Annotated in this window: 38 protein-coding genes; 25 read left to right on the top strand and 13 right to left on the bottom strand. The window is 37.5% G+C overall.

All coding sequences use genetic code 11. The features are described 5' to 3' along the window. Positions 1–74: 74 nt before the first annotated feature. Both ACOVQ4_RS21250 and ACOVQ4_RS21245 read right to left on the bottom strand, forming a co-directional pair. Positions 75–1,238 carry a glycosyltransferase family 4 protein gene (locus ACOVQ4_RS21250; protein ID WP_421822605.1) on the bottom strand — a complete coding sequence of 388 codons (1,164 nt, stop codon included), beginning with the start codon at positions 1,236–1,238 and terminating at the stop codon, positions 75–77. Positions 1,239–1,240: 2 nt separating this feature from the next. Beyond that, on the bottom strand, positions 1,241–2,575 hold the full coding sequence (locus tag ACOVQ4_RS21245; protein WP_421822604.1) for an O-antigen ligase family protein: 1,335 nt from the start codon (positions 2,573–2,575) through the stop codon (positions 1,241–1,243). Between the two features lie 345 nt (positions 2,576–2,920). Here ACOVQ4_RS21245 and ACOVQ4_RS21240 point away from each other — a divergent pair, with 345 nt between their 5' ends. Further along, a complete protein-coding gene (locus ACOVQ4_RS21240) occupies positions 2,921–3,328 on the top strand; it encodes a VOC family protein (RefSeq protein WP_421822603.1) in 408 nt (135 codons plus the stop codon). Positions 3,329–3,463: 135 nt separating this feature from the next. Here ACOVQ4_RS21240 and ACOVQ4_RS21235 read toward each other — a convergent pair whose 3' ends face one another. From ACOVQ4_RS21235 to ACOVQ4_RS21225, 3 genes are all read right to left on the bottom strand, one after another. Then, entirely contained in the window at positions 3,464–4,117 is a 654-nt protein-coding gene (locus ACOVQ4_RS21235) for an ABC transporter ATP-binding protein (RefSeq protein ID WP_421822602.1), read from the bottom strand. Between the two features lie 193 nt (positions 4,118–4,310). After that, positions 4,311–5,672, bottom strand: coding sequence for a RagB/SusD family nutrient uptake outer membrane protein (locus tag ACOVQ4_RS21230; RefSeq protein ID WP_421822601.1), 1,362 nt, complete (start codon positions 5,670–5,672; stop codon positions 4,311–4,313). Positions 5,673–5,712: 40 nt separating this feature from the next. Then, a complete protein-coding gene (locus ACOVQ4_RS21225; RefSeq protein WP_421822600.1) occupies positions 5,713–8,766 on the bottom strand; it encodes a SusC/RagA family TonB-linked outer membrane protein in 3,054 nt (1,017 codons plus the stop codon). Between the two features lie 540 nt (positions 8,767–9,306). Here ACOVQ4_RS21225 and sucC point away from each other — a divergent pair. Continuing rightward, positions 9,307–10,506, top strand: a complete 1,200-nt coding sequence (sucC, locus tag ACOVQ4_RS21220) for an ADP-forming succinate--CoA ligase subunit beta (protein ID WP_095163460.1) — start codon at positions 9,307–9,309, stop codon at positions 10,504–10,506. Between the two features lie 252 nt (positions 10,507–10,758). Here the strand turns inward: sucC and ACOVQ4_RS21215 are convergent, their stop codons facing one another. Next, entirely contained in the window at positions 10,759–11,610 is an 852-nt protein-coding gene (locus ACOVQ4_RS21215) for a M48 family metallopeptidase (protein WP_421822599.1), read from the bottom strand. Between the two features lie 315 nt (positions 11,611–11,925). Between ACOVQ4_RS21215 and ACOVQ4_RS21210 the strand changes: the two genes are divergently transcribed. From ACOVQ4_RS21210 to ACOVQ4_RS21165, 10 genes are all read left to right on the top strand, one after another. Next, on the top strand, positions 11,926–12,537 hold the full coding sequence (locus ACOVQ4_RS21210) for a fumarylacetoacetate hydrolase family protein (protein WP_421822598.1): 612 nt from the start codon (positions 11,926–11,928) through the stop codon (positions 12,535–12,537). A 214-nt stretch (positions 12,538–12,751) separates the two neighbouring features. Beyond that, entirely contained in the window at positions 12,752–14,626 is a 1,875-nt protein-coding gene (locus ACOVQ4_RS21205) for a M23 family metallopeptidase (RefSeq protein WP_421822597.1), read from the top strand. Between the two features lie 180 nt (positions 14,627–14,806). Beyond that, a complete protein-coding gene (bcp, locus tag ACOVQ4_RS21200) occupies positions 14,807–15,259 on the top strand; it encodes a thioredoxin-dependent thiol peroxidase (protein WP_421822596.1) in 453 nt (150 codons plus the stop codon). A 42-nt stretch (positions 15,260–15,301) separates the two neighbouring features. Then, positions 15,302–16,159 (top strand): transketolase, encoded by an 858-nt coding sequence (locus ACOVQ4_RS21195; protein ID WP_283373043.1) that lies wholly within the window; start codon positions 15,302–15,304, stop codon positions 16,157–16,159. A 54-nt stretch (positions 16,160–16,213) separates the two neighbouring features. Continuing rightward, a complete protein-coding gene (locus ACOVQ4_RS21190) occupies positions 16,214–17,197 on the top strand; it encodes an AAA family ATPase (RefSeq protein WP_421822595.1) in 984 nt (327 codons plus the stop codon). Continuing rightward, entirely contained in the window at positions 17,191–17,766 is a 576-nt protein-coding gene (locus ACOVQ4_RS21185; RefSeq protein ID WP_421822594.1) for a hypothetical protein, read from the top strand. Before ACOVQ4_RS21190 ends, ACOVQ4_RS21185 begins: the two co-directional genes overlap by 7 nt. 10 nt (positions 17,767–17,776) lie before the next feature. Then, complete coding sequence (locus tag ACOVQ4_RS21180; RefSeq protein ID WP_421822593.1) at positions 17,777–18,736, top strand: transketolase family protein; 960 nt, start codon at positions 17,777–17,779, stop codon at positions 18,734–18,736. 153 nt (positions 18,737–18,889) lie between these two features. Beyond that, positions 18,890–19,435 carry an RNA polymerase sigma factor gene (locus tag ACOVQ4_RS21175; RefSeq protein ID WP_421822592.1) on the top strand — a complete coding sequence of 182 codons (546 nt, stop codon included), beginning with the start codon at positions 18,890–18,892 and terminating at the stop codon, positions 19,433–19,435. A gap of 185 nt (positions 19,436–19,620) precedes the next feature. Beyond that, entirely contained in the window at positions 19,621–20,073 is a 453-nt protein-coding gene (locus tag ACOVQ4_RS21170) for a hypothetical protein (protein WP_421822591.1), read from the top strand. A gap of 54 nt (positions 20,074–20,127) precedes the next feature. Next, positions 20,128–20,631, top strand: a complete 504-nt coding sequence (locus ACOVQ4_RS21165) for a Spy/CpxP family protein refolding chaperone (protein ID WP_421822590.1) — start codon at positions 20,128–20,130, stop codon at positions 20,629–20,631. Between the two features lie 1,038 nt (positions 20,632–21,669). Here ACOVQ4_RS21165 and ACOVQ4_RS21160 read toward each other — a convergent pair. Continuing rightward, a complete protein-coding gene (locus ACOVQ4_RS21160; RefSeq protein ID WP_421822589.1) occupies positions 21,670–22,056 on the bottom strand; it encodes a response regulator in 387 nt (128 codons plus the stop codon). Positions 22,057–22,492: 436 nt separating this feature from the next. Between ACOVQ4_RS21160 and ACOVQ4_RS21155 the strand changes: the two genes are divergently transcribed. Next, positions 22,493–22,693 (top strand): YtxH domain-containing protein, encoded by a 201-nt coding sequence (locus ACOVQ4_RS21155; protein ID WP_421822588.1) that lies wholly within the window; start codon positions 22,493–22,495, stop codon positions 22,691–22,693. Positions 22,694–22,945: 252 nt separating this feature from the next. Here the strand turns inward: ACOVQ4_RS21155 and ACOVQ4_RS21150 are convergent, their stop codons facing one another. Both ACOVQ4_RS21150 and ACOVQ4_RS21145 read right to left on the bottom strand, forming a co-directional pair. Continuing rightward, positions 22,946–23,380 carry a response regulator gene (locus tag ACOVQ4_RS21150; RefSeq protein ID WP_421822587.1) on the bottom strand — a complete coding sequence of 145 codons (435 nt, stop codon included), beginning with the start codon at positions 23,378–23,380 and terminating at the stop codon, positions 22,946–22,948. Continuing rightward, complete coding sequence (locus ACOVQ4_RS21145) at positions 23,377–24,777, bottom strand: sensor histidine kinase (protein ID WP_421822586.1); 1,401 nt, start codon at positions 24,775–24,777, stop codon at positions 23,377–23,379. The genes ACOVQ4_RS21150 and ACOVQ4_RS21145 overlap by 4 nt, the downstream gene beginning before the upstream one ends. Positions 24,778–25,016: 239 nt before the next feature. On the opposite strand from ACOVQ4_RS21145, the gene rpoN reads away from it, so the two are divergent. Then, the gene (rpoN, locus tag ACOVQ4_RS21140; RefSeq protein WP_421822585.1) at positions 25,017–26,429 is read left to right on the top strand and encodes an RNA polymerase factor sigma-54; all 1,413 of its coding nucleotides are present in this window, start codon (positions 25,017–25,019) and stop codon (positions 26,427–26,429) included. A 228-nt stretch (positions 26,430–26,657) separates the two neighbouring features. Here rpoN and ACOVQ4_RS21135 read toward each other — a convergent pair whose 3' ends face one another. The 3 genes from ACOVQ4_RS21135 to porQ all read right to left on the bottom strand — a co-directional run bounded on the left by ACOVQ4_RS21135 (position 26,658) and on the right by porQ (position 31,717). Beyond that, a complete protein-coding gene (locus ACOVQ4_RS21135) occupies positions 26,658–29,027 on the bottom strand; it encodes a ChbG/HpnK family deacetylase (protein WP_421822584.1) in 2,370 nt (789 codons plus the stop codon). 117 nt (positions 29,028–29,144) lie between these two features. After that, positions 29,145–30,536, bottom strand: a complete 1,392-nt coding sequence (gene hslU, locus ACOVQ4_RS21130) for an ATP-dependent protease ATPase subunit HslU (RefSeq protein WP_421822583.1) — start codon at positions 30,534–30,536, stop codon at positions 29,145–29,147. 152 nt (positions 30,537–30,688) lie between these two features. Continuing rightward, entirely contained in the window at positions 30,689–31,717 is a 1,029-nt protein-coding gene (porQ, locus tag ACOVQ4_RS21125; RefSeq protein ID WP_421822582.1) for a type IX secretion system protein PorQ, read from the bottom strand. A gap of 443 nt (positions 31,718–32,160) precedes the next feature. On the opposite strand from porQ, the gene ACOVQ4_RS21120 reads away from it, so the two are divergent. From ACOVQ4_RS21120 to ACOVQ4_RS21090, 7 genes are all read left to right on the top strand, one after another. Then, a complete protein-coding gene (locus tag ACOVQ4_RS21120) occupies positions 32,161–33,717 on the top strand; it encodes an acyl-CoA carboxylase subunit beta (RefSeq protein WP_421822581.1) in 1,557 nt (518 codons plus the stop codon). An 87-nt stretch (positions 33,718–33,804) separates the two neighbouring features. Next, on the top strand, positions 33,805–34,887 hold the full coding sequence (locus ACOVQ4_RS21115) for an AAA family ATPase (RefSeq protein WP_421822580.1): 1,083 nt from the start codon (positions 33,805–33,807) through the stop codon (positions 34,885–34,887). 8 nt (positions 34,888–34,895) lie between these two features. Continuing rightward, the gene (locus ACOVQ4_RS21110; RefSeq protein ID WP_421822579.1) at positions 34,896–35,489 is read left to right on the top strand and encodes a DUF3226 domain-containing protein; all 594 of its coding nucleotides are present in this window, start codon (positions 34,896–34,898) and stop codon (positions 35,487–35,489) included. A gap of 3 nt (positions 35,490–35,492) precedes the next feature. Then, positions 35,493–36,563, top strand: a complete 1,071-nt coding sequence (locus ACOVQ4_RS21105; protein WP_421822578.1) for a M42 family metallopeptidase — start codon at positions 35,493–35,495, stop codon at positions 36,561–36,563. A 520-nt stretch (positions 36,564–37,083) separates the two neighbouring features. Next, positions 37,084–38,490 carry a sigma-54-dependent transcriptional regulator gene (locus ACOVQ4_RS21100; protein ID WP_421822577.1) on the top strand — a complete coding sequence of 469 codons (1,407 nt, stop codon included), beginning with the start codon at positions 37,084–37,086 and terminating at the stop codon, positions 38,488–38,490. Positions 38,491–39,027: 537 nt separating this feature from the next. Further along, the gene (locus ACOVQ4_RS21095) at positions 39,028–40,581 is read left to right on the top strand and encodes a sensor histidine kinase (protein ID WP_421822576.1); all 1,554 of its coding nucleotides are present in this window, start codon (positions 39,028–39,030) and stop codon (positions 40,579–40,581) included. Between the two features lie 7 nt (positions 40,582–40,588). Further along, on the top strand, positions 40,589–42,025 hold the full coding sequence (locus tag ACOVQ4_RS21090; protein ID WP_421822575.1) for a PAS domain S-box protein: 1,437 nt from the start codon (positions 40,589–40,591) through the stop codon (positions 42,023–42,025). 173 nt (positions 42,026–42,198) lie between these two features. Here the strand turns inward: ACOVQ4_RS21090 and ACOVQ4_RS21085 are convergent, their stop codons facing one another. Next, positions 42,199–42,948 carry a DeoR/GlpR family DNA-binding transcription regulator gene (locus tag ACOVQ4_RS21085; protein WP_421822574.1) on the bottom strand — a complete coding sequence of 250 codons (750 nt, stop codon included), beginning with the start codon at positions 42,946–42,948 and terminating at the stop codon, positions 42,199–42,201. A gap of 101 nt (positions 42,949–43,049) precedes the next feature. Between ACOVQ4_RS21085 and ACOVQ4_RS21080 the strand changes: the two genes are divergently transcribed. The 4 genes from ACOVQ4_RS21080 to ACOVQ4_RS21065 all read left to right on the top strand — a co-directional run bounded on the left by ACOVQ4_RS21080 (position 43,050) and on the right by ACOVQ4_RS21065 (position 45,973). After that, on the top strand, positions 43,050–43,406 hold the full coding sequence (locus tag ACOVQ4_RS21080; RefSeq protein ID WP_421822573.1) for a VOC family protein: 357 nt from the start codon (positions 43,050–43,052) through the stop codon (positions 43,404–43,406). A 364-nt stretch (positions 43,407–43,770) separates the two neighbouring features. Further along, complete coding sequence (locus tag ACOVQ4_RS21075) at positions 43,771–44,304, top strand: 5' nucleotidase, NT5C type (protein WP_421822572.1); 534 nt, start codon at positions 43,771–43,773, stop codon at positions 44,302–44,304. Positions 44,305–44,340: 36 nt separating this feature from the next. After that, the gene (locus tag ACOVQ4_RS21070; protein ID WP_421822571.1) at positions 44,341–45,492 is read left to right on the top strand and encodes an MFS transporter; all 1,152 of its coding nucleotides are present in this window, start codon (positions 44,341–44,343) and stop codon (positions 45,490–45,492) included. 4 nt (positions 45,493–45,496) lie between these two features. Further along, complete coding sequence (locus tag ACOVQ4_RS21065) at positions 45,497–45,973, top strand: NUDIX domain-containing protein (protein ID WP_421822570.1); 477 nt, start codon at positions 45,497–45,499, stop codon at positions 45,971–45,973. Positions 45,974–46,157 lie beyond the last annotated feature (184 nt).

Below are 46,157 nucleotides of genomic sequence, written 5' to 3'. Positions count from 1 at the left end.
CTCTTTGCCTTGTGCCTCTTGCCTATCGCCTAAATCACAAATAAATATCCTTAATAATGAAAAGCATTTTAAAGCTATTTGCCTTTTGCCTGACTACTGCGTTTAAAGCCTTCGTACATTTCTTTTGCCACGATTTGTGGTGTGTACTCCTCAATGATTTTCTCCGAAACCCTACCCATATCATGAATACTATATGAGCCATCCATAAAAGACGCTAGTGCATTGGCAAGCTCTTTGCCCGAGTACGGATTTATTATGATTCCATTGCGTTGGTTTTGCACTAAATCAGGGGCGCATCCACAACGTTCTGAAACAATCACAGGCATACCACAAGCCATAGCTTCGTTTACGACCAATCCCCAAGGTTCAGAATAACTTGGTAGAACCAGTACATCCGCTAATGCCAAATACGTAGGTACTTCTTTCCATCCGACACTTGGTAAGAATGTGATTTGTTTAAATCCATTCTCAGAAACAATCTTCTCTAATTCCACTTTTTGCTCCCCGTCGCCGAGCAATATCAGTCCCCAGTTTCTTGCCTTAGTTTGCGCCAATGCCTCCTGAAATGCCTCCATCAATACAGGCAAGTTTTTGAAAGGGATTAAACGACCCACAAAAATGAAGTTATGCTGATGTAGGTTTTGATTAATTTGTGACTGTTCTCTGTTTAGATAGGCATTTTTGTAGATACTCCTTATACTTTGATTATCAACACAATTTTTATTGACCAATAGCTGATGCGGACGAGCGCCCAACTCAGTCATATATTTTGCAGATAGGGTTCCAAAATTAAAAAAACCATCAAATTGTCTGACAAAAAATGCTTTCAGTTTTTCTTTAAAACCTTTTCTCTGATGATCGCCTGCTGTTGATTCATTAGAAAGTATTGTTTTTATCCCATTAAGCTTGCAATAAAACAACACGACCCAAAACGCCAAATCGTAATAACCTGTTATATTGACTACATCTGGCTTGAATCTTTGAATGGCCGATAGCATTCCGGTTATGCGTTTTTTTAGAGGAACCTCCTCCAAAATACCATCTTGTATTAATTCGTATGGATAGGCAATCGTTGAACGGTCTAAAGATCCCATCGAAACTCTACTTCTTTCAGTTACGGCAATTTGAACCACCAAAAGCTTAAAATTTTCATCCTTTTGACTTATCTTAAATAACTCTTCAAACACCAGCGACTTATAATGTGCCCATAGCACATTGTGAATAATCAGAACCCTCATGTTTATGCCGTGGTAGAAGGACTTGACAAGTCATGTTTGTCGGTATTTGAACCCATTTTCGGAATTAAATCCAAATATTTTACTCCTACAAAACGAATCATTACTGCAAACACAAACCAGTATGGTGTGTCATTGGGGCGTCCACCTGTAAAAAGACCTAAGAAGTAGGTTATATAAAAATATCCTAAAAACATGACAAAAGGGTTATTTCGCTCTCTCATCGCTTTGAGGGATTCCTTTAGAATCAAAAGGTTCATTAGACCAAAACTCCACAAGCCGATAATCCCATAATCAAGAAAGGCCTCCACAATAGGCATATCCATATACCAAAAACGATAACCTTTGCCCAAAATCAAAGAATGTGGCTCACTGTAGAGGATAGATTTGAAATACTCAAAATTTCCAACACGACCAAGAGCTGAATAATCTAATGTTTTCTCATCGGCCATTCCTATAGCTGTCAATACGGCCTTTGTTAAGGCTGTGCTTGAGCTAGAATAGTAATTTAGAAGAATCTCAATAAGTTGTTGGTGAGTAGCAAAAAAGTAAACGACTCCAGCCAGCAACAAACAAAGAATAAAAATATTACGAGGGCTAAAGAATCCTCTAATCGCTTTTCTGATACTTGATAAAGAAGAATTAAAATAAAAATATAGAGCCACAGCGATAAAGAATGCTAGATAGATTGTTCTTACCTGCGCCATGACCAACACTGCTAGAGAAATCAATAAATTAAGAATACAAAATAATTTCCATAAGGAATTTCTTGTCTGAAGCATAAAGTAGGAGGCAAAAATTCCTGCAAAGGCATTTCTAGCGTATACGTGTGGGTTTCCGCTTGTAGCGGTAGTTCCATCACCAAAAACAACCGTTGCCCTTTGCCCAAGTACGAAGTAAGGGTTGGTTGCCATCGAGTAAATAAGACAAATACTTCCTAAAAAAGTAAGCGCTACCGTCACTGGTAAAAAATACTCTTTGACCTCATTTGATACAGAAATGAGCATAAAGAAAAATACTGCAATTAGCATATAATTGGCAATATCCCTTCCCACGATGTAACTATCGGTGTAGACATCGTTGTATGCATAAAAATAAATAAGGGAAACTAGTGTAAAAATTACCCCTAATCTAAAAATTGGAACATTTAATTTGTAGAACCTACGGAAAGTATCCATCGATATCATCAAGACAAACCCTAAGCAAAAGCTTAGAAGCGTAAAAGCTGAAGAACCACCAAAGCCCAAGGTTTCTTTGAAAAAGAAAATCAAAGGAGACCCCATAAATACGAGGAAAATACCAATAGACTGGCGTGAATATTTAAAATCGAAAAGTTTCATCCTTGCAAAAATAACGAATCAGCTACAGTATCTTACAAAACAATCTGCAATTTAATACGAATCTGTTGTTAAAGTAAAGAAACATCTTGTGAACTTAATATTTGAGTTGATAACCTACCTATTTCTTACACAAATCAATCTTCCTATTGATTCTTGTTCTACGTAGAATTGGAATCATACAACATGATACCTATCCTTAACATCCAGCTATTTGAAATACAAGGCATTAGATTTAGCTAAAATGGTATTTTTAGCAAATTTCCATCATAATTTGTATGCTTTATCTTAAATTTGGAATTATCCCCCTGAGTGTCCAAATAATTCCAAGCTAACTAAAAAATATTGATGAAAAGAGTTACGGGTATCGGTGGAGTCTTTTTTAAATGTAAAGACCCTCAGCAACTAAAAGACTGGTATGAAGAGCATTTGGGCTTCAATACCGACGAATACGGAACTAATTTTGAGTGGCGTCAAATGGACGACCAAAAAGGATTTACACAATGGAGCCCATTTCCTGATAGCACTCAATACTTTGCCCCATCCAATAAAGAATTTATGATAAACTATCGGGTGGATAATTTGAGAGAATTAGTGGAAGTGCTAAGAGTAGAAGGAGTTACTATTTTGGATGAAATCGAAGAACTCGAGTTTGGTAAATTTGTACATATCCTCGACCTTGAAGGAAATAAAATTGAACTCTGGGAACCAAACGATACCGAATACGATAAAATCGTGGGCGGCAGAACTAGCTAATACCTGTAACCATTAAGTTGTTTGCTTTAGGCAATAGGCAAAGAGTTTTAACTTGTCTTCTTGTAATCAAAAAACTTACTTTTGCGCAAACCAATACCTATTGCCTATTGCTTATCGCCCCTATTTCCCACTTAATTATTTTAAAATTAAACCATCCTGCATAATGAGTTTTCGATCTGCCATGTTAGCCAATTCCTCATTGTGAGTTACAATAACGAAAGTTTGCTGAAACTTATCCCTCAAGGTAAAAAACAATTCATGAAGCTCCTGAGCATTTTTTGAATCTAAATTACCCGATGGTTCATCAGCAAAAATAATTGCAGGTGCATTCATCAATGCTCTGGCTACAGCAGTACGCTGCTGCTCACCACCCGACATTTGTGAAGGGAGATTATTGATTCTATCTTTCAGCCCTAACATTACCAATAACTCCTCTGCCCTTTCTTTGGTAGCGTTATCACCTTTGCCACTAATAAAAGCGGGCATACAAACATTCTCTAAGGCTGAAAATTCTCCAAGGAGGTTATGAAATTGAAAAATAAACCCAATTTTTTCATTTCTAAAAGTAGCTAAAGCCTTCTCGCCTAACTGAGTTACATCTTGTCCATCAATGAGTAAACTTCCTGTATCTGGCTGATCGAGCGTGCCAAGTATATGCAATAATGTACTTTTTCCAGCACCCGAAGCACCAACAATTGAGACAATCTCACCCTTACTGATATTCAAGTCTATCCCTTTAAGTACCTGTAAGGAAGCGTAGCGTTTTATGATATTTTTTGCTATTAACATTCTTAACTGATATTTTAGATGCCTTGCATGTAATGTGCGAGCATTATTTGCATCTTGATTAAAACGGTAAAACCGGTTACAACATTTTGAGATAGCAAAAAAACGATAATAATTCTGAAAAAGGAAATATCCCTAAAAACAAAAAGCACCAGCTCTGATGAGCTGATGCCTTTTGCAGTGACTTATTCAGTTATTAATAACCTTCATTCTGAACCAATTGAGAGTTTGCGTCAGTCTCTCTCATTGGAATTGGGAATACCAATTTTGGAGAATTGAATGTGTAAACTCTCGATTCGTTACCAAAGTTCTTAACAATCGTCTGCTTATTACGCTTGATATCGTGAATCAAATGCCCTTCAAAAGCCAGTTCAAAACGACGCTCTTTCAAAATAGCATCCAGCGTCAATGACGTGTATAACGATGCATTAGCACGAGCTCTTATGCGGTTGATATCCGATAAGGCAGTAGCTCCTACAGGAGCACCTCCCAAACGGAAGTTAGCCTCAGCACGAATCAAATACATTTCAGCCAGACGAATCTGAGGGATATTAGCAAACTGGTCTGCCCATTTCGCTGTAAAAATATCTCCAGACTCATAGAAGAACAACCCACGCTCATCACCAGATTCGTAAGAAGCTAAGTGTTGATCGTTGATTTTGATATCTCCTCTACCACCAAAATCAGGTGAGGCAAAGAAGGTATTATATCCGTTATCATTGTCTTGCTCTGTTTGTTGTACAGCAAAGATATCTTCTGAAGAATTTGAACGATTGTTGAATGCCAAATCAAAAGAAGCAACCAGTGAATATCCTCCTGAAGTAATCACACGGTTGGCTGCTTGACGAGCCAATTCGTAGTTACCTTGAGACAAATATACTCGTGCCAATAGTGCAGCTGCAGTAAATTTATTGATAAAAATCCCGTTAGTTGCTGGCAACAACGACTCCGCACTAGTAAGATCTGTAATTACTTGCTGATAAACCTGCTCAACTGTATTTCTTGAAACAAAGTTTGCTTCAGTAATGGCTGCAGTTGGCGTAGTTACAACAGGTACACCCAAATTGGTTTTTGGATCACCATCTACATAAGCTTTGGCATAAGCTCTTACCAAGTTAAATAGCATCCAAGCACGAATTGCCTTAGCTTCGCCTTCGACCTTACTTTTCTTAGCAGTTGTTACTACACCAAGGTTTGCCAATACCGTATTGGCAACGTTAATGGTACGATAGGTATCTAACCAAGTAGTAGCAGCCTGACCATTATCTCTCAACATATTCTTATTGAATATCTGAGCAGGAGCCACAAAAGTACCTTGCCACTCGATATCGCCATTATCACCAATTAGCTCAGCATCACGCTGTGGGTTACCACCCAAAACATCTGCATCACCCATTGAGTCGTATGCACCAATCAAGATTGCCTCCACATCTGCCGACGTCTGTACCGCTGTCGAGGCATCAATATTAGTTACAGGCTTTACGTCTAGTTTGTTGTCGCAACTTGAAAGGAATAGTCCAAGAGCGATTGTATATATTAATGTATGTTTCAATTTCATTGTTTTACGATTTTAAGTTAACCTTTCAACTTCTCTCTAATTAAAAACCTAAATTCAAACCTACTGTGATAGTCTTAGGTTGAGGTGCCGAATAGAAGTCGTTACCAGCAGCTACACCACCCAAGTAGTCAGTGTTAACTTCAGGATCCCATCCTGTGTACTTTGTAAATGTCAACAAGTTATTTGCTGTTGCATACACTCTCAATTTGCTCAATTTCAACTTATTGACTACTGAGCTAGGGAAAGTATAGCCCAATGTAATTGTTTTCAAACGAGTATAGCTAGCGTCTTGCAAGTATCGAGAAGACTCTGCTGTACCATTACCACCCAAATATCTTGCTTGAGGAACGTTTGTGATATCACCTGGTTTTTGCCAACGGTTCATTTGATCGATGGTTTGGTTATCATAGAAATCACCATTAGCAGACATAAACTTACCAGCTCCGTTGTATACAGAATTACCATAAACACCTTGGAATGTAAATGAGAAGTCAATTCCTTTGTAAGAGAATTCGTTAGTGATACCGCCAATCCATTTAGGGTTAGGATTGCCTATTACGACATATTCTGCTTGGTTTACATCGTTAGTAGTAGCTCTGTCAACTGAGCCATCTGCATTTTTTGTATTCTTGTAGTAAAGAGCGTCACCATTTGCTGGGTCAACACCGGCATATTCTGGACCAACAAAAACACCTAAAGGTTGTCCTTCTACCGCTCTGTTTAAGAAACCTCCCGTAATTACCTGACCTTGCAAGTTCAAGATTTTATTCACGTTTGTTGCAGCGTTGATAGCAGCCTTCCATTTCAAATCACCAAAAGAGTTATCAGTTCTTAATACAAACTCCCAACCTTTATTTTCTAATTCACCAACGTTTTTCAACAATGAAGAATAACCACTTGTACCAGGAACGTTTACGTTAAGTAATAAATCTGATGTTTTCTTGAAATAATAATCTACCTCAGCAGAAACACGGTTGTTGAAGAAACCAAATTCTACACCAATATCTGTTTGCGCAGTTTTTTCCCATCTCAAGTCAGGGTTCGCCAATTGAACAGGTCTTTGTCCTGGTGTACCTACATAACCAAAAGCAGCTGAGTATAAACCATTGGCAGCATTGTTATTAATTTCGGCATTACCAGTCAAACCATAGCTTGCGCGCAATTTCAAATAGCTTATCTGAGGAATATCTTTGATAAACTCTTCTTCTGACACAATCCAACCTACCGAGGCAGACGGGAAGAAACCGTATCTATTGTTTGCACCAAAACGAGAAGAAGCATCTACACGACCTGTAAATCCGAACAAATACTTATTGCTAAATTTATAGTTCAAACGACCGAAATATGACAAGAATGAAAAGAATGTTTCAGTAGAGTTAGCATCCGCTTTTGTAGCACCTGAAACCAACATTTTATAAGAGTTACTTGGGAAGCTTCTTGCTGTTGCATCCATGTAATTTCTTTTTGATTGTTGGTAAGACATACCCCCTACTGCTTGAATATCGTGCAAGTCGTTGATATTTTTATTGAAACTAAAGAAGTTGTTAGTCGAGTAGTTGAACATCAACGTATTCGTTTTGTATGCTTCTCCGTTTACTGCGGTAGTATTATTTCTTGCAGTTTCTTTACCGTAATATTGCTCTTCGTTTTGGAACAACATATCATAACCATACTCCGAGCGGAAAGATAGAGACGGAAGAATATTCCACTGACCATATACATTACCAATACTACGATATACTTCTGTATTGTTATCAGTATATTTTATCGACAACAATGGGTTGTAATATTGAGTAACCACAGCGCCGTTATAGCTATCTGTATACTCTCCTGTACGTGGGTCAATTACTGGTGAAATAGGTGACAAAGCCACAATTTGCATTGGAGTTGAGAACGCGTTATCGTTTGACAAACGAGTATTGAATGTTCTGGCCATGCTAAAGTTGATACCCAATGATACCTTATCAGAAGCCTTGTGGTCAACATTTAAACGGCTTGAAATACGCTCGAAACTGTTTTTAACGATAATACCATCTTGCTTGCTGTAAGAACCCGAAGCATAAAATTTAGTTTTGTCATTACCACCTGTGATGCTCAAATCAAACTGATTGATTTTTCCAGTTCTTAATACTTGCTTCTCCCAGTTTGTACTTGTGTAATTAGCAGAAGTTGGATCTTGCCAACGAGCTCTTTCGCCCAAAGCGTATCTATCAAATCTGGTATAACCTCCTGAAGCAGAATAGCCATTATTTACACGAGCTTCGGTAAATAACTCTACGTATTGTGCTGTATTCAAAAACTCTCTATGGCCAGTAGCCTCACTCGACCCTGAGAAGTAGTTGATGTTTACATTTGTTTTACCAGACTTACCTCTTTTGGTTGTGATAAGAACCACACCATTCGAGGCACGCGAACCATAAATAGCAGATGCTGCTGCATCTTTCAAAATTTCAATCGACTCAATATCATTGAAGTTAATATCGGCAATTGGGTTGGTAGGCCCCCCCGTTGATGATTGGTCTGTTGAGGTGATAGGAATACCATCAACTACATAAAGAGGGTTGTTGCCAGCCGAAACTGAAGAAGAGCCACGAATACGAATCTTTACGCCCTGCCCTACTTTACCGTTACCAGACTCGATAAATACACCCGCTGCACGACCTTGGATAGCTTGTTCGGTAGAAACTACCGGCAAACCTTCAATGGCTTTAGAGCTGATTTGGGCAACGTTACCAGTCAAATCTCTTTTTATTTGTGTACCATAACCCACAACTAGTACTTCCTCAAGAGCCTTAGAATCTTCTTTTAGAGATACATTAATAATACTTTGTGCACCTACTGTAATTTCTTGTGTTAGAAAACCAACAAAACGAAAAGATAATACAGATTTTGAACTAGGCACAGTAATAGTAAAATTACCAGAGGCATCAGTTTGGGTACCTTTTGTAGTGCCAACTACTTGCACAGTTACGCTCGGAAGACCAGAGCCATCAGCAGCAGATGTAACTTTTCCTGTTACCTTGCGTTCTTGGGCATTTGATTGAAACAAAATACCAATCACAAGCAGGAAACTCATTAGTAAAAGCTTCTTCATGAAGTGTATGTGTTTAGTTAAAAAATGAAAAAAAATAGAAACGTAAGACGTATTTATCCTAATACATCCTGCAAGTTTACACCTGTAAGGGCAAAAAATAAAACAGAAACTCAATTAACATCATCTAAATTGAGTATTTACTACTAATCAGTAAAATACATCTCTTAAATTAGTTATAATTTGGAGAAGAGAAATGCTATAATTATTGGCGAAAATATGTTCTTGTGACCAAGTTGTGAAAAAATCATTAAGAAATCAATTTTTTCAGGCATTGTTACAAAATTAATTTCGCAATAGGCCGTTCTCCCAACCACTGATATAGATTGATTTAAGCACAAATAATCCGTAGGCTATAAATATTTAGCAAAGAAAAACACTATGTTTAGAACTTTGTCAGTAATTTAGCGAGCGATTTCTCCAATAACAGTGATATGCGCCCTATTGTTTGTCGTAAAATCACTACCATTATTGGGTCATTGTCCCAAAAGGAAGCTTTTTCCTGCATTGTACATTAAAGTTTCATAAACAATTGTATATCAAATGAACATTCACGAGTATCAAGCTAAAGACATTTTGAAAAGCTACGGTGTTCGCATCCAAGAAGGCATCGTTGTTGATACACCAGCACTGGCAGTAGAAGCTGCCCGTGAATTAACGGCCAAAACTGGTACCGGATGGCACGTAGTGAAGGCTCAAATCCACGCAGGTGGACGCGGTAAAGGAGGTGGTGTTAAACTTGCTAAAAACCTAGAAGAAGTTCGTGAAAAAGCAGAACAAATCCTAGGAATGCAGTTGATTACTCACCAAACTGGTCCAGAAGGTAAAAAAGTTCACAAAGTTTTGATCTCGGAAGATGTTTACTATCCAGGTCCTTCTGAAATTAAAGAATTCTACCTTTCTATTTTGTTAGACCGCGCTAAAGGCTGTAATGTAATTATGGCTTCTACTGAAGGTGGTATGGACATCGAGGAGGTGGCTGAACATTCTCCAGAAAAAATTATCAAAGAATGGATTGACCCTCGTGTTGGTCTTCAACAATTCCAAGCTCGTAAAGTTGCTTTTGCGCTTGGTTTGTCTGGTGAGGCTTTCAAAGAAATGGTGAAATTCATCAATGCGCTTTACAAAGCATATTTGAATACTGACTCTTCAATGTTCGAAATCAACCCTGTGTTGAAGACTTCAGATAATAAAATCTTAGCTGTTGATGCTAAAGTGAATCTTGATGACAACGCTTTGTTCCGTCACCCAGATTTCATCGCTTTGCGTGACACTAGCGAAGAGGATCCTTTGGAAGTTGAAGCTTCTGCAAACGACCTTAACTATGTAAAACTTGACGGTAACGTTGGTTGTATGGTTAATGGCGCTGGTTTGGCAATGGCTACAATGGACATCATCAAACTTTCTGGTGGCGAGCCTGCTAACTTCCTTGATGTTGGTGGTGGTGCAAACGCTAAAACAGTAGAAGCTGGTTTCCGTATTATCTTGAAAGATCCAAACGTTAAGGCTATTCTTATCAACATCTTCGGTGGTATCGTTCGTTGCGACCGTGTTGCTACTGGTGTTGTTGAAGCTTACAAAGCTATTGGTGATATTCCTGTACCTATCATCGTTCGTTTGCAAGGAACAAACGCTGCTGAAGGTGCTAAAATCATCGATGAATCAGGTCTTAAAGTTTACTCTGCTGTAGTTTTGAAAGAAGCTGCTGAGAAAGTAGAAAAAGTTTTAGCCGGAACTATCTAATCTGAGATATACCCAAAACAAAAAAAGCTATCCTTCGGGATAGCTTTTTTTGTTTAACGCGGTTCCAGATGTTGCTGATTTGGGATGTTGGATTTCGGAAGTGTAAGCTTCTGTATTTTGTAATAAATAAAGGTATTTTACTTTATTTCCGAAATCAGAAATCCAAAATCCGCAATAGTTTGGAATCCTTCGTACAACCCTAATTCATCATTCACAATTCATCATTCACAATTCAAAACTCATCACTCACACTTAGTTTCTCTGCATTCCTCCCGAACCTGCTGGTCGGTAATATTTTAATGCCTCGGGAAGGAGTCTTTTGATATCAGCAATACGCTGCTCATCCGTTGGGTGTGTCGATAATATCTTAGGAGGTTTTGAGCCCGAACCTAATTTTGCCATTCTACCCCAAAAACCAATCGCTTCGTTAGGATCGTATCCTGCCATCGACATAAAAATCAATCCTAAGTGGTCAGCTTCTGACTCTTGACCACGACCATTGGCTAATAAGGTCAGCTGTGCTCCTGCTGGTGCCGCTACACCAAAGACTGTGTTCCATAAATTTTGAGTCGCTTGTGGTTTATCTTTCATCGCAACTCCTAAACCTACCTGCCCTGCCGCCAAAATACCCTGCGCAATCATTCCTTGGCTCATACGTTCAGCACCATGCTTAGCAATAGCATGCGATACTTCATGACCCATTACCACTGCCAAACCTGCTTCATTTTGTGTTACAGGCAATATACCTGTATAAACTACCATCTTACCTCCTGGCATACACCAAGCATTTACCTCACTGCTTTGAACTAGCTCTGTTTGCCATTGGTATCCTTTCAAGTAATCAGGATTTCCTGTTTGCTCAAAATACTGTTGAGCAGCTTTTGCAATTTTATCTCCCACCTTTTTTACCATAGCAGCTTGTTGGGTAGTTGGAGAAATTACTTTATTGGTATCCAAAAATTGTTTATAACTGGTTAGCGCCATTGCATTCATATCGGCATCGGATACTAACAAAAATTGCTTACGACCCGTAATAGGTACACTACTACAAGCCCAAACTAATCCTGCTACAACAAGCGGAATGTATAATAAGATACGTTTCATAATGATAAATAAATTGATAAATAAAAAATGACGGTTGGCATTTCGAGGCTGTAATAATTGAAAATGCCTTTATAACTATACATATTTTGTATTCAGACGCAAAAGTTGTAAAAAGGTACTAAATTTTCTAGTATTTCGGCGTAGTTTTGTAATGAAGTATAACATTCGTCAACTTTGCTAACACAATAAGCGTCCAATGTTTGATGATATCTAAGCATTAGCTCTTGGCTATAAGATTGATAATCATCGTTTTTTGAGCATATTCGATGAAAATTACTTAGAGAACTCTTTCAATTTCACTATTAACGATTTTTTATGAAAATTTTGTGCATAGGTCGTAATTACGCCGAACATATTGCTGAACTTCAAAACGAACGTCCCTCAGAGCCAGTTATTTTTATCAAACCAGATACCGCGCTCCTTCGTGACAATGAGCCTTTTTATATTCCTGATTTTTCAAATGATTTACATTATGAGGTAGAAATCGTATTGAAAATCAATAAGATGGGTAAAAACATCGAAGCAAAATTTGCCAATAAATACTATGAAGAAATCGGTATTGGAATCGATTTTACGGCTCGCGATGTACAAGCCAAATTGAAAGAAAAAGGTCTTCCTTGGGAAAAAGCAAAAGGTTTCAACGGCTCTGCTCCTATTTCAGGATTTTTTCCAAAATCAGAAATAGCAGATATGAACAACCTAAATTTTCGGCTGGAAATAAATAATGAAATTCGTCAAAACGGTAATACCTCGATGATGCTCTGGAATTTTGACGAAATCATCGCCGAAATTTCCAAATATTTTACCCTCAAAACAGGCGACCTTATTTTTACAGGAACTCCTGCTGGTGTGGGCGCCGTAAAAATAGGTGACCGCCTTACAGCTTATATTGAAGATAGAAAAATGCTTGATTTCGAAATCAAGTAGGTTAAATTATATGCTCGTCAGCAGGCTTGCACCTGCTGACTCCTCCTTTTCATCAACGCTTCAAAATTTTTAGCCTCTACCCTACTGTGCAATTATCTGTGGATTCACCTTTTAATAATAGAGTGTTTTGAAGAAAGTCTTATTCCTTTTATTCTGGAGTTTATCTCACATAGTTTTTTCTCAAAAACTTATTTTGCCTTACCCCAAAGGCAGTATGCTTTTCCCTATCAATCCCAATAAATTAAACTATTTGGCTGGAGGCATGGGCGATTTAAGGCATAATCATTTTCATGCTGGCTTAGATATCAAAACCCAAGGCCGAGAGGGCTTACCTGTTTATGCATCTGACGATGGCTATATTTCAGAAATGCGTATCCAAACACGTGGGTATGGACATGTAATGTACGTAACCCATCCCAAAACTGGCTTAGTCACCGTGTATGGGCATCTCAAAGCATTCGCAGAACCAATGGGGGCTTATGTAAAACAAGAACGTTTGAAGAAACAAACCTTTGAAATTTCGGTAAAACCAGCGCCAAACGAATTTATTGTACAAAAAGGACAGCTTATTGCTTACTCTGGAAATACAGGAGGTTCGGCTGGCCCTCATTTACATTTTGAGATTCGCGACAATCGAAACAACCTTTTAAATCCTTTACTTTTTGGCTTTACTGAAATTGTGGATAATACTCCTCCAGTTTTTCAGGAGATTGCCATAAAACCCTTGGAAATTGAGAGTCGAGTGATGGGTGACTTTGAAACGCATCGATATTCACCTACCAAATCCAATGACGGGTCTTATTCTATTGCTGGAGGCGAAATTCTGGCAAATGGCTGGGTAGGAATTGAATTAATGGCTGTCGATCGCATGAATTATACGCACCATACAAACGGTTTGAATTGTGTAGAAATGCTCGTTGACAATCAAGAAGCCTACTTTTTCCATTTGGAGAAATTTCCTGATGCGTATTCAAACGATATCAACATACATCTTGATTACCCTACCTATAAAAGTTCGGGTAAGAAAATGCAAAAGCTTTTTATTGATGATGGGAATATCAATCTGCCTGTTTATAAACCCCTCGTCAACAAAGGTAAAATATTTGTAAAGGAAGGAGAAACACGCCAAGTAACCATAAAAATATGGGATACAAACGAAAATATGAGTGTAATGCATTTTACGGTAAAAGGTCAAGCCAAGAGCACTAATGCCCCAACTGTAATTCCAAGCAGTGCTCCAACACAGATAGCCAGCTCAACAAAACACAACACACTGATTATCAGCGCTAAAAACCTTAAAAAGCCAGATCAAGTTTGTGAAGTGCTAATTCAAAATAAGCTGGAGAGTTTACCTATTTCATTTGTTAAAAGCAATACGGCTATATATTTGTGGGATTTGAAAAAAGGCGTTCCTACAAGTATTCGTATCGACACTACAGATTTTCCTGTTGGAATTCAAGGAACGATTTATTCAGGTATTGACCAAACATTTAAGACTCTTGGGACAAGTATATTTTTCCCAGCCGAATCGCTGTATGATACCTTGTATTTAAACACTAAAATCGAGAAAAATAAAATTCAGATTGCGGATGCTCTTACTCCACTGAAAAAGCCCATAACAGTTACTTTCAAACCTGCAACATCCATTGTTTCTCCAGACAAAACAGCAGTATACAATCATGATAGAAAATTTCTTGGGGGTACTTGGCGTAATGGTGAGGTAACTTTCAAAACCGATATTCTTGGCGACTTTCAGGTTTTGTCAGACACCATTCCACCAAAAGCAACCTTAGTTAATAAAACCAAAGATGGTTTTTCATTTCATGTTTCAGATAATTTATCAGGAATTAAGTCATTCAAAGCTACCCTAAACGGCAAGTTTGTTTTGTGTGATTACGAATATAAAAAATCATTAATATGGTCGGTCAAAAGTGATTCTACTCAGAATTTTATTGGCGACTTGGCCTTGGAGTTGATAGATAATCAAGGAAATAGTAAAACCTACACGGCAGTTATTGACAGCTTGCAAGCGCCAAAAGTTGTAAAAAAAGCCTCGATAAAGGCCTCGAAAAAAAATAGAAAAAAATAAGTGTTCTATACTGTTCTAAATAAAATTTTTCTCATATATTTGTGGAATATTCAAATCGTGTCTTTTTGACACCATACATTTAAACCTCTATAAATCAAAAACCTACTAGTCGAGGGATTTTTTTCTCGGATTATGTCCTAATATTTCCCGATATTTGTACTAGAATAAAACCATGAAGATATGTCACTAACAGTAGGCTCAGTAGCTCCAGATTTTGAACAAAAGAATCAAGATGGAGAATTAGTAAAGCTTTCCGATTTTAGAGGACAAAAAGTAGTCCTGTATTTTTACCCAAAGGATAGTACTCCTGGCTGTACTGCACAGGCTTGTAATCTAAACGACAATTTGGATGCGCTAAAAGCAAAAGGTTATGTTGTATTAGGGGTAAGTGTAGACAGTCCAAAATCTCATAAGAAGTTTATTGAAAAATACGGTTTAGGTTTCACACTTATCTCTGATGAAGATCACAGTGTTGTGGAGTCCTATGGCGTATGGGTCGAAAAGTCTATGTATGGAAGAAGCTACATGGGTACTGCACGTACTACTTTTATTATCGACGAAAATGGAGTGATTCAAGACATCATTAGCAAAGTCGATACCAAAAACCATACGAGTCAGGTAATAACCGAGTAATCGTATGTCTCAAAAAGCATTATAACTTATAACTAATCAATAATGGAAATTTCAGAATTACAGAAAGTTGCTTCACAAGTAAGACGTGACATTGTGAGACAAGTTCATGCATGCCAATCTGGTCACCCAGGTGGTTCATTAGGCTGTACAGATTTGCTTGTAGGGCTTTATTTTGACCAAATGACGCTAAAATCTGACGAATCTGGCAAAAGAGTATTTGATATGAATGGCACTGGCGAAGACTTGTTCTTCTTGTCAAACGGTCACATCTCTCCAGTATTTTATTCGGTGTTGGCTCGTGCAGGGTATTTTCCAGTGGCAGAACTCGCAACATTCCGTAAATTAAATTCTCGTTTACAAGGTCACCCAACTACTCACGAACATCTTGAAGGTATTCGCATTGCTTCAGGTTCATTAGGCCAAGGTTTATCAGTAGCCATTGGTGCTGCTCAAGCCAAAAAATTAAATAAGGACAACTCTTTAGTATTCTGTTTGATGGGCGATGGTGAGCAAAATGAAGGTCAAGTTTGGGAAGCAGCCATGTACGCTCCTCACCACAAAGTTGACAACCTAGTAGCATTTATTGACTTGAACGGTCAGCAAATCGACGGGCCAACCGAAAAGGTTATGAACAACCGTGATTTGGGTGCTAAGTACGAAGCATTTGGCTGGAAAGTTATTACCATGAAAGGTAATGATATGGCTGATGTAGTAAGCGTTTTGAATCAAGCTCGTGAGCTTTCAGGAAATGGTCAACCAATCATGGTATTGATGTACACAGAAATGGGTGCAGGTGTTGACTTCATGATGGGCTCGCACAAGTGGCACGGTGTTGCGCCAAACGACGAGCAATTGGCAGCAGCATTGGCACAATTGCCTGAAACTTTAGGCGACTATTAATCATTGAGTGAATGAATGATTTACTGAATGAGTGAATACTAAACTTTTATCACTTTGAAAATCAAAAAATTACATATCAAAAATTTTAAATCTATTGCAGATTTAGAAATCATTGAACCCAATCCATTTACGGTCTTTGTTGGCCCAAATGGGTCAGGGAAAAGTAATATTTTTGAGGCGTTGGAGTTTTTTATTATTCCTTTACCTTTAAAGGATAAAGTTCATTTGTTTGGAGGAAAAGAAGAAATCATCACAAGAGACATATCCTATAAAGAATGTCAGATTGAAATTATTCATGAGTCTTTTGATTTCAGCGAATCAACCTCATTCTATCCAAATACTGAAACACTTCCTTGGGAAGAACTGAATGACTCGTTTAGAAATTCAAGTGAAGAAGAAGGAATAGCAGAAGGGAAGTTTCGTTATTCATTTCGACGCTTGTTCATAAAGAATTTGGAGAAACAAAAAATTAACTTTTCAGATAGTTATAAACTTTCATTTTCAGGTAATAATCTCGAAAAAGTTCTAAAGCGAATTTTACTTGATGAAACTAAAAAGGAAGAAATATCTGAATGGCTTGATTTATTTATTCCAGGTTTTGAAAGAGTAGAAGTTGCCACAAGTGATTTAAGTAATATAGATACCTTACTGATTTATGAAAAAGGTATCAAAAAACCTTTTCCTAAGAATTTAATCTCAGACGGCACCTACAATATTCTCGCTCTTCTTACAGCTGTTTTTCAATCAGATGAACCTCAGTTTTTATGTATTGAAGAACCTGAGAATGGATTAAATCCACGAGTTGTAAAAGAATTAGTGGGCTTTTTCAGATATGCTTGTGAAGAAAGAGGGCACTATATTTGGCTCAATACTCATTCTCAAACATTAGTATCTGAATTAACTCCTGAAGAAATTATTACCGTTGATAAAATAAAGGGTGAAACAAAAATCAAACAATTCAAAGGAGAAGATTTTCATGGATTAAGTATGGATGACGCATGGTTAACCAATACTCTTGGAGGTGGGTTACCGTGGTAAAAATTGGATTTATTGTTGAAGGTGAAACAGAGGCACTCATTCTAGATTCAGACAATTTTAAAGCTATTCTTGGCAAATTAAATATAGTTTCAGTAGGGATAATAAATGCAGGAGGTAATAAAAACCTACTACCTCACAATATTCTTATTCATCAAGCTAACTTAATCAAAAAAGAAGCTGAAAAAATTGTGATTTTAACGGATTTAGATGATAATCTATGTATCACTAAAACAAGGGAACGAATTACAGAGAGAGATAATCAAATTATTGTTGTTGCCATCAAGCAAATTGAAGCTTGGTTTTTAGCAGATAGTACTTTGCTTTCTCATTTGTTCAATGAATCTTTTATTTTTGACTATCCTGAAAATGAAAATGTTCCTTTTGATACCTTAAGGGCTTTGTTAATACAATTTACTGGCAGAGGGCTTCCTAGAAAAGTCCCAATGGCTCAAAAAATGATTAACTCAGGTTTCTCCATTGAAAATGCAGCTAACCATCCCAATTGCCCTAGTGCAAATTATTTTTTAACAAAACTAAAGCAATGTGCCTCGATAAAAGCAATCGAGTAAAAATAGGAAGATGAAAAAATACACATTCACAGAGAAAAAAGATACTCGCTCAGGTTTCGGAGCTGGTATGCAGGTGTTGGGCCAAACCAACCCAAATGTCGTAGCACTTTGTGCTGACTTAATTGGCTCTCTTAAATTAGATGCTTTTATCAAAGAAAACCCTGAGCGCTTCTTCCAAACAGGTATCGCTGAGGCAAATATGATTGGTATTGCAGCTGGTTTGACAATCGGTGGCAAAATCCCTTTCGCTACAACTTTTGCTAACTTTGGTACTGGTCGTGTATATGACCAAATTCGTCAGTCGGTAGCCTATTCAAACAAAAACGTTAAAATCGCTTGTTCTCACGCAGGTTTGACCTTGGGTGAAGATGGTGCTACTCACCAAATCTTGGAAGATATCGGTTTGATGAAAATGCTTCCTGGTATGACGGTAATCAACCCATGCGACTTTAACCAAACAAAAGCTGCCACTATTGCTGTTGCCGAATACGAAGGCCCTGTTTACTTGCGTTTTGGTCGTCCAGTAGTGCCAGTATTTACTCCAGCAGACCAAAAATTTGAGATTGGTAAAGCTTGGATGGTAAACGAAGGTACTGATGTAAGTATCTTTGCTACAGGACACTTGGTATGGGAAGCAATCCAAGCAGGTGAAATTTTGGCTGAAAAAGGTATCAATGCCGAAATCATAAATATTCACACCATTAAACCTTTGGACGTTGAAGCTGTCTTAGCCTCTGTTAAAAAGACGGGCTGTGCAGTTTCGGCTGAAGAACACCAAATCAACGGTGGTTTGGGTGATTCAATTGCTCAGGTTTTGGTACAGCATCACTATGTACCTCTTGAGTATGTTGGGGTAAACGATTCATTTGGTGAATCAGGAACTCCTGCTCAATTGATGGAAAAATATGGTTTGAATGCTGCAAGCATCGTAGAAAAAGCTTTGAAAGCTATCGAGCGCAAAAACGCTTAATATTCTAAGGTAATTCTCTTTTATATCTTTCTTAAAGAGACTATCTTAGTTGCTTGCCCAATATGGATAGTTTCTTTAGGAAAGATTTTAAAAAAGTTTTCGTTAGTTGGTAAACTTCAACTGTGGCGACTTTCTAAACAAGTAGAGAATTATATGAATGATCAAGAGTTAATTGAAAAATTTAACCACCCAGACTCTCGAAATTATGCTTTCAACTTGTTGGTTCGTAAGTACCAACAAAAAGTTTATTGGCATATCCGCAAAATGGTAATTGACCATGACGATGCCGATGACCTTACTCAAGAAACCTTCATAAAAGCGTGGCGTGGTCTCGAAAACTTTAAGGGCGAATCACAACTCTACACTTGGCTGTATCGGATTGCCACCAATGAATGTCTCAACTTTCTTGCTAAGAAAAAACGTCGTTTCTTTCTTCCAATCAACGATATTACCGAAGAACTTTCCAATAAAATCGAATCTGCCGATTTGATATCGGGAGAGCAAATTCAACTTAAACTACAGAAAGCCCTCCTTACCCTTCCTGACAAACAACGCTTGGTTTTCAATATGAAATATTTCGACGATATGAAATATGAAGATATTGCTGAGGTTACAGGTACTTCTGTTGGTGCGCTCAAGGCTTCTTATCATTTAGCGGTGAAGAAGATTGAATTATATTTTGAGGAACATGACAACTAGCACTTCGTGTTCTTTAAAATATTGATGATTCATCAGAAATGGTAAACTTTCGTGTATTTTCCCAACCTAATTTTCAAACATTTTTTATCCTGTATTAAACCTTACAAAATTTGGCCTGTCAAAGAACCAAACTAGTAAGAACAATATTGAGGCCTCGATATTTATCCTTTACTAAATTTAATACCATGGAATATTCATCCAATAAATTTGATCTTGATAAACTCCCAAAGGAAAATATTTTTCAGGTTCCTGATGGGTACTTTGAGGAACTGCCTATGCGCATTCAGGCTCGTACCTCTGCAAAAACTAGCGCTACCTCTTTGGTGTCGTGGTCTGCTCGCCGCACTTGGGCAAGTATAGCAGCATGTACCCTTGTTGCTACCTTGGGTTATTTTACGCTTATTCCAAGACAAGAATCAATTGGAGAAGAATCTCTCTCAGGTGTTAAAATAGAAGAAATCGAAGGCTATTTGGTACATCAGAATATTCATCAAGTAGATTATATTGACCATATCGACGAAGCAGAAGCTGATGTTTCGACCTCGGTTGAAGGTTCCGAAATGCTGGATGAGCTTAAATTGTCATCTCAGGATATTATTCAGAGTATCGACATACAAGATGTACCCGAAGATATATAACCTTGGAAGCTTCTTCTCTAAGCAACAAATAGATTATTTAAAACTTACTAAAACATGAGAAAGTTATTTGTTTTAATCGCAATGATAGGGTTTGCTGTGAATTTTACAGCATCCGCACAAGATGAACCTCAGCAACGTGGTAAAGAAAAAATAAAGGCAGCTCGTTTGGGACTCATCACAAACCGTTTGAATCTTACAGAAGAACAAGCAAAATCATTCTGGCCGATTTTTAATGACTACGATTCCAAAAGAACTGAAATCCGTAAAAGCGTTCGTCAAATAACAGCCGAAAGCCGTAGTTTGACTACAAGTGACGACAAAATCGCCGCAAATTTGAAAGAAATCTTAAACCTCAAACAAAAGGAAGTAGATTTAGAAAAAGAATATCAGGCAAAATTTTTAAAAGTATTGAATGTTCGTCAGGTTTCTGAATTATACAAAACTGAGCAACTTTTCAATCAAATGTTAATGAAACGATTGAGAGGTGGCGAAGGTGATGCTCGTGAACATGGTGACAGGGGCGGAAAACGTGGAGACCAGTTTGAGAAGAAGCATTAATAGGCATTCCATTCAGCTCTTGACATTCTGTAACGGTGGTTAATGGGTTCTTTAAGTCTATTTTTGTCTAAGCTTTCAGCCCATATCCTATTCTGCAAGATTTCTTTAGCGATTAATTAGTATTCAAATATTCATTAAAAAGGCGCTCGAAAAGCTATTTTCGAACGCCTTTTTTGCTTATATACTCAGCTATCTTTAATACTCAAAAGTAGTTATGTGCTAAAATAAAAATTAACTATTGAGGTTTGGGCTTTCATAAAAATTTTTAGGCCTAGAATCTACCATCTCTTAACAAGCATCTGAAATCTCAGGGTACGTTTATGGCATCTATGCCTTGGCACTGTTATCTATATAAGCACGGGAAAATAAGCAAGTATAAAAAGTGATACAATAGTAGAATAGATACCTATAATTAAAGCCAACTAATGCTTTTTTTAGCTAAACAACATTTTATACATGACAAAACCATTATTTATAGTTTACAAATAGTAATTAGCAAAACCTGCGTATAGATTGTAGAAAATTCTCTACTTTTTTGTAGAAATATACACACAGTTTACTTTTTCAAAATCTTTAAAAAATTTCTTAAAAAACTATGAATCAATCTTTTAGCTCATAGATAAAAAAGTGGCATAATTTTGACCTAACTGGCTTTATAATCCTTACTTTTTATAAAATTATTTTTTTGAGCTTACGACTTTTAGCAATAGGCATTCGGCAAAAAATTAACTATTGTTACTGAAAAACAATTTAACACACTTTGCCTTGTGCCTGTTGCCTAGAATTCATAATGTAAATCTAATTCTGCCCTACTAGTTTCGACGCTCTTTTTCAAGGTTAAAAAATACATCCTACTATCCAGCTATCGCTGCTACGAAGCTGAGGGAGGTGGTATCTCCCTAAATTTTCTTAATAAACAGACCTCTCTCAATAGTCTAATAGAATCATGTTGAAAATTTATTAGAGGAAAGGCAGACTATTTTAGGCAAGGATAAAAGGACAACTCTTCGCTCAAAACTCATCACTCATACTTATGTCCTAGTTAATGGCGAACTCAATCGAAGCAAACGATAGGGGTTTCTCAATAAATTTATCAACCCCAAGACTAAAGGCTAATTCCTTAATTTTTCCCAAAGCGGTAATCATCACAATTTGTGTTTGAGGCGACATCTGCTTGATATCGTTTATTGAATCAATGCCATGACCATCTGGAAGATTATTATCCAAAAAAACCCATTTTGGACTCAAATTCTCCAATTTAGAAAGCCCCTCTCTTAATGAGTGCGCCTGAAAGGTTTCAATTCCCTTTTTATGTAAAAAGAGTTTGATGAGTAAACAAGTATCTACTTCATCATCCACAATCAGCGCGTAGGGCTTCAAATTACCTGAGTTTTCTGACTGTAAAACTTTGGGGGTTGTCAACATGCAAAAGCAATAAGGTTATATTAAACAAGTAATAGCGCAAAATTAGTTTTATGCACTGGGCTTTGGGCTTTAAGCTGCAAATGGTTTCTATATTTTAAGAAAAACCTGTATTTAGCATACAGCCAAATGCCTATCGCCAATGAAATCAATCCTATACTTATCTGTTATTGATATTGAGTTATTCTCCTACACAATCTTCAAACACGAAGATAAATCAAATAATCCTTTTAATACAATAGGAAAAAATCATGCCAGCAAAACGCTTAACCGCTTACTCAAATTTTAAGGCAATTTTAAGTTAGTATTCGTAACATTTGAGATATTGCCAACGTTTCTAAAATAGAAAGTGTAATACTTTAAAGATAGACTTTTTATCAAGAGTAATTTCTTAGCGCTATCAGTTCAAAAAAGTTTCTCAATTTAATTCCTTTGTACCATGACAAAAAACACAAAAATCGCATTAAGTTTGTTCGCAGCAGCAGCAGCTGGAGCAGTGATTGGAATGCTTTTAGCACCAGAAAAAGGTAAAGATCTCAGAAAAAAAATTAAGGACGGTACAGGCAATTTGACCGACGATTTGCTATCTACTATTAAATCTGGAAAAGCTAAAATCCAAGAAGTTACCAATAAAGCATAAATATAGTATTTCGGCACTGTCTTATCCTTACTCAAGATTTCATAGATGAGTCATCTCGAATATTGATACTTGAATGATTCTTTCAATTTTATTAAAAAAGCGGTCGAAAAAAGAATTTTCGACCGCTTTTTTACTGCGACAATGTTTGATAAGACACATTTTGAGGCACAAGGCGAGCAGTGTCCCGTGTTTTAATACAAATTTTAAAAGAATCATTGAATTGCAAATTGCTAAATTCGTGATGACTCGTATTTATTGGGGTAACGAAGCCGTTACAAACCAAAATTGCTGTAAATTTTTAATTATTTCTAATAATCCTTCAAACGAAGAAGGTTTTGTAATAAAGCTATTGGCGCCCAACTCATAGCAAGTACGAATATCGCTTGGGGCATTTGAAGTACTCAATACAACTATTGGAATAGACTTAAAATTGCTATTAGCACGCATTTCTTGGATAATTTCTCTCCCGTCTTTTTTGGGCATATTCAAGTCCAATAAAATCAGAGAAGGCTGTTTGTACAAATTTGTATCCGAAAAAGCGTTCTCGTTATTCAAATATTGCATAAGCTCTAATCCATCCTGCACAAAAGACAATGGAATAGAAGAACCGCACTCCTCGAATGCTGCTTTAATCAAAAATCTATCATCTTCATCATCATCGGCGATTAAGATTGGTAATTGTTTCATTCTTCGTTGCGGTTATTTGGCAAATATATCGTAAACGTAGCACCATGATTAGCCACAGATTCTGCTCTGATATATCCATTATGATTTGTTACGACGCGTTTGCAAACTGCCAAACCTATTCCTGTACCTTCAAACTGGCTTTTGGCGTGTAAGCGTTGAAAAATCATAAAGATTTTATCGGCATATTCTTGCTCGAAACCAATTCCGTTGTCGGAAATGGCTATTTCATGGTAGGTTAAAAATGGTTTTACTTCTGGAATATTAAAAACCTTACTTCCCAACAATAGTCGATAGCGAATAGTAATATGAGGGGCAATTCCATTTTTACTAAACTTAAGCGCATTGCTGATTAGATTCAAAAAAAGCTGATGTAATTGAAAATTCACCCCTGAAATAGTAGGCAAATGATCATACTCTATAATGGCATTTTTCTCGATTGTTAACATTGATAAATCTTTCAACACTTCGGCAAGAAGGGCATCTAAAGACACCGATTCTACATTTTGTGTATTTTTATTTACTAATCGCGAAAATGCCAACAAATCATTAATCAAGTTTTGTAAACGTTCAGAACTTTTAGCGATTTTTTGTAAGGTAGATTTACCATCTTCATTCAAAACCGCCCTTTGGCGAATCAGAAGCATATCACTAAATGCTCTAATCTTGCGAAGGGGTTCTTGCATATCATGCGATGCCACGTAAGCAAACTGCTCTAGCTCAGAATTTGAACGTTTTAGTTCTTCTATCTTCTTCTCCAGCTCGTCCTGAAAAGTAATCCTCTTTCGTAGTTCAGAAAAAATCAAACCAAAACTTACCAATAGCAAAATCACAGTAAAAAGGGCAAATAAAAACATTTTACGGCTCATCTCATTGTCCGTTTGGTCTTTCTGCATACCACGCACAGAGAGAAGTTGCCTTTGATAATTTTGAAAACTACTCAAATCTCTAAGCATCAACGAAGCCTGATTCTGACTTTTTGCAATGGCATCCCAATCATATTGCTGGTTGATACGAACAGAACGAATACTGTTGTTTAAAAATGTGATATGTTTTCGAAAACCTCTTTTAAAGGACTCTAAACGCTGCAATTGGCTATCATTTTCTTGAACTTTTTTTTGTAAAGAAAAAAGTAATCGACCGATTTGCTCTTTACTGGCAAAAATCAAATTCAGATATTGCATTTCTTGGGTTAATACATAGCCTTTGTGCGAATTTTCCAATTCTTTTAAGGTAGCACCCAGTTGTTCGGCCTCGTGTTGTATGATATGCATTCGTTCTACCGACTTTGCATATTCGAGAGATTCACGTACCTCGTGATAGGCCGAAAAAGAAAGCATACCCAACAGCACGATACTTCCCGCAAATAATATGACAACGTTTCGGAGAGAGTTATACATGAATCCAGTAATGTGGTAAGTTTTCTACAGAATGTAGAGAATTCTCTATAATAACAAATTAGTACTGATACAAACTTACAGGCTTTCGTAGATTTTTCATCAATAAATCAGTCTTTTTTTACCGTTTACTGCTAACTACCTGATATTCGTCGTAATTTTAAGATTTTTTTATTTTTATCCAAAAAACAGTGCTTTATTTGAATTACTATTTTACACACTAATACTTAACCTATGAAAACATGCTAAACCTAACACAAAATACAAAACAACAGCTTAAAATTTCGTCAAAACAGATTCAGTGGCTTAATTTTCTTCAATACTCTACACTCGAACTAGAAGCCAAAATAGAGGAAGCCATTGCCGAAAACCCACTGCTCGAATTAGATGACTCAAACACCTCCGATTCGGAGGAGCTTGCTCCCTACGACGATAATTCTCCATCAGACTTTCCCAATTATAAAGATTGGGACGAAATTGAGGATGAACCTTCAACCTTTTACCAGCATCCGACATCGGGTAGCGCGCATTCGTTGGAATATCTCCAACTAAAAAATGATGGTTCGGTTTTGGATGATTTACTCGAACAAATTAGTCATCTTCATTTATCCGACAAACAAGCGGAAATTTGTCGATATATTTTACATTCATTAGACGAATATGGCTTTTTGCCTTACGAACCCGAGGATTTGGCTGACGACATATCTTTTTCTCAAAATTCTTTTGTCGAAGAATCAGAGGTAAAAGAGGCAATCGCTGTTGTACAACAATTGGAGCCTCAAGGCTTAGCAAGCAAAAACCTTGCCTCATATTTATTTTTCCAACTTAAAAATGATTTTTCTTCACTTGCCGAAAAATCAAAAATGCTAATCTCAAATTATTTTCAAGATTTTGTCAATAAACAATATGATAAATTACAACGTGAGCTTGCTTTGAGTGAGGATGAATTAGGGTCTATTCAGAAGTTGATCGTGTCTCTCAATGTACATCCACTTCACAATAAGTCGCTTTCATTTTCAGGTAACGTCTACACCACGCCCGACTATATTATTTATCAAGGAATGAATCAGATGGAGGCTAGTTTAAATTCGAGTTTTATAGCAAAAATTAAAATTAATCAACCCGTTGTGAAACAACTTCAAAATGAAGTATCCACCAGTTCATCAACTTTTATAAAGCAGAAAATTTCCCAAGCAGAGTGGTTGATTGAGGCACTTGAGCAACGCGAAAAAACAATGCAGAAGACTATTAAGGCGATTCTAAAACTTCAGAAAGAATATTTTTGCTCGGGCGATTTACATCTTCTAAAACCAATGATTCTAAAAGATGTAGCAACGATTATTGATATGGATATCGCCACAGTTTCGAGGGTAACAAGTGGCAAATACGCCCAAACGCCATTTGGACTTATCCATCTTAAAGATTTGTTTTCTGAAGCTACGCAGAAGGATGATGGTATGTGGGTTTCAAATAAATCAATTCAACAAGAAATCAGAGAGATTGTTGAGCGAGAAAACACAAAAATACCCTTGAGCGATTCACAAATAACAGTTTTATTAAAACAAAAAGGCATATCTACCGCTAGGCGTACTGTAGCAAAATACCGAGAGCAACTCGGTATTTTACCCGCTCAATTAAGAAAGGTTTTGTATTGAAGGCGGTAGGCAGTAGGCGGTCGGAAGTCAGCAGTCGGCAAAAATAAATCTATTTTACTACCATACAATTTAATACGCTTTGCCTATTGCACTTTTCCTCTTACCTGTTGCCTGTTGCCTATTGCCTGTTGCCTATTGCCTGTTGCCTGTTGCCTATTGCACTTTTCCTCTTGCCTTGTGCCTGTTGCCTGTTGCCTGTTCCCTAAAACCAAAAACTTCAATCCATAATCATTTTTGTAATACCTCTTTATAGCTCAGCAGTTGAATTCCTTTTTTCGCGATAGCCTCACGAACCTCCTCACTGCAAAACATGGTAGTTACATCCTGACGACCCTCGGCTACATCTTCATAACCAATGTGCGAAATAGCCCGTAATTCATGATTATCGAGCCCAGGATGCTCTACGAATACATAGGTTTTGCCATCTTCGAGTGTATCAAACATGTCGATAAATGCCTTTACTTTTTGCTGGGTATTCAAGCCTCTAGCATCGAAACCAGTATAGTTTATTTTGTAATCCTGAGTACCGTCGGTGTCTACCATGGGTAAATTATACTGCTTGGCAACTCGCTTGGCCATTGCTTTTACTTCAGGTGCAAACCCCAAACTAAACATGTGTCCTGAAACATGACTCAATCTCGGGATATACTTCAAAGCCATTTTGATCTGAGCGTGAAGCTCTTTTTCTATATCTTCTACTTTCCAATCTTGGTCCATTACCGCTTGTTTGGGGTAATTTTTGTTATGAAAAAGCATGGGATAAAAATAACCATCGGCATTTTTGAGACTTGGACAATCGGTTAGCGGGCGCCATTTTAGATTATCCCATTCACTGGTAATAGCAAAGTGTAAACCGACATCGATATTTGGATTATCCTTCAACAATTTTACAGCTTCAGGAAACCACGGTGATGGCACAATAACCTCAATCGAAGTTTCGATACCATTACGATACGATTGAATCAAAGCATCGTTGCCAGAATGCGAATATCCCATATCATCGCCACGAATAATCAATTTGGGGGCATTAGAGCGAGAAACCGTTTGAATCCCTTTAAAGGGCGTTCTTTTTGTATTTATATTAAAAATATTCTGAAAATCAACCGATACTTTGTCGCCATCAAATTTACAAACAATGGTTTCGGTATGTGGACTTTCGATATAGCGCAAAGTAAGCATCAAGGTATTATTATCCTGCCAAGTATAGCTTCCTGCAATCTTAAAAGCTGGCAGGCCCGTGCGATTGGCCTTTGCTCCAGCCACCAAATAAGGACCACGTTTGGTAGTTTGGTCAAAAATCCATTTGCCTGAACCAAACTTTAAATCGTGCGCTACTGTGTCTGTTCCTAATTTTACGGCACATACGCCATTCTGAAAATCAAATTTGATGTTTTTAAAACTCACATCACCAGCAGTAATCGCAAAGGTTTTCCCCTGAATACTCGCCTGAATCGTGGAATTGGTTTGTTGCTGTGGAATGGGCAAACTGAGGTTCTGAATTGTATTTTTCAACTTTGAGAAAGCAGCTTTATTGGCAGGAACCTTTTGTGTTTTGAGTGCTGGTAAAAGGTATTCCCAAACCAAATTGATTTCAGCCTGCATGTCGGGTGCCTCCGCTGTGATAATTACAACGGCATCTTGTTCTGGCATGACGATAATAAATTGACCGTTGGCACCATCCCCTCTAAAGGCATTATTGCGACAGCGCCACATCTGGTAGCAATATCCCTGTAACCAATCGCTGGCGTCTTTTTTATCTTGAGGCGCCGATGGGTCTTGCATAATTTTCATGCTAGAGGCCTCTTCCACCCATGCTTTTGGCAAAAGCTGTTTACCATTCCAAACCCCTTTTTGCAAGAATAACTGCCCAAATTTAGCCATATCCTCTGTTTTGAGGCGCAAACCCCACCCCCCCACATTGATACCTTGTGGGTCTATCTCCCAATCAATCCCCTCTATGCCCAGCGGTTCGAACAAACGTGGCTTTAAATAGGCTAAAATCTGTTGACCTGTCACTTTCTGAACAATCGCCGAAAGCATGTAAGTTGCCGCCGAGTTATATAAAAACTTGGTACCTGGCTCGTCGACAATTTGAGTATTCAAAAATGCTTTAATCCAATTTTCATTCTTGCTCGCAATCTCAAATGTTGGGTCAGTTTTGTGCCCTACACTCATCGAAAGCAAATCTTTAACCTTTAATCGCTTTAAAAATTCAGAAGGTTGAGCGGGTGTTTCTTCTGGGAAAAATGAAATCACAGGGTCATTTACAGAAAGCTTTTTTTCACTTACTGCAAACCCCACGGCAGTCGCCGTAAAACTTTTACTAACCGAATACATGGTATGCTTCAAATCGGCGCGATAGGGAGCCCACCAAGCTTCAGAAATCACTTTGCCATGTCGCAACAGCATGAAGCTATGAAACTCATGTTTGCTACTGTTGGCGGCTTCGATGAATCTTGTAATAGCCTCGGAGGATACACCTTCGGCCTCGGGGGTACTTCGCGGTAAAGGGGAGCTGTTCTGAGCAAGCAGTAAATTGACGCTCAAAAGACTTAAAATTAGAACCTTTAAGCCTTTGGTTAATACACAGTTGAACATAGGATTTATGATTGGTATAATTGGGATAATAAAAAGTCTGAAGCTTTTAGCAAATTTATCAATTTACAAAAAAAAAGCCCTCTATTACTAGAGAGCTTTTCATTATTCTTAGACAATTTATAAAATAAACTGGCTCAAGTCACGATTTTTTACTAATCCACCCAAACGTTCTTTGACAAGTTCTTTTGTTACCACAACCTTCGCATGAGGGGTAATAACGTCAGGAATATCAAACATCAAATCGTTGAGTAAATGCGACATTACGGTTTGTAAACGACGAGCACCAATATTTTCGACCTCCGAGTTGACATTGTAGGCAATGCTTGCTATTTCTTGAAGGGCATCGTCATTAAAAGATAATTCTACATTTTCAGAAGAAAGTAATGCTTCGTATTGTTTTGTTAAGGCTCCTTTTGGCTCTTTCAATATTCTGTAAAAGTCCTCCTCTTTTAGGCTTTGTAGCTCTACACGAATCGGGAAACGACCCTGTAACTCAGGAATCAAATCACTAGGCTTGGATACATGGAAAGCCCCTGCTGCGATAAACAAGACATGATCTGTATTGATTACGCCATATTTGGTATTAACCGTAGACCCCTCAACAATGGGCAATAAATCACGCTGAACACCCTCACGACTCACATCGGGGCCGCCACCACCACTACGATTGGAAGCGATTTTATCTATTTCATCAATAAAAATAATCCCTAAGTTTTCAGCCTTACGAATGGCCTCCTCCTTTACCTCGTCCATGTCTATTAATTTTGAAGATTCCTCCTCCATCAAAATTTTGCGTGCTTCGGCAATCGTAAGTTTTCTTTTCTTCTGTTTTTTAGGAATCATCCCTCCTATCATTTCTTGGATATTCATCATCGACATTTCATCGATGGGGCCACCCATCACACCAATGTTTGGAGAATTAGAAGCTTTCACATCAATTTCTATCTTACGGTGCTCCAACTCTCCACGACGTAACTTTTCGCGGAACAACTCCCTCGTTTTATGATTCAATTCTTCATCCGAAACGGGCATAGCATCAGGATTGGCAGCTGCCTCAGCTTTGGCTTTTTTAGAGAGCTTGGGCATTGCTGGCACAAGCGCTTCCAATATAATCTCTTCAACGGCCTCGTTTGCTTTATCTTTTACGGCCTCTTTTTTGGCAAGCTGCACCAAATGAACCGACGATTCGACCAAATCACGAACCATCGATTCGACATCACGACCCACATACCCAACCTCGGTAAACTTGGAAGCCTCCACTTTTGTAAAAGGCGCATCAGCTAATTTGGCCAAACGGCGAGCAATTTCGGTTTTACCAACACCCGTTGACCCAATCATCAAAATATTATTAGGTGTAATTTCTTTCTGAATTTCAGCAGGGGTATTCATTCTTCTCCAACGGTTACGCAAGGCAATCGCAACATTCTTCTTTGCATCGTGCTGTCCAATAATATGTTTGTCGAGCTCTTCTACAATCTGCTTTGGAGTTAATACATCTAAGTTTGTCATATTCATATTTTCAAGTGAGGGAATTACCTTAGTAAGTTTAAAACAAACTCGGGTAATTCTAAGGTTTTCGTTAGGGAAATTAGTTAACGTATTTTTGGAGTAAATTTATTGAATTCTTTGGGTGCAATCACAAGATTTTCCAAAGAGAAATATCATTTTAGTATTTTCTTTAAATCTAAAATTAAACCGAAACTATTGGCCGACGCACTAGCATGATAACCAGAATAGCTATAGGACAGTTCAAGATATTTAGTCTTGAAACGTAAACCAACCGAAAAGCCACCAAAATTTGAACCTCTTGTCAAACTTAATTCCCTATTTCGAAGATGGTTATAGCCTACAAGCGCTTGGAGATTTTTACTAACCAACAATTCAACCCCAAACACCAAATGCCTCGCTAGCTGGTCTACAACTCCTGCTTTTTGGCTTACAACATTACCATTCAGGTCGGTAACTACCACATTTGGGTTGGTAAAGGCTATGTCGTACTTATAAAGATGATGCGCCATCAACGAAAATTTAGCTGGCATATTGATAGGCTTGAAGTGTAGCCCCATTTGTACATCTAAAGGTACTTGACTATCGCTAGTGGGAGAGTAATCATTGAGCACAAAACCGAAATTTTTAACAACTAAAGAGTACGAAAGTTCTTGATTGGGATGGATAAAAATGGCGCCAAAATCTGCCAATAATGCTGTAGAGTTATACTGCTCGATGGTAGAACCCACTAGTTTAAGACTTGCTCCAAAGCGAATATTGCCTTGTTGTTGTGAGGTACCAAAACTAAGCGCAAAATCGTTGGCCTTAAACTGTCCTTGTGGATTGCCCAGTGGGTCGGTTGTAGTAAAGTCACCATAGTCCAAATACTGTACACCTATTCCCCAGTTTCGTCCAAAAGCAGCAAAATTACCCGTAGCTGAAAGTAGCTTGGCCTGCTGAAAATAAGGCATAAAATTGAGTGCCACCTTACCTTTTTGAGAAGAATCCACAAGTGCAGGATTTTGAAAAAAGCCATTGACATCCTTCAGGTTATTCTGAATACCACCCAAAGCCGCAACAGTAGGTGCTGTAGGTATTTTCAAAAAACTGTAGGCTTGAGTGTCATTACTTTGGGCAAAAACAGCTATCCTTAATCCTAACAGTGATACGATTAAGGTTATCTTCGAAATTATTTGTAACATATACCCTCTAAACACAACAAAGCTATTTTTTATTGTTATGACAAAACGATGAAGTCAACCTTTAAAATCCTCTTTCTATCGCTTACAAAACACAAAGATAGGATTTCTCGATATATGTAAGTACGAGTCTGAATTTTGAGTAAGGACTTATCAGTTCATACAGCGTTTTTAAAATCTTACTCTACTTTGATACTTGAGTAAAAAAAAAGCTTCAAATACTATACAGCCACGTCCTATTTTGTTGAGTATTCTACTGATTATTAGTACTGTTTTATTACACGGATATACCAATAACGAATACCCTCCTATTGCTTTTCTCAAAATAATTAAAAAATAAAACTTCAAAAAATACTATTTTAAATAAACTATACCAATTTTACACGTTATCTAGTTTCTGCCGTTTATATTTGACCCAAATACAAAACAAATACCATAGGAATACCATGAAGGTAAAGACAAACCAAGAGAAATTTGAAATTTTAGAGCAAAAAAACGCTGAGGCTCTTTTAGGAGGTGGCGAAAAACGAATCGAAGCTCAACATAAAAAAGGCAAACTAACAGCACGTGAACGCATTGCTCTCCTGCTAGATGAAGGTTCTTTTGAGGAAATTGGCAAATTTGTCATGCATCGTTGTAAGGACTTTGGTCTGGATAATGAGTATTATCTAGGCGATGGTGTAGTCACAGGATATGGTACGGTCAGTGGACGTTTGGTGTATGTATTTGCGCAAGATTTTACTGTTTTTGGTGGCGCATTATCCGAAACATTTGCCGAAAAAATATGCAAAATCATGGATTTAGCCATGAAAAATGGGGCACCATTGATTGGACTTAATGACTCTGGCGGAGCTCGTATTCAAGAAGGTGTAACATCTTTGGCTGGCTATGCCGACATTTTTTACCGCAATACGCTTGCTTCAGGTGTCATTCCTCAAATTTCGGCTATTATGGGTCCTTGCGCTGGGGGTGCAGTGTATTCGCCTGCTATCACAGACTTTATCATGATGGTCGAAAATACCTCTTATATGTTTGTGACAGGGCCAAACGTGGTCAAAACAGTTACACACGAAGTAGTTACTTCAGAAGAACTAGGAGGCGCATCGACTCATTCAACAAAATCGGGAGTGACGCATTTTTCTTGCTCTAATGAAGTAAGCTGTATCAACGATATCAAGCGTTTGCTTTCTTACATTCCTCAAAATTGTGAAGAAACCGCTCCTTCCCTAGCCTACGAATCGGCCAATGAAATCAGGAAAGAATTAGATAAAATTATTCCTGAAAATCCTAATCAACCTTATGATATGAAGGAAGTTATCGACCATATTGTTGATAGCGACTCTTTCTTTGAGGTACACAAAAACTACGCTGAAAATATCGTTGTTGGTTTTGCAAGAATTGCTGGCCGTAGCATTGGGATTGTTGCCAATCAACCAGCAGTAATGGCAGGAGTACTAGATATTCAGGCCAGTATGAAGGCCGCCCGTTTTGTACGTTTTTGTGATTGTTTTAATATTCCTTTATTGGTACTCGAAGATGTGCCAGGTTTTATGCCAGGTACCAATCAAGAATGGGGTGGTATTATCAATCATGGTGCAAAATTACTTTATGCTTTTTGTGAGGCTACTGTGCCCCGTATTACGGTTATTACCCGCAAAGCCTATGGAGGAGCTTATGATGTAATGAACTCAAAGCATATTGGTGCCGACATGAATTTTGCGTGGCCAACTGCCGAAATCGCCGTAATGGGCGCTAAAGGTGCTGCCGAAATTATCTTTAAAAAAGAAATTGCGGAGGCCGAAAATCCAGAAGAAAAACTACAAGAAAAAGTAGACGAATACACAGAAAAATTTGCAAACCCTTATCGTGCTGCACATCGTGGCTATATCGACGAAGTGATTTTACCATCGGATACTCGTCAAAAATTGATTCGTTCTTTCAAGATGTTGGAAAATAAAGTAGCGAACCTTCCACGCAAAAAGCACGGAAATATCCCCTTATAATCAGCATTGATAGCAATATTTTACATTTAGAACCCCAAGGGCTTTTAAAACCTTTGGGGTTTTGTATTTTTGTAAAAACGATATTGTATGGACAGCAATCATTTGACATATTTCAAAATCGAAAATTTCAAAAGATTTGATTCTTTTGAAATAAGCAACATTGGTCAATTCAACCTTTTGGTTGGAGACAACAATGTAGGGAAAACAAGTGTGTTGGAAGCTTTGTTGTTTGATGAAGAGATATATGAATGGGTGGTCAAGCTATATAATTCTTTCATTTTGAGAAAGCTTTTCCCGACGATTGGTTACAAAATATCGGATATAGTTTCATTGATAAATCAAAAAGAAACCTGGCAGTCAATTCTCACCCAAAAGGACATTTCTCTATCTTTCACTACTCAATTCATTGGAGAAGAATCAACTAGTTTTATAAAAATCATTCCTAAAATGCTAGCTGAATTAACTCCTGATGAATTCAACAGTATTAAGGGACAAATAAATGATAATGAGACCAATACTTTTCTGGAAATAGACAGAAACAGTTCTAAAGAGTTAGTTTCACTTAATAAATATTATCTTTCTCAAGCAAAAAAAACATTCAATCTTTTAGCAAATAATACAGGATTTAGTTCACAGCTCGTTAAAAAATATGCCCAAAATATCAATCCATATAAATCAGTAAGAAAGCAGTTTGATTCTATTATTTCACATCTAATAACTAACCTCGAGGAAACCCGAATTCATAATTATTTGGGCGAAGACACTATAGGAGTAGTACTATCTAATGAAAATACGGTCTACCCTATTACTAGATTTGGTGATGGTGTAGTGAAACTTAGCCGAATAATCATTGGGATTTTGAGTTGTGGAAGTGATAAAAGAATTATGATTGATGAAATAGAAAATGGTATTCATTTTTCAAGATTAACCACTTTTTGGAAAGATATAATTCTACTTTGTAGGAATCAGGGTATCCAACTCTTCGCTACTACACATAGCTTTGAATGTCAAAAATATTTTGTGGAAGCATTAATAGAACTAGGGGAAGAATATCAAAAAGACGCGAGAAACATAAGCTTGGTAGAAAATTCATCAGGTGAAGTAAAATCAGTGACATTTGACTTTGAAGGCTTTGAATTCGCACTAAATATTGGAGCAAATACAAGATAATAAAGTTTATGAAAAAACAGTTTTTTGTAGAGGGTGATGCCGATGCAAAGTTTCTACACGATTTAATTTTTTACTGGTATGGTATAAATACCAGCATAGGAAAACAAGGCAACGAAAACTCAGATATCCTTATCATAGGCGGCAAAGAGAATCTTTTAAAACTATGGGGAACTATACAACGAAATAGTATCTTAGATATTTATAGTATCATCATTTTCGATGCAGATATTTTTGTAGAAGAATCCCTAAAACTTGAAAGCTTTAAAAAGCAATATCCATTTCAGTTTTTCCTATTACCAGATCACCACAAGAATGGAGATTTGGAGAGCCTTCTGATACAACTCATACATCCCAATCACCAGATCATACTGGATTGTTGGGATACTTACGAGACTTGCTTGTCAAGCAATAACCAATATACGCTCCCCGCTCGCAAAACCAGAATTTATGCCTATATGGAAGCATTGGTTGGGAGTTCGGGGAAAGAAAAAGAAAAAATAAAAGAAGCCAAACGAGACTATTTGAATTCTTTTCATTGGAATCTTGATGCAGAAATATTAAAGCCTTTAAAAACATTTTTAGATAATTATTTTATAGTTTAAGTTATGACAGAACAATCAAAAACCTTCCTCTACGAATATTTGAATAACGCCTCGCCAACTGGCTTTGAAGCGTCTGGTCAACAAATTTGGTTAGATTACCTAAAACCTTATATCGACGAAACCATCATTGATGTCTATGGTACTGCTGTTGGTGTAATTAACCCCGGACAGCCTTACAAAGTAGTGATTGAAGCACATGCCGATGAGATTTCTTGGTTTGTCAACTATATCGACGACAATGGCTATATTTTCGTTCGTCGCAATGGCGGTTCAGATGCTGTAATTGCTCCCTCGATGCGTTGTAATTTACATACCAAAAAAGGTATTGTGAAAGGTGTATTTGGCTACCCTGCTATCCATGTACGTGACTTAGGAAAAGACAAAGCCCCAACAGTCAACGACATTTTTATCGACCTTGGCGCTGCCAATAAAAAAGAGGTAGAAGAAATGGGCGTTCACGTAGGTACTGTAGTTACTTTTGAGGACGGACTTACTGAGCTCAATGACCGTTTTTATGTAGGTCGTGCCCTCGACAACCGTGTGGGTGGTTTTATGATTGCAGAGGTTGCTCGTCTTTTAAAGGAAAATAACATTCAACTACCTTATACTTTGTATGTGGTAAATGCTGTGCAAGAAGAAATTGGTCTGCGTGGTGCCGAAATGATTGTTCGCCGTTTGAAACCAGACGTGGCTATCGTAACCGACGTAACTCACGACACTCAGTCGCCTATGTACAACAAAAAAGAACAAGGTGACTTAAAATGTGGCAAGGGTCCTGTGATTTGCTACGGTCCTGCCGTGCAAAACAACCTTCGTGATTTCATTATCGATGTGGCCACCGAAAATGATATTGCTATTCAACGCCAAGCCGTGTCACGTTCTACAGGTACAGATACTGATTCGTTTGCTTATGCTACCGAAGGCGTTGCTTCAGCCTTGATTTCGCTACCATTAAAATACATGCATACAACAGTAGAAACCGTACACAAAGACGATGTTCAGGCTGTTATCAACTTGATTTATGAATCACTCTTGGCATTGAAAGGTAATGAGGATTGGCGTTATATCAAATAGTAAATTCCTTGAAAGATTTCAGATTTTGACATCAGATGGCTAAAATTGTCTTGGATAATTCTGAAACTATTTCACCAAGTATAGTAACTTTACCCAGTAAATGATATTCTTTATTTACTGGGTATTTATTTTGACAATATCTCTATCCAACAATCAAGTAGATATTTTTTGTACTTCCTTTTTAGGGAAAAAATCAAAAATCAGCTAACTTCAATCTTCAAGTAATGTCACTTTTCCGTCATGGTGAATTACTTTTGTCTGGTATATTTCATTTGTATCATAAAATAAGGATACCTTCCTTTTTGGCCTAAATAATCGTTTTATAAATCAGTAGATAAAGTTGGCTTTTGGCCATGGTCTTTGTGTTTTAGGCTGTAGGCAATAGGCAAAAACATGTCTCATGTTTCTAAAAAACAATTTTGCACGCTTTTCCTTTAGCACAAAACTTAAATCTAATTTTGTACGATTACTTTCTAACCACAACAATCATACGTTACTAGTAACTTAAACAAACTAAAGAATGCAAAAAATTCTTGTAATAGACGACGACACAGACATCTGCATGCTGTTGCGTCGCTTTCTTACAAAAAATGGCTATGAGGTAGCAATTTCAAAAAGTGGTAACGGTGGGCTTGTTTTACTCGATGAGTTTCATCCCGACTTAGTCATGACCGATTTCCGATTGGGAGATATGACAGGGGCAACTATTTTACAGAAAATACAAGAGAAAAAACCTCAACTTCCTGTATTAATCATAACAGGATATTCGGATATTAAAACAGCCGTAAATGTTATGAAAATGGGAGCTATTGACTACATCACCAAACCGCTATTTCCTGATGAAATATTGGTTACTATTCAAAATGCTTTACAGAAAACTACCCAAACAACAAGTACCTTACCAACTAAATCAAAGGCAACTAACGCTAAAAAAAGCCTAATCCAAAAAGACCATATTGCCGGCTCGGGACAAGAATCAAAGAACCTTTTCAGACAATTAGACCTTGTGGCACCCACCAACTACAGTGTTATCATCTACGGAGAGAGCGGTTCGGGAAAAGAATCTATTGCCCAAGAAATCCATGCTCGTAGTAAGCGCGCTGGTGGTCCTTTTGTGGCTATGGATTGTGGGGCAATTTCTAAGGAACTAGCAGCAAGCGAGTTATTTGGCCACGAAAAAGGCTCATTTACTGGGGCTATTAATCAGAAGATTGGGCACTTCGAGATGGCTAATGGTGGTACGCTTTTTCTTGACGAAGTAGCAAATTTGCCTTACGATGTTCAGGTATCGCTCTTGCGTGTGGTACAAGAAAGAACCCTACGAAGAATTGGCGGCACCAAAGAAATTTCGGTAGATGTACGAATTATCGTGGCCTCGAACGAGAGGCTTTTAGAAGCAAGTAGAAAAGGAAAATTTAGAGAGGATTTGTACCATCGCTTCAATGAATTTAGTATAGAAGTACCTCCGCTCCGTCAGCGCAAATCAGATATTATGGAGTTTGCTCATTTTTTCTTGGCAAAAACCAATGAAGAATTAGACAAAAATATCGAAAAATTTGCTCCCGAAGTTGAGGAAGTCTTTAAGTCTTATGGATGGCCGGGCAATCTTCGCGAAATGAGAAATGTAATCAAAAGAGCAACTTTACTTTCAGAAAAGGATTTTATAGAGGCCAAAAGTCTTCCATTTGAATTAATTAATCATAACAAATTATTAGTGTTTGAAAACCCTCCAGAATTAGGCGCATCGTCGAGTAATTTTTCTGAGTCATCTCAGAATCTTAATCTAAAATCTGTTGCATCAGATGCCGAATTTGAAACAATTTTACAAGTCCTCAAACAAGTAAACTATAACAAAACCAAAGCAGCTAAGTTGTTAGGCATAGACCGAAAAACCCTTTACAACAAAATGAGTAATTACAATATTTAGTAGTTTTTTTATGGTTTTAAATACCCATTTATAGATACCAGCAACTTAAGTAGGAAAACGTTATTAGTTAAAAGTACAGGGTTATCAGAAGATATTCATAATCAAAAAGTTATAGTCAAATTTTGCCTTAGATATACTATTAATTTGATCTTTGCTACTTATTAAGTATTGCTGCAAAATTAGAGTTAATTGATGTGATTTAGGGAACAGGCACAAGGCAAAGAGTGTTAATATGTTTTTTAGTAACAATGAATATATTTTTGCCGATTGCCCAGAGCTAAAAGCCCTAAGCTTTCAGGTATCGGCTTTCGGCGGTGGGCTATGGGAAAAATGAATGTCCGTGGTCGTTAAAACATTTTAACACTCTGTGCCTGTTGCCTTGTCCCTAAAACACAAAACTTAAATATAATTCTGCACGATTACTTAATGCCGAATATAATTTTCTATCGAACTTTCCAAAAGTTTTGTGATTTGACAAAAACCAATCGATTGCCAACTGGTTTAATCTTAGAATACAAACCTTAACAAAAAGCCCAAATGCCTTTATATCAAAGAGATAATATACCCTTAGATAAATTTATTCAACTCATACCCGACTTGGTATATATACAGGAATTTCCTTCAAAAAAAATCACCTTTATCAATCGGAAGTTTTCGGTCATATTAGGATATGATAAGGAAGATTTGATTCGAAATGATTTTTCCATCGACTTCGCCATGAGTCAGCAAGAATTGGATAGATGGGCTTTAAGAATTGAAGATCTTCATAAAATAATAAATACTGGAGAAAGTATTGAATATAATATCGAACTAAAACACAAAAATGGCTCAAAACTAATATTGCGTCATCGAAGCATGGTTTTGCGAAGCCAAAATCCAGAATCACAATTTGAGATTTTACATATAGCCGAAGATATCACACAACTACAACAGCACAATAACCTAATTTTACAACAAAAAAATCAATTAAACGAAGCCGAGAAAATTTTCAAATATGGAAGCTGGGAATGGTATGTAGGCGCCGAGACTGTCCGTTGGTCTGATGGCCTTTTGGAAGTATTTGGGTATAATCCACACGATTTTGAAAGTAAAGATTTGACCTTTGGTTTTTACCAAAAGCATATACCCGAACACGAACGAGAATATACAAGTAGTATTTCGAATCAATCAGTCTCAGAGAAAAAAACCTATTATGAGTTTGAGCACTCAATTATCGATGCAAAAGGTGAATATAAATACTTAGCAATCAAAGGAAAATGTTATCTGGACGACAATGGCGAGGTCGTGAAAGTACTGGGTACCTCTGCGGATATCACTCAAATTAAAAATTATGAAGTGGCTCTTGAGGAAAAAATCAAAGAGTTGTTTAGGTCTAATCAGGACTTGGAGCAGTTTGCCTATATTGCCTCCCATGATTTACAAGAGCCTTTACGAAAAATTACCGCCTTTGCCAACAAACTAATCGAACGCTGTGCTGATGGACTCAGTGAAGAGGGACATTTTTTTATAGATAGAATTTTATCTTCGAGTGATAGAATGAAAAGTCTTATCGACAACCTACTGGCTTATTCGCGCATTTCAAGAAATAATTTACCGCTGCCCTCAACCGAGGTAAATCTTACTCAGATTATTCACAATGCCATTGGAGACTTGGAATTAGTCATTTCAAAAAAGAAGGCCAAAATTATTGTTGGAGATATGCCTACCATACAAGCATTTGCTTCGCAGATGCATCAGTTGTTTTTAAATTTGATTTCTAATGCGATTAAATTTGTCGACGAGAACACACCACCTCAAGTGAGTATTAGCGCCAATGTGGCCTCGGTAGAAGAAATTTTGAAATTAAAACTTGTTGAAAACAAATACTGGAAAATAAGTATATCAGACAATGGCATAGGTATCGAAGACGAATTTAAAGAACATATATTCACCATGTTTCATCGAATTCATGGTAACGCCGAATTTGAAGGGACAGGTCTTGGGTTGGCCATTTGTAAAAAAATAATTGAAAACCACTTCGGTGCTATTTTAGTAGAAAGTAACCAAAATCAAGGTACCACATTTACGCTATTTTTACCTTTTAAACCTTAATTACTTTATGTTAAATCGTACCAACATCAAACTTTTATTGGTAGATGACGACGACGACGATTACTTCCTTACTTGCGACTATATCAAACAAATTTCTGGACAATCTATTGGAGTAAGCTGGGCCAAATCCTTTTCGATGGCAATCAATTATCTGACAAAAGAGAAGTTTGATATTTGTTTTTTTGACTTTCGACTTGGTGCCAAAACTGGGCTTGATTTGTTGAGAGTGGTACAAGAACATCGTATCGCAACGCCCATGGTCATGCTTACAGGCAAAGGTCACAAAGAAATCGACGAGGAGGCTATGAAGCTCGGCGCAATGGATTATCTGATTAAGAGTGAGCTGGATGCCGAAAAAATCGAACGTTGTATCCGATATTCTCTCGAACGTGCCCAAACACTACAATCCTTACGAGAAAGTGAAGCCCAATACAAAAGTATTTTTGATAATATCCAACAAGCAATTGTACTGACGAGTCCCTCTGATGGAAGTTTTCTCTACTTCAACCCTGAAGTAAGCGTCTTAACGGGATATTCGTCTGAGGAGCTTCGAAATATGACTACTACTAGCCTTTTTGGTAGTACAAGTAGCAGGCAGCATTTTGCCTCCCAACTAGCACAATTTGGCCGTTTGGATAATTATGAAGCATGGTTAATTACCAAAACAGGAGAAAAAAAGCTTTGTCAAATCAATGCTTTCAAACGTACCGATAGTAATGGTTTTGAGTATTTTTTGGGAGTAGTTCGAGATATCACTAATTTAAGAAAAGCTGAAAAAGAACATGTAATTTCTGAAAAAGTTGCCGCAACTGGTAGGCTTATTCGAACACTGGCACATGAGGTTCGCAACCCTCTTACCAATATCAACTTATCGGTCGACCAATTGGCCTCTGAACTTCAGGAAGAGGACTTGTCTTTTTTTCTGGAAATCATTAAGAGAAATAGTAATCGCATAGGAGATTTAATCACTGAACTCCTAAACTCCTATCGTCCTGCAACGATTACACTCAATAGCTGCTCGGGCAATCAAGTAGTAGAAGAGAGTATCTTGCATGCCCTAGATCGAATAAATCTGAAAAATATCCAGCTTTCAAAAGATTTGTGTGAAGATATTCCTATCCAACTTGATGCAGAACAAATGAAAATTGCCTTGGTCAATATTATCATTAATGCGGTAGAGGCGATGGAGACGAGCAAAGGGGGACTTGATATACAAACTTTAATCAGGGATTCTCACTATTGTATCAAAATCAAAGACAATGGAATGGGTATGTCGTCCGAACAATTAGATAGGCTGTTTGAACCATATTTTACCTCAAAATCAAATGGATTTGGTTTGGGTTTGTCTGCAACCCTCAATATTATTCAATCGCACAAGGGCTATATCGAAGTAGAATCCACTTTGGGAGAAGGGAGTACATTTGTGGTATGTATACCGATATAAAAAAGAAAAAAGGTGGGAATTATCATTCCCACCTTTCTGAACTATACCTAACCACTATTATATTTAATTATTATAGTGAAATATTCATGCCAAACGTAATTTGGCGTATTTTAGCCGATTCAGTAGAGCATATTCCACACATAATTGTAGAAAATTTTCTACACATTCCCCAATTATTGAATAGTAATAGAATGAAGACGATAATCTTTGAGCACCTCTTCTTCTATACAATCGTCGGTTAGTATTACATCCAATTGGTCTAAAGTACACACCACATAACTTTCGGCAGTGTTTACTTTCGAGGCAGTTACCAGGGCTATAACCTTCTGCGAAATGTCTACCATTTTGCGCTTGACCTGATTTTCTCCCCAATCTTGTATCGTTACCCCAATATCATGATGAATACCGCAAACGCCCAAAATACAGATATCGGCCCTAATTTTTTGCAGCATTTCGATTACCTCTGCTCCGTAAGTATTTTGAGCATCCTTGAATATTTTTCCCCCTAAAAAAAATAATTGAATCGAGGAATGCTCACACAAAATTTGAGCAATTTGTAAACTATTTGTAAAAACAGTGGCCTTTAAATCTGGGGACATCATCCGAGCCACCTCCATATTGGTAGAGCCATTGTCCAATAAAATAACTTGTCCATCATAAAAATACGCTTGTGCTTTTCGTGCCAAAACCATCTTTTCTTCATGAGCCAAATTGATACGTTCTTTCAGCTTGTAAGGATGCGCAGCCTTAGGCACGGCCCCTCCGTGTACTTTTTTAAGAAGACCATTTTCGGCTAATTCATTCAAATCACGACGAATAGTATCGTCCGAAACATTCAGTATCTCGGAAAGCTCCATCGAAGAGACTCGCTGATTGGCCTCTAGCATTTTTAAGATTATTTGAAGGCGTTCTTCTCTTAACATCTATTCGTTTTATTTCGTTTTTATTCACAAATTTAACAAAAAACATTTTGATTTATACGTTTTTATTCGGAAAATTGCATAGTGAATAAAATCTAAATACGATGATTATTGAACATATTGCTATTTGGACGAATGACTTGGAAAAGATGAAATCCTTTTATATGTGCTATTTTGAAGCAAAATGTAATCACAAATATCATAATCCTACTAAGCAATTTGAGTCCTACTTTTTAAGCTTTGAGGCGGGTACAAGAATAGAGTTAATGAAAAAACCGCAAATTCCCGAAAGAGATAACCCCAAAACCGAAATGGTAGGTATAACTCATTTTGCTTTTAAGTTGGGCAATGAACAAAAAGTTGACGAACTCACCGAATTAATGAGACAAGAGGGTATACAAATTATTGGCGAACCTCGTCGTACAGGAGATGGCTATTATGAAAGTGTAGTTTTAGCTTGATTTATAGGCACAAGGCAATAGGCATAAGGGAACAGGCAACAGGCACAAGGCAAGGAGTGTTAAATTGTGTTTTATTTTGCTGAATGCACTAAGCTGTACGCCGTAAGCCCAAAGCTGTAAGCCGTAAGCCCAAAGCCGTAAGCCTATTGCCTCAAAACAAAACTTAAGTAAGTTGGCAAAATGTATTGAAGGCACAAGGCAAGGAGTGTTAAATTGTGTTTTATTTTGCTGAATGCACTAAGCTGTACGCCGTAAGCCCAAAGCTGTAAGCCGTAAGCTGTAAGCCGAAAGCCGTAAGCCTATTGCTTGAAAAACTTACCAATCCCAATCAATAATAATTGTTTACTTTATCTCCCTTTATTTTATGAAACGTATTGCAATCGACATGGATGATGTGTTGGCAGACACCACATCGGGTATTCTTCGCGAAACCAACCAACGTCTTGGAACCAATTTTACGAGAGAGGACATCAGTAATCCTGAGAAAGCCAAGGATTTTTATGCCCAGTATTATCCAATTCGTGATTTTCTTCACCAAAAAGGATTTTTTAGAGACTTACCTGTTTTTGAAAATGCAATTGAAACGGTAAAAAAGCTTCAAGCGCATTATGAAATCTTTATCGTATCGGCTGCCACTGAATTCCCTAACTCTTTAACCGAAAAATTAGAATGGTTGGAAGAACATTTTCCTTTCATCGGTTGGAAGCATACGGTATTCTGCGGACATAAATACATGATCAAAGCCGACTATTTGATTGATGATCACGAAAAAAACTTAGTCAAATTTGAAGGTACGGGTTTGTTGTATGATGCGCCACACAATTTTCATATCGAAGGTTATAAACGAGTATATTCTTGGAATGAAATAGGAACACTCCTACTTCCAGCAGAAGTTTAGTAAATTTGTATTTACTTTCCACTCATTATAAAATTTATGGAAATTTCACTAGCTTCTAGCAATCACGCAAAAGTAGCCCGCTATGCTACTAATGCATTATTTTTTATGTCAGGTCTGAGCTTTTCTAGTTGGGCCTCACGCATTCCAGATGTCAAAGAAAAATTAGGTTTAGGAGATGCCGCCTTGGGCACCGTATTATTTGCTATGCCTATCGGTAGCTTGTCGGCGTTACCCTTGGCGGGTGTTATTATCAATGCTTTAGGAAGTCGTAAAGTAACCTTCATCTCTGCAATCATTTATTTATTTTCAATGCCATTCTTAGGTATTTCGACCCAAGCTTGGCAGTTGGCAATTGCCTTATTTGTCTTTGGATTTGGGGGCGATTTACTCAATATCTCGATGAATGTACAGGCTGTGAATGTAGAAAAAACCATGCAAAAATCCATCATGTCGTCTTTTCACGCCATATTTAGTATGGGGTTTATGATTGGAGCTGCACTGGGCGGGATACTTGCATCGCAAGGCGTGTCTACACTTGGGCATTTAAGTACGGTAGGAGTTCTGGATATCGTTGTTGCTTTGATTACTTTCAAATACCTTATTGCTCAAGATTTCAAATCCTCTGAATCGCAACCATTATTTGCCCTGCCCGACAAAGCGCTTATGTTATTAGGGGTGATTTGTTTTTGCGGAATGCTTTGTGAAGGTGCAATGGCAGATTGGAGCGTTTTGTACTACAAACAAATACTGGGTACTGCTACCAAATATGCTAGCTCGGCTTTTACGGCGTTTTCTATCACTATGGTAATTGGTAGAATTATAGGTGATAGAACCGTTGCAAAACTTGGTCTGAAAAAAACGCTTGTTCTAAACTGTAGTTTGGTCACCTTAGGAATGTTGGTCGCATTGGCTTTTCCAAATGCTTGGACAGTAATTGCGGGATTTTCTATTACTGGATTAGGGCTTTCTACGGTTGTTCCTTTAATTTACAGCGAAGCTGGCCATTCCAAAACCATGTCAGCAGGTGTGGCTTTGGCTGCCATTTCAACAGTGGGTATTTCTGGTTTTATGATTGGCCCAGTGATGATAGGCTATATTGCAGAGTTTACTTCGCTCAAGATTGCCTTATGCTCCTTGATTATCCTTGGAGGACTCGGCACTATTCTAAGTACAAGAATCAAAAATTAACGTCATGGAAGGACTAAAACGCGTTGCTGTAATTTGTATTTTACGCAATCAAACCAATTTTCTACTACTAAAAAGGTTTAACGAGCCCTTAAAAGGTCTTTATGTACCTGTAGGTGGTAAAGTAGACCCTTACGAAAATCCAAAGGATGCCGCCATAAGAGAGGTACGCGAAGAAGCTGGCTTGGAGATAGGCCAAATGCGATTTTGTGGAACTCTTGTTGAGACATCACCCTCTAAGTACAATTGGATGAGTTTTATTTATGAAGCAGAAGTTCCATATTTTGAACCTCCTCTTTGCAACGAAGGATTACTTGAATGGCATGATTTTAAGCAGATAGATTCATTCCCAACTCCTGAAACAGACTTTTTTATTTATCAGTATGTACTCCACAAAAAGCCTTTTGCCTTTAATGCAGTTTATAGCGAAAATATAGAGCTTCTTTCAATGATAGAAGAAATAGAAAACAAAAAAGTTGTTTAGAGTTGGCGCTAATACCCAGACTATAGCTTAATAAACAGATGCATTTTCTTCGGTTTTAACAGTCAACTATGGGCTTTCAGCAAAATATATCTATCGATTCTAAAAAATAAATGAACACTCCTTGCCTAGTGCCTAAATGAATCTAAGTTTGCTTACTTACGTATCCAGCAGAAACATTCCAATT

The organism is Flectobacillus sp. (assembly GCF_049240685.1).
In the GTDB taxonomy this organism is placed as follows: domain Bacteria; phylum Bacteroidota; class Bacteroidia; order Cytophagales; family Spirosomataceae; genus Flectobacillus.
This window is presented reverse-complemented; position numbering and strand designations above follow the sequence as displayed.

What these genes read in the sequence shown, in the direction of transcription:
- ACOVQ4_RS21115 (WP_421822580.1), top strand. Translation starts at nt 33,805, where the DNA reads ATGGACAGCAATCATTTGACATATTTCAAAATCGAAAATTTCAAAAGA.
- hslU (WP_421822583.1), bottom strand. Translation starts at nt 30,536, where the DNA reads ATGACAAACTTAGATGTATTAACTCCAAAGCAGATTGTAGAAGAGCTC.
- ACOVQ4_RS21195 (WP_283373043.1), top strand. Translation starts at nt 15,302, where the DNA reads ATGGAAATTTCAGAATTACAGAAAGTTGCTTCACAAGTAAGACGTGAC.
- ACOVQ4_RS21135 (WP_421822584.1), bottom strand. Translation starts at nt 29,027, where the DNA reads ATGTTCAACTGTGTATTAACCAAAGGCTTAAAGGTTCTAATTTTAAGT.
- ACOVQ4_RS21095 (WP_421822576.1), top strand. Translation starts at nt 39,028, where the DNA reads ATGCCTTTATATCAAAGAGATAATATACCCTTAGATAAATTTATTCAA.
- bcp (WP_421822596.1), top strand. Translation starts at nt 14,807, where the DNA reads ATGTCACTAACAGTAGGCTCAGTAGCTCCAGATTTTGAACAAAAGAAT.
- ACOVQ4_RS21080 (WP_421822573.1), top strand. Translation starts at nt 43,050, where the DNA reads ATGATTATTGAACATATTGCTATTTGGACGAATGACTTGGAAAAGATG.
- ACOVQ4_RS21065 (WP_421822570.1), top strand. Translation starts at nt 45,497, where the DNA reads ATGGAAGGACTAAAACGCGTTGCTGTAATTTGTATTTTACGCAATCAA.
- ACOVQ4_RS21225 (WP_421822600.1), bottom strand. Translation starts at nt 8,766, where the DNA reads ATGAAGAAGCTTTTACTAATGAGTTTCCTGCTTGTGATTGGTATTTTG.
- ACOVQ4_RS21250 (WP_421822605.1), bottom strand. Translation starts at nt 1,238, where the DNA reads ATGAGGGTTCTGATTATTCACAATGTGCTATGGGCACATTATAAGTCG.
- ACOVQ4_RS21075 (WP_421822572.1), top strand. Translation starts at nt 43,771, where the DNA reads ATGAAACGTATTGCAATCGACATGGATGATGTGTTGGCAGACACCACA.
- ACOVQ4_RS21175 (WP_421822592.1), top strand. Translation starts at nt 18,890, where the DNA reads ATGAATGATCAAGAGTTAATTGAAAAATTTAACCACCCAGACTCTCGA.
- ACOVQ4_RS21120 (WP_421822581.1), top strand. Translation starts at nt 32,161, where the DNA reads ATGAAGGTAAAGACAAACCAAGAGAAATTTGAAATTTTAGAGCAAAAA.
- ACOVQ4_RS21085 (WP_421822574.1), bottom strand. Translation starts at nt 42,948, where the DNA reads ATGTTAAGAGAAGAACGCCTTCAAATAATCTTAAAAATGCTAGAGGCC.
- ACOVQ4_RS21110 (WP_421822579.1), top strand. Translation starts at nt 34,896, where the DNA reads ATGAAAAAACAGTTTTTTGTAGAGGGTGATGCCGATGCAAAGTTTCTA.
- ACOVQ4_RS21240 (WP_421822603.1), top strand. Translation starts at nt 2,921, where the DNA reads ATGAAAAGAGTTACGGGTATCGGTGGAGTCTTTTTTAAATGTAAAGAC.
- ACOVQ4_RS21070 (WP_421822571.1), top strand. Translation starts at nt 44,341, where the DNA reads ATGGAAATTTCACTAGCTTCTAGCAATCACGCAAAAGTAGCCCGCTAT.
- sucC (WP_095163460.1), top strand. Translation starts at nt 9,307, where the DNA reads ATGAACATTCACGAGTATCAAGCTAAAGACATTTTGAAAAGCTACGGT.
- ACOVQ4_RS21155 (WP_421822588.1), top strand. Translation starts at nt 22,493, where the DNA reads ATGACAAAAAACACAAAAATCGCATTAAGTTTGTTCGCAGCAGCAGCA.
- ACOVQ4_RS21090 (WP_421822575.1), top strand. Translation starts at nt 40,589, where the DNA reads ATGTTAAATCGTACCAACATCAAACTTTTATTGGTAGATGACGACGAC.
- ACOVQ4_RS21245 (WP_421822604.1), bottom strand. Translation starts at nt 2,575, where the DNA reads ATGAAACTTTTCGATTTTAAATATTCACGCCAGTCTATTGGTATTTTC.
- porQ (WP_421822582.1), bottom strand. Translation starts at nt 31,717, where the DNA reads ATGTTACAAATAATTTCGAAGATAACCTTAATCGTATCACTGTTAGGA.
- ACOVQ4_RS21150 (WP_421822587.1), bottom strand. Translation starts at nt 23,380, where the DNA reads ATGAAACAATTACCAATCTTAATCGCCGATGATGATGAAGATGATAGA.
- ACOVQ4_RS21160 (WP_421822589.1), bottom strand. Translation starts at nt 22,056, where the DNA reads ATGTTGACAACCCCCAAAGTTTTACAGTCAGAAAACTCAGGTAATTTG.
- ACOVQ4_RS21105 (WP_421822578.1), top strand. Translation starts at nt 35,493, where the DNA reads ATGACAGAACAATCAAAAACCTTCCTCTACGAATATTTGAATAACGCC.
- ACOVQ4_RS21210 (WP_421822598.1), top strand. Translation starts at nt 11,926, where the DNA reads ATGAAAATTTTGTGCATAGGTCGTAATTACGCCGAACATATTGCTGAA.
- ACOVQ4_RS21165 (WP_421822590.1), top strand. Translation starts at nt 20,128, where the DNA reads ATGAGAAAGTTATTTGTTTTAATCGCAATGATAGGGTTTGCTGTGAAT.
- ACOVQ4_RS21170 (WP_421822591.1), top strand. Translation starts at nt 19,621, where the DNA reads ATGGAATATTCATCCAATAAATTTGATCTTGATAAACTCCCAAAGGAA.
- ACOVQ4_RS21215 (WP_421822599.1), bottom strand. Translation starts at nt 11,610, where the DNA reads ATGAAACGTATCTTATTATACATTCCGCTTGTTGTAGCAGGATTAGTT.
- ACOVQ4_RS21145 (WP_421822586.1), bottom strand. Translation starts at nt 24,777, where the DNA reads ATGTATAACTCTCTCCGAAACGTTGTCATATTATTTGCGGGAAGTATC.
- rpoN (WP_421822585.1), top strand. Translation starts at nt 25,017, where the DNA reads ATGCTAAACCTAACACAAAATACAAAACAACAGCTTAAAATTTCGTCA.
- ACOVQ4_RS21230 (WP_421822601.1), bottom strand. Translation starts at nt 5,672, where the DNA reads ATGAAATTGAAACATACATTAATATATACAATCGCTCTTGGACTATTC.
- ACOVQ4_RS21235 (WP_421822602.1), bottom strand. Translation starts at nt 4,117, where the DNA reads ATGTTAATAGCAAAAAATATCATAAAACGCTACGCTTCCTTACAGGTA.
- ACOVQ4_RS21180 (WP_421822593.1), top strand. Translation starts at nt 17,777, where the DNA reads ATGAAAAAATACACATTCACAGAGAAAAAAGATACTCGCTCAGGTTTC.
- ACOVQ4_RS21100 (WP_421822577.1), top strand. Translation starts at nt 37,084, where the DNA reads ATGCAAAAAATTCTTGTAATAGACGACGACACAGACATCTGCATGCTG.
- ACOVQ4_RS21205 (WP_421822597.1), top strand. Translation starts at nt 12,752, where the DNA reads ATGCTTTTCCCTATCAATCCCAATAAATTAAACTATTTGGCTGGAGGC.